Source organism: Pseudomonas simiae (assembly GCF_900111895.1).
GTDB lineage: Bacteria > Pseudomonadota > Gammaproteobacteria > Pseudomonadales > Pseudomonadaceae > Aquipseudomonas > Aquipseudomonas simiae.
In genome coordinates this window covers 1-56989 of sequence record NZ_FOKB01000003.1, presented here as the reverse complement: position 1 = coordinate 56989, position 56989 = coordinate 1, and the positions used below count along the sequence as shown (strand labels likewise).

General features: G+C 60.1%; 51 protein-coding genes and 1 tRNA gene (1 of these 52 cut by a window edge). 24 read left to right on the top strand and 28 right to left on the bottom strand.

Annotated elements, in window-relative coordinates; translation table 11 throughout:
- The 6 genes from BMZ57_RS10260 to rpsU all read right to left on the bottom strand — a co-directional run.
- Window positions 1-845, bottom strand: the 5' portion of a protein-coding gene (locus BMZ57_RS10260) for a site-specific integrase (protein ID WP_069672899.1). 220 nt of this gene lie to the left of the window's left edge; 845 of the gene's 1065 nt are visible here — the first part of the coding sequence; the start codon lies at window positions 843-845; its stop codon lies off the left edge, out of view.
- Between the two features lie 105 nt (window positions 846-950).
- Window positions 951-1027: transfer RNA gene (locus BMZ57_RS10255), tRNA-Ile, on the bottom strand.
- 16 nt (window positions 1028-1043) lie between these two features.
- Complete coding sequence (locus BMZ57_RS10250) at window positions 1044-4787, bottom strand: EAL domain-containing protein (protein WP_021491366.1); 3744 nt, start codon at window positions 4785-4787, stop codon at window positions 1044-1046.
- Window positions 4788-4908: 121 nt separating this feature from the next.
- Window positions 4909-6759 (bottom strand): RNA polymerase sigma factor RpoD, encoded by a 1851-nt coding sequence (rpoD, locus tag BMZ57_RS10245; RefSeq protein ID WP_010206992.1) that lies wholly within the window; start codon window positions 6757-6759, stop codon window positions 4909-4911.
- A 67-nt stretch (window positions 6760-6826) separates the two neighbouring features.
- Window positions 6827-8800: a DNA primase gene (dnaG, locus tag BMZ57_RS10240; RefSeq protein ID WP_010206991.1), complete on the bottom strand. Its 1974-nt coding sequence runs from the start codon at window positions 8798-8800 to the stop codon at window positions 6827-6829.
- A 445-nt stretch (window positions 8801-9245) separates the two neighbouring features.
- Window positions 9246-9461 (bottom strand): 30S ribosomal protein S21, encoded by a 216-nt coding sequence (gene rpsU / locus BMZ57_RS10235; protein WP_002551877.1) that lies wholly within the window; start codon window positions 9459-9461, stop codon window positions 9246-9248.
- Between the two features lie 202 nt (window positions 9462-9663).
- Between rpsU and tsaD the strand changes: the two genes are divergently transcribed.
- Window positions 9664-10689: a tRNA (adenosine(37)-N6)-threonylcarbamoyltransferase complex transferase subunit TsaD gene (gene tsaD, locus BMZ57_RS10230; RefSeq protein ID WP_010206989.1), complete on the top strand. Its 1026-nt coding sequence runs from the start codon at window positions 9664-9666 to the stop codon at window positions 10687-10689.
- A gap of 32 nt (window positions 10690-10721) precedes the next feature.
- Here tsaD and plsY read toward each other — a convergent pair whose 3' ends face one another.
- The gene (gene plsY / locus BMZ57_RS10225) at window positions 10722-11291 is read right to left on the bottom strand and encodes a glycerol-3-phosphate 1-O-acyltransferase PlsY (protein WP_010206988.1); all 570 of its coding nucleotides are present in this window, start codon (window positions 11289-11291) and stop codon (window positions 10722-10724) included.
- A gap of 74 nt (window positions 11292-11365) precedes the next feature.
- Between plsY and folB the strand changes: the two genes are divergently transcribed.
- Window positions 11366-11719, top strand: a complete 354-nt coding sequence (gene folB / locus BMZ57_RS10220) for a dihydroneopterin aldolase (RefSeq protein ID WP_010206987.1) — start codon at window positions 11366-11368, stop codon at window positions 11717-11719.
- Window positions 11710-12228 carry a 2-amino-4-hydroxy-6-hydroxymethyldihydropteridine diphosphokinase gene (folK, locus tag BMZ57_RS10215; RefSeq protein WP_010206986.1) on the top strand — a complete coding sequence of 173 codons (519 nt, stop codon included), beginning with the start codon at window positions 11710-11712 and terminating at the stop codon, window positions 12226-12228. Before folB ends, folK begins: the two co-directional genes overlap by 10 nt.
- 24 nt (window positions 12229-12252) lie before the next feature.
- Here folK and BMZ57_RS10210 read toward each other — a convergent pair whose 3' ends face one another.
- The 11 genes from BMZ57_RS10210 to BMZ57_RS10160 form a co-directional block, all read right to left on the bottom strand.
- Window positions 12253-13482, bottom strand: a complete 1230-nt coding sequence (locus BMZ57_RS10210; protein ID WP_069672898.1) for a multifunctional CCA addition/repair protein — start codon at window positions 13480-13482, stop codon at window positions 12253-12255.
- A gap of 63 nt (window positions 13483-13545) precedes the next feature.
- Window positions 13546-15111 carry a SpoVR family protein gene (locus BMZ57_RS10205; protein WP_010206982.1) on the bottom strand — a complete coding sequence of 522 codons (1566 nt, stop codon included), beginning with the start codon at window positions 15109-15111 and terminating at the stop codon, window positions 13546-13548.
- Window positions 15108-16379 (bottom strand): YeaH/YhbH family protein, encoded by a 1272-nt coding sequence (locus tag BMZ57_RS10200; RefSeq protein ID WP_021491368.1) that lies wholly within the window; start codon window positions 16377-16379, stop codon window positions 15108-15110. The genes BMZ57_RS10205 and BMZ57_RS10200 overlap by 4 nt, the downstream gene beginning before the upstream one ends.
- Window positions 16380-16492: 113 nt before the next feature.
- The gene (locus BMZ57_RS10195) at window positions 16493-18415 is read right to left on the bottom strand and encodes a PrkA family serine protein kinase (RefSeq protein WP_010206976.1); all 1923 of its coding nucleotides are present in this window, start codon (window positions 18413-18415) and stop codon (window positions 16493-16495) included.
- A 284-nt stretch (window positions 18416-18699) separates the two neighbouring features.
- Complete coding sequence (glpE, locus tag BMZ57_RS10190; protein WP_010206975.1) at window positions 18700-19029, bottom strand: thiosulfate sulfurtransferase GlpE; 330 nt, start codon at window positions 19027-19029, stop codon at window positions 18700-18702.
- A gap of 9 nt (window positions 19030-19038) precedes the next feature.
- Complete coding sequence (locus BMZ57_RS10185; RefSeq protein ID WP_021491369.1) at window positions 19039-19890, bottom strand: symmetrical bis(5'-nucleosyl)-tetraphosphatase; 852 nt, start codon at window positions 19888-19890, stop codon at window positions 19039-19041.
- Window positions 19890-20270: a Co2+/Mg2+ efflux facilitator ApaG/CorD gene (gene apaG, locus BMZ57_RS10180; RefSeq protein WP_010206973.1), complete on the bottom strand. Its 381-nt coding sequence runs from the start codon at window positions 20268-20270 to the stop codon at window positions 19890-19892. Before apaG ends, BMZ57_RS10185 begins: the two co-directional genes overlap by 1 nt.
- A gap of 97 nt (window positions 20271-20367) precedes the next feature.
- Complete coding sequence (rsmA, locus tag BMZ57_RS10175) at window positions 20368-21180, bottom strand: 16S rRNA (adenine(1518)-N(6)/adenine(1519)-N(6))-dimethyltransferase RsmA (RefSeq protein WP_069672897.1); 813 nt, start codon at window positions 21178-21180, stop codon at window positions 20368-20370.
- Window positions 21177-22166, bottom strand: a complete 990-nt coding sequence (gene pdxA, locus BMZ57_RS10170; RefSeq protein WP_010206969.1) for a 4-hydroxythreonine-4-phosphate dehydrogenase PdxA — start codon at window positions 22164-22166, stop codon at window positions 21177-21179. Before pdxA ends, rsmA begins: the two co-directional genes overlap by 4 nt.
- Entirely contained in the window at window positions 22163-23500 is a 1338-nt protein-coding gene (locus tag BMZ57_RS10165) for a peptidylprolyl isomerase (protein ID WP_069672896.1), read from the bottom strand. Before BMZ57_RS10165 ends, pdxA begins: the two co-directional genes overlap by 4 nt.
- On the bottom strand, window positions 23475-26285 hold the full coding sequence (locus BMZ57_RS10160; RefSeq protein ID WP_069672895.1) for an LPS-assembly protein LptD: 2811 nt from the start codon (window positions 26283-26285) through the stop codon (window positions 23475-23477). Before BMZ57_RS10160 ends, BMZ57_RS10165 begins: the two co-directional genes overlap by 26 nt.
- A 130-nt stretch (window positions 26286-26415) precedes the next feature.
- Between BMZ57_RS10160 and BMZ57_RS10155 the strand changes: the two genes are divergently transcribed.
- Genes BMZ57_RS10155 through BMZ57_RS10145 form a run of 3 tightly spaced genes read left to right on the top strand, consistent with a single transcriptional unit; the run spans window position 26416 to window position 28881 of the window.
- Window positions 26416-27441, top strand: coding sequence for an aminoglycoside phosphotransferase family protein (locus BMZ57_RS10155; RefSeq protein ID WP_010206966.1), 1026 nt, complete (start codon window positions 26416-26418; stop codon window positions 27439-27441).
- Entirely contained in the window at window positions 27438-28112 is a 675-nt protein-coding gene (murU, locus tag BMZ57_RS10150; protein WP_069672894.1) for an N-acetylmuramate alpha-1-phosphate uridylyltransferase MurU, read from the top strand. Before BMZ57_RS10155 ends, murU begins: the two co-directional genes overlap by 4 nt.
- 1 nt (window position 28113) lies before the next feature.
- Window positions 28114-28881 carry a TerB family tellurite resistance protein gene (locus BMZ57_RS10145; protein ID WP_010206963.1) on the top strand — a complete coding sequence of 256 codons (768 nt, stop codon included), beginning with the start codon at window positions 28114-28116 and terminating at the stop codon, window positions 28879-28881.
- 71 nt (window positions 28882-28952) lie between these two features.
- Here BMZ57_RS10145 and BMZ57_RS10140 read toward each other — a convergent pair whose 3' ends face one another.
- Window positions 28953-29927 (bottom strand): alpha/beta hydrolase family protein, encoded by a 975-nt coding sequence (locus tag BMZ57_RS10140; protein ID WP_069672893.1) that lies wholly within the window; start codon window positions 29925-29927, stop codon window positions 28953-28955.
- A gap of 77 nt (window positions 29928-30004) precedes the next feature.
- Here BMZ57_RS10140 and BMZ57_RS10135 point away from each other — a divergent pair, with 77 nt between their 5' ends.
- The 14 genes from BMZ57_RS10135 to BMZ57_RS10070 all read left to right on the top strand — a co-directional run bounded on the left by BMZ57_RS10135 (window position 30005) and on the right by BMZ57_RS10070 (window position 45145).
- Window positions 30005-31999: a PAS domain-containing sensor histidine kinase gene (locus BMZ57_RS10135; protein ID WP_045791576.1), complete on the top strand. Its 1995-nt coding sequence runs from the start codon at window positions 30005-30007 to the stop codon at window positions 31997-31999.
- Window positions 32000-32017: 18 nt separating this feature from the next.
- Complete coding sequence (locus BMZ57_RS10130; RefSeq protein ID WP_010206959.1) at window positions 32018-32647, top strand: response regulator; 630 nt, start codon at window positions 32018-32020, stop codon at window positions 32645-32647.
- Between the two features lie 214 nt (window positions 32648-32861).
- Window positions 32862-33974 (top strand): ABC transporter ATP-binding protein, encoded by a 1113-nt coding sequence (locus BMZ57_RS10125; protein WP_069672892.1) that lies wholly within the window; start codon window positions 32862-32864, stop codon window positions 33972-33974.
- 43 nt (window positions 33975-34017) lie between these two features.
- A complete protein-coding gene (locus tag BMZ57_RS10120; protein WP_010206957.1) occupies window positions 34018-35058 on the top strand; it encodes an ABC transporter substrate-binding protein in 1041 nt (346 codons plus the stop codon).
- A 157-nt stretch (window positions 35059-35215) separates the two neighbouring features.
- Window positions 35216-36463: an ABC transporter permease gene (locus BMZ57_RS10115; RefSeq protein WP_010206956.1), complete on the top strand. Its 1248-nt coding sequence runs from the start codon at window positions 35216-35218 to the stop codon at window positions 36461-36463.
- 12 nt (window positions 36464-36475) lie between these two features.
- Window positions 36476-37300: an ABC transporter permease gene (locus BMZ57_RS10110; RefSeq protein ID WP_010206955.1), complete on the top strand. Its 825-nt coding sequence runs from the start codon at window positions 36476-36478 to the stop codon at window positions 37298-37300.
- 217 nt (window positions 37301-37517) lie between these two features.
- On the top strand, window positions 37518-38666 hold the full coding sequence (locus BMZ57_RS10105) for an iron-containing alcohol dehydrogenase (protein WP_021491377.1): 1149 nt from the start codon (window positions 37518-37520) through the stop codon (window positions 38664-38666).
- A gap of 84 nt (window positions 38667-38750) precedes the next feature.
- Window positions 38751-39425: a ribulose-phosphate 3-epimerase gene (gene rpe / locus BMZ57_RS10100; protein WP_010206952.1), complete on the top strand. Its 675-nt coding sequence runs from the start codon at window positions 38751-38753 to the stop codon at window positions 39423-39425.
- The gene (locus BMZ57_RS10095; protein WP_042571474.1) at window positions 39422-40240 is read left to right on the top strand and encodes a phosphoglycolate phosphatase; all 819 of its coding nucleotides are present in this window, start codon (window positions 39422-39424) and stop codon (window positions 40238-40240) included. The genes rpe and BMZ57_RS10095 overlap by 4 nt, the downstream gene beginning before the upstream one ends.
- 70 nt (window positions 40241-40310) lie before the next feature.
- Window positions 40311-41792 carry an anthranilate synthase component I gene (trpE, locus tag BMZ57_RS10090; protein WP_069672891.1) on the top strand — a complete coding sequence of 494 codons (1482 nt, stop codon included), beginning with the start codon at window positions 40311-40313 and terminating at the stop codon, window positions 41790-41792.
- 10 nt (window positions 41793-41802) lie between these two features.
- Window positions 41803-42396, top strand: a complete 594-nt coding sequence (locus BMZ57_RS10085) for an aminodeoxychorismate/anthranilate synthase component II (protein ID WP_010206949.1) — start codon at window positions 41803-41805, stop codon at window positions 42394-42396.
- A gap of 9 nt (window positions 42397-42405) precedes the next feature.
- Window positions 42406-43455, top strand: a complete 1050-nt coding sequence (gene trpD / locus BMZ57_RS10080) for an anthranilate phosphoribosyltransferase (protein ID WP_010206948.1) — start codon at window positions 42406-42408, stop codon at window positions 43453-43455.
- Complete coding sequence (gene trpC, locus BMZ57_RS10075) at window positions 43452-44288, top strand: indole-3-glycerol phosphate synthase TrpC (protein WP_010206947.1); 837 nt, start codon at window positions 43452-43454, stop codon at window positions 44286-44288. Before trpD ends, trpC begins: the two co-directional genes overlap by 4 nt.
- Window positions 44289-44449: 161 nt before the next feature.
- Window positions 44450-45145 (top strand): lipoate--protein ligase family protein, encoded by a 696-nt coding sequence (locus tag BMZ57_RS10070; protein ID WP_010206946.1) that lies wholly within the window; start codon window positions 44450-44452, stop codon window positions 45143-45145.
- Here the strand turns inward: BMZ57_RS10070 and crp are convergent.
- Window positions 45142-45786, bottom strand: a complete 645-nt coding sequence (crp, locus tag BMZ57_RS10065; protein WP_010206944.1) for a cAMP-activated global transcriptional regulator CRP — start codon at window positions 45784-45786, stop codon at window positions 45142-45144. The genes BMZ57_RS10070 and crp overlap by 4 nt on opposite strands.
- 247 nt (window positions 45787-46033) lie before the next feature.
- Between crp and BMZ57_RS10060 the strand changes: the two genes are divergently transcribed.
- A complete protein-coding gene (locus BMZ57_RS10060) occupies window positions 46034-46456 on the top strand; it encodes an OsmC family protein (protein ID WP_005792019.1) in 423 nt (140 codons plus the stop codon).
- A 60-nt stretch (window positions 46457-46516) separates the two neighbouring features.
- Here BMZ57_RS10060 and coq7 read toward each other — a convergent pair whose 3' ends face one another.
- From coq7 to hemJ, 6 genes are all read right to left on the bottom strand, one after another.
- Complete coding sequence (coq7, locus tag BMZ57_RS10055; RefSeq protein ID WP_021491380.1) at window positions 46517-47164, bottom strand: 2-polyprenyl-3-methyl-6-methoxy-1,4-benzoquinone monooxygenase; 648 nt, start codon at window positions 47162-47164, stop codon at window positions 46517-46519.
- A gap of 116 nt (window positions 47165-47280) precedes the next feature.
- Entirely contained in the window at window positions 47281-47619 is a 339-nt protein-coding gene (locus BMZ57_RS10050) for a histidine triad nucleotide-binding protein (RefSeq protein ID WP_010206940.1), read from the bottom strand.
- A 46-nt stretch (window positions 47620-47665) separates the two neighbouring features.
- Window positions 47666-48454, bottom strand: a complete 789-nt coding sequence (locus BMZ57_RS10045) for an SDR family NAD(P)-dependent oxidoreductase (RefSeq protein WP_010206939.1) — start codon at window positions 48452-48454, stop codon at window positions 47666-47668.
- Between the two features lie 63 nt (window positions 48455-48517).
- On the bottom strand, window positions 48518-49474 hold the full coding sequence (locus BMZ57_RS10040) for a DUF805 domain-containing protein (protein WP_021491381.1): 957 nt from the start codon (window positions 49472-49474) through the stop codon (window positions 48518-48520).
- Between the two features lie 70 nt (window positions 49475-49544).
- Window positions 49545-50507 (bottom strand): NAD(P)H-dependent flavin oxidoreductase, encoded by a 963-nt coding sequence (locus BMZ57_RS10035; protein WP_021491382.1) that lies wholly within the window; start codon window positions 50505-50507, stop codon window positions 49545-49547.
- Window positions 50508-50531: 24 nt separating this feature from the next.
- Window positions 50532-50960: a protoporphyrinogen oxidase HemJ gene (gene hemJ, locus BMZ57_RS10030; RefSeq protein WP_010206936.1), complete on the bottom strand. Its 429-nt coding sequence runs from the start codon at window positions 50958-50960 to the stop codon at window positions 50532-50534.
- Window positions 50961-51096: 136 nt separating this feature from the next.
- Here hemJ and argC point away from each other — a divergent pair, with 136 nt between their 5' ends.
- Together argC and erpA are read left to right on the top strand one after the other, a co-directional pair.
- Complete coding sequence (gene argC, locus BMZ57_RS10025) at window positions 51097-52131, top strand: N-acetyl-gamma-glutamyl-phosphate reductase (RefSeq protein ID WP_021491383.1); 1035 nt, start codon at window positions 51097-51099, stop codon at window positions 52129-52131.
- A 165-nt stretch (window positions 52132-52296) separates the two neighbouring features.
- The gene (erpA, locus tag BMZ57_RS10020; RefSeq protein WP_003176443.1) at window positions 52297-52647 is read left to right on the top strand and encodes an iron-sulfur cluster insertion protein ErpA; all 351 of its coding nucleotides are present in this window, start codon (window positions 52297-52299) and stop codon (window positions 52645-52647) included.
- A 77-nt stretch (window positions 52648-52724) separates the two neighbouring features.
- Here the strand turns inward: erpA and BMZ57_RS10015 are convergent, their stop codons facing one another.
- Together BMZ57_RS10015 and BMZ57_RS10010 are read right to left on the bottom strand one after the other, a co-directional pair.
- A complete protein-coding gene (locus BMZ57_RS10015) occupies window positions 52725-53816 on the bottom strand; it encodes an anhydro-N-acetylmuramic acid kinase (protein ID WP_069672890.1) in 1092 nt (363 codons plus the stop codon).
- Window positions 53817-53819: 3 nt separating this feature from the next.
- On the bottom strand, window positions 53820-55238 hold the full coding sequence (locus BMZ57_RS10010) for a peptidoglycan DD-metalloendopeptidase family protein (protein WP_010206933.1): 1419 nt from the start codon (window positions 55236-55238) through the stop codon (window positions 53820-53822).
- 209 nt (window positions 55239-55447) lie between these two features.
- Here BMZ57_RS10010 and tyrS point away from each other — a divergent pair, with 209 nt between their 5' ends.
- Complete coding sequence (tyrS, locus tag BMZ57_RS10005) at window positions 55448-56647, top strand: tyrosine--tRNA ligase (protein ID WP_010206932.1); 1200 nt, start codon at window positions 55448-55450, stop codon at window positions 56645-56647.
- Window positions 56648-56989: the final 342 nt, after the last annotated feature.

Genomic DNA, 56989 nt, shown 5'->3' with positions numbered 1-56989 from the left:
AAGGCGTAGGGCCTACGCTTACCATCTCTGCCAGGTTCACCGAAGAAGATAAGCTGGCAGTCCTTCGGTCTGAGTGGGTTGCCTACCGCCGCTTGTATTGCATCAGTCGCGCGCTTATTGAGCGGAACGGTCCGATAAGTACTATTTTTGGTATCCGGAAGGTGTACGACCCGTTTTTTTAGATCCACTTGGGAGAGCGTAAGCGTTGCTATCTCAGATGAGCGCATGGTCGTTTCTACGGCGATTCGCGCCATCCATCCGAGCATCGGATTGCTATGAGCATTAGCTGCACCCAGCAGCCGTTCTTCTTCGTCGCCTACAAAACGTCGTTCTCGACCCTTTCCAGGTTTGGGCTTTCGAATGCTAGCGACAGGGTTGAACGTGAGGCCGAGGCCCCATTCTTTGATTGCTGTTGAGTAAAGATGGCCGAGAAGCGCCAATTCAAGCCGAACGGTATTGTTGCTGGTCAGTGTGCGCTTGCGGGCTGCGGGCTGAGACAGCCGCTTGTCACGGTAGGCTGCGATGATTTCGCTGGAGAGGGCTGCAAGGGAGTATTTACCCAGCTCGGTAGTGAGCTTTTTTGCCTTGCTTGCTTCGCCATTTTGAGTAGAAGACTTTTTGGTAGGAGTGACCTCAGACAGATAACGCTTCAGCGCCGCTTCTAGGGTCATCCGCTCTGATCCGCTGCGCTGGATGTAGACACCTCTGACCATCTCGTCTTCGGTTCGACGTGACCAATCCTCTGCATTGCGTTTGGTGCGAAACGTTTTGGAAGCTGTCGGCCATCCGACTTTTCGGATGACCGCTTTCCACGTTCCTGATGGGGTTTTTACGAGAGTTGCCATGCTGTTCTCCGAAGACATCGGCACGGACTGTACCGAAACTGTACCTCGGAGGCATTCCAAAACACCCTCTCGAAACTGCAGCATTGCTGCAGCCCTTGGTTTATATGGTGGGCCCACACGGACTTGAACCGTGGACCAAAGGATTATGAGTCCTCTGCTCTGACCAACTGAGCTATAGGCCCTATAACAGGTCGCGGATTATAACGATGGTTTCTCCGCTGTGCCATCCGAAAAGTCCTCAATCCTCATACGAAGAAACGTCGCGGCAAAAAGCGCCGGCGGTAGCGGCAGGCTGACGATGTAGCCTTGCATTTGTTCGCAGCCTTCGGCAGCCAGGAAGGCTTGCTGTGCGGGGTTCTCCACGCCTTCGGCGATGATGGTGAATTGCATGCTGTGGCCCAAGGCGATGATGGCGCGCACGATGGCGGCGTCGTGGGGGTCGTCGGGCAGGCCGCGGACGAAGGATTGGTCGATCTTGAGGAAGTCCAGCGGCAGGCGTTTGAGGTAGCTGAGGGATGAATAGCCGGTGCCAAAGTCGTCAATGGCGAGCTGTACGCCGAGGTCTTTGAGCTGGTGCAGGACATCCAGCGCTTCTTCGGCCTGGCTCATGATGAAGTTTTCGGTGATTTCCAGTTGCAGGCGGCCGGGATCGAGCTGGTAGTCATGCAGCAGCTGTTTGATACGGCCCAATAAGCCAGGGTGGCGCAATTGTGCGCCGGCCAGGTTGACCGACAGTGGGCCGAAATCGTCGAAGTGGCCTTGCCAGGCGTGCATTTGCCGGCAGGCCTGTTCCAGCACCCAGTCGCCAATCTGCAGGATCATGCCATTCTCTTCGGCGAGGGCAATAAAGTGTTCGGGCGGTACGTCGCCAAACGTGGGGTGATGCCAGCGGATCAGCGCTTCGGCACCGATCAGTTCATGGGTCGCGAGGCTCAGTTTGGGCTGGTAGTAGAGGCTCAGCTCATCGCGCTCGATGGCGCGGCGCAGTTCGTGTTCGAGTGCCACGCGTTCGTTGGCCTGGGCGGTGAGGTCGCGAGTATAGCTTTCAACCCGGTTGCGCCCCTTGGCCTTGGAGCGGTACATCGCGGCGTCGGCGTTCTTGACCAGCGTGGCGACGTCGGTGCCGTCCTCCGGGTATAGGCTGGTGCCGATGCTCGCGCTGATAAAGAACTCATGCTCACCCGCCTGGAACGGTGGTGTGAAGCAGGCCAGCAGTTTGTTGGCCAGGTACTGGGCGTCGCTGGCGTGCTGCAAGCCGGGGAGCAGGATGATGAACTCGTCGCCGCCCAGGCGGGCGACGGTGTCGATGTCTCGCAACTGCTCCTTGAGGCGCACGGCGATGTCTTTGAGCAGCAGGTCGCCGATCGGGTGGCCGAGGCTGTCGTTGATGTGTTTGAAGCGGTCCAGGTCGAGAAACAGTACGGCGCCTTGTTGACCGGTTTCCTGATGGCCGTTGAGGGCCGCTTGCAGCCGGCTTTCGAAGAGTGTGCGGTTGGGCAGGCCGGTCAAGGGGTCGTGATGCGCCTGGTAGTCGAGGCGCGCCTGGGCAAGTTTGAGGCTGGAGATGTCGGCAAACACCGCGACGAAGTGTGTGATCAACTGCTCGCGGTTGCGCACGGCGCTGATGGTCAGCCAACTGGGGTAAAGCTCACCGTTCTTGCGACGGTTGGAGATCTCGCCCTGCCAGTGCCCTTGGGCGGTCAATTGGTGCCACATCGCCGCATAAAATGCGCTGTCATGCAGCCCGGAAGCGAGTAAGCGGGGGGTGTTGCCGAGGGCTTCGGCCTCGCTGTAGCCGGTGATTTCACTGAAGGCACGGTTGACGGCACTGATGTTCTGCCGGGTGTCGGTGATCAATACTCCTTCGGCCGTGCTCTCGAACACGGTGGCAGCTTGTTGCAGTTTTTCCTGCATCAGTTGGCGTTCGGTGATGTCTCGCGCGATGGTCAGCATGCAATCGTCGTCGCCGATAGGCAGTGGGCGGCTGGATAACTCGCACAGGCGGATCTGGCCATCGCTGCGGCGTATATGGCAGATGAAGTCGCGCACAAAGCCATCGCGCTGCATCAGCTCCAGCATGTGTTTGCGTTCGTTGAGGTCGACCCAGATGCCCAGGTCCAAGGTCGATTGGTCGAGGGACGTGGCGCTGGTGAAACCAGTGATTCGGCTGAAACCGTCGTTCACTTCAATCAGCAGACCATCGCGCTGTCGGCTCAGCAGCAAACCGTCAGGGGAGGCGTGAAAGGCCTTGGCGAATTTCTCTTCGGAGGTCTGCAGTTGTTGCTGGGTTTCCTTGAGCTGGGTGATGTCGCGCACCACCACCACAATGGCTTCAATGGTGTCGAGTTGAAACGGTTCGGCGGAGATCAACCCGGTGAAGGCTTGGCCATTGCTGCGCAGAAAGGGCATTTCCAGGTTGCGAATGCTGGTGGTCTGCACCCGTTGCAGCAGGTCCGGCCCCACGCCCTGAATGCCCCAGATATTCAGTTCGGTGGCGGTTTTACCCACCACGTGTTCGGCCTTCAGGCCTATTTGGTCTTCGAATGCCTTGTTGACCTCCAGCAGGCAGCCATCGGAGAGACGAGCAATCACCAACATGTCCGGGCATTGCTGGAACACCGAGGCGAATTTCTGCTCGGACAGCTGCAAGGCTTCCTCGGTGCGCTTGGCCTCGCTGATATCGATCATCAGGCCGCGCAGTACCGGCTCATGCCCGTGTTCTATCAGGCTGACGATGTCACGCACCCACAGGCAACGGCCGTCGGCGGTGATCACGCGGTAATCGATGCTGTGATCGCGGTTAGCGCGGGTTTCACGGTAGCAATAGGCTTCGGCGCGCGTCAGGTCGGCGGGGTGAATGATGTTGCGCCAGAAGCCCGGAATCAGCCAGTGCGCGCGGGGATAACCGAGTAATTCCTCGGCATGCGGTGACACGTAGCTGTAGGTGAAGTCGGTGACACTGGCTTCCCAGGCGATGGCGGACAGGCTCTCCACCAGGCCGCGATAGTGGTATTCGCTGCTGCGCAGTTCCTGTTCGAGGGCGACGCGGCGGGCAATTTCCGAACTGAGCCGGCGATTGATCCGGATCACCACGGCCAATACGGTGCTCAATAACAGCACGGCGGGCAGGCCATAGATCAGCAGGTCCTTCCAGAACGTGCGATGGTCGGTAACGCTGCCGACCCAATGTTGCTGGATCGCGTCGGTTTCTTCCGGGCTGAGGTCAGCCAGCACCTTGTCGAGGATGCCCACGAGCATTTTGTTGTCGCGCGGTACGCCCATCGCCAATTGGTAACGGTAGGGGGTTTCGCCGCTGACGTACAAGCCGTCGAGCTTGAGTTGGCGAAGGCTCCAGACGCTTGAGGCGAGGTCGCCAACCACCGCATCCACTTCATCGGTGGCCAGGGCCTGCAGCGTCGAGCTGACGTTCGGCAGTGCCACTAGGTTGAGGTCGGGATGATGGGTGCGCAGCAGTTCATGAGGGGCGTAGTTTTCTACCACGGCAATCTTCAAGCCGTAGAGGTCCTTCAGGGTGCGCGGTTTGGCGCCGCCTTCATGGGCCAGGATGACGATGGGGAAGTCCAGGTACGGGCGGGTGAATGCCATGTAGCCCTGGCGCTCGGGTGTGGACATGATGCCGGGCAGCAGGTCGAGCTGGTTGTTGCGGGCCTGCTCCAGCACGGCGCTCCAGTTCTCCGGCTCGATCAGCTTGACGCGCACGCCCAGGCGGTCCTGGATCAGGCGCACGTAGTCGGCCGCCAAACCTTGGTAGCGGCCCTCGTCGTCACGGTATTCAAAGGGTGGCCACGACGCATCCACCCCCAAGCGCAACTCCTGATGGTCCGCCAGCCAGCCACGCTCATCATCGCTAAGAGTCAACGCGCCAGCCGTTGCGGTCCAGGTCAGCAGCGACAGCAGTAACACGGCCGGCAGTCTGGGCATAACGGTCTCGTTATGGCACGGGGAATATTTCGAGTGTAGACGGGCATTGCGAGGGAGGGGTGTTGCTTGGGATTTTATCTGTAGAAAGCAAAACCCCCGGCCTGGGCCGGGGGTTCTGGTATCACTCGTCGAGGAAGGAGCGCAGATGCTCGCTTCGCGTCGGGTGGCGCAACTTGCGCAACGCCTTGGCTTCGATCTGACGGATCCGCTCACGCGTCACGTCAAACTGCTTACCGACTTCCTCAAGGGTGTGGTCGGTATTCATGTCGATGCCGAAACGCATGCGCAGTACCTTGGCTTCACGGGCAGTGAGGCCGGACAGTACGTCGCGAGTCGCTTCTTTCAAGCTCTCAACGGTGGCGACATCGATTGGCGACTGCATGGTCGAGTCTTCGATGAAGTCACCCAGATGGGAGTCTTCGTCATCACCAATCGGGGTTTCCATGGAGATCGGCTCTTTAGCGATCTTCAACACCTTGCGGATTTTATCCTCAGGCATTTCCATGCGTTCGCCCAGCTCTTCCGGGGTCGGTTCGCGACCCATTTCCTGCAACATCTGCCGGGAAATACGGTTGAGCTTGTTGATCGTCTCGATCATGTGCACCGGAATACGGATGGTGCGGGCCTGGTCGGCGATCGAGCGAGTGATCGCCTGACGGATCCACCAGGTGGCATAAGTCGAGAACTTGTAGCCGCGACGGTATTCGAACTTGTCCACAGCCTTCATCAAGCCGATGTTGCCTTCCTGGATCAGGTCGAGGAATTGCAGGCCACGGTTGGTGTACTTCTTGGCGATGGAGATCACCAGACGCAAGTTCGCTTCAACCATCTCTTTCTTCGCGCGGCGGGCCTTGGCCTCACCGATCGACATGCGACGGTTGATGTCCTTGATCTCGGCAATCGTCAGACCGGTTTCGGTCTCAAGCGCGGTCAGCTTCTGCTGGCAACGGATGATGTCCGGTTGCAGGCGACCAATGGCTTCGGCGTATTTCGCCTTGCCCTTGGCCAGTGCGTCGGTCCAGCTTTCATCTACTTCGTTGCCCGGGAACTGGCGCAGGAAGTCGGCACGCGGCATACGGGCATCACGCACACACAGCTGCATGATTGCGCGTTCTTGGGCACGCAGACGCTCCAGGGCGCTGCGGACACGCTCAACCAGGCCTTCGAATTGCTTCGGCACCAGCTTGATCGGCATGAACAGCTCAGCCAGGGCCACCAGCTCGGCAATCGCCTGCTTGTTGGCACGACCGTGCTTTTTCAGGGCCTTGCGGGTGATTTCCATTTGATCGGAAACCGCACCGAAACGCTGGGCAGCGATGATCGGGTCTGGACCGCTTTCAACTTCATCTTCATCGTCGCCGCTGGCTTCAGCGTCGTCGTCTTCGGTGTCGTCGTCCGCTTTCGCAGCCTTGGCATCAACAGGCGGCGGCACTTCGGCGGCAGGCGGCGCGATGCCGTCGTCCGGATCGATGTAGCCACTCAGGACGTCAGACAGGCGGCCACCTTCGGTGGTGACGCGGGTGTACTCGGAGAGAATGTGGTCAACCGTGCCAGGGAAGTGCGCAATTGCGCCCATCACTTCACGGATACCCTCTTCGATACGCTTGGCGATTTCGATTTCGCCTTCGCGTGTCAGCAGCTCGACGGTACCCATTTCACGCATATACATGCGCACAGGGTCGGTGGTACGACCGATATCGGTCTCCACAGCGGCCAGCGCGGCAGCAGCTTCTTCAGCGGCAGCCTCGTCGGTATCGGCGTCCGCCAGCATAAGGGAATCCTTATCTGGCGCAGCTTCGAATACGTTGATCCCCATGTCGTTAATCATGCGGATGATGTCTTCCACCTGCTCTGGATCTGAAATATCCTCAGGCAGGTGGTCGTTGACCTCCGCGTAAGTCAGGTAACCCTGCTCACGACCGAGAACGATCAACTCTTTGATACGAGACTGCTGTTGCGCTTTTCCGGACATAACACCCTATCCACTGAAGGTCTTGGCGGGCAAAAAACAAGCCGAGGATTATACCCGAGCTATGACCTCACACGCCAGCTGAGGTCGGGTTTGATGCGGAAACATTCTGTTTTAAGAGGTCGCGCATCTGTTTTGCTATCTGAATTTGCTCTTCAGCCGATAATCCCGGCTGCCTTGCTTTCTTGATCAGTTCATCGAGGGTCTGCGTATGCTGGCCCGCGGATAACCTAGTAATGGTGTCTAAAAACTGTTGTTCAAGGTTATCGCCGTCAATTAGCCACTCCTTTTCCGCAAGGGCTTTCAACAGTCGGCCCTGTTCGGTGCCGTGCCAGCGCGCCATCAACTGAATTGAGTTTAGCTTAGGATTTTTCTGTACCGCCTCGATCAAGGCGATCAGTACCTGGGCGTAAGTGTTGCTCGCGTTGGCAAAGTGATCGGCGCTCTCGACCTTTTCCGCCAGTTGCGGATGGTGGATGAGCGTGCGCAGGGCAATGAGCGTTGGCGCTTCTACGGCGACAGGCGTCCGCGGGGCATACGCCTCATCGCGATCACCGCGCTTGCCGTTCTTGCTCCAGGGTTTCTTTTCCCATTTCTTGCCGTCGTTGCCGGACTTTTTCGGTGTCCACTCCTGCTGGGGGGCGTAGGCCTCCTGAGGTTGATGGAAGTCGGAATAGTCCGGCATGGCGTCGTAATCCATGCCTGGGTCATAGGCCGGTGGCGGCGCATCATGCGGCGTGTTGTGCACCAGCTGGCTGACGGCTTCGCCGCTTAACCCGGTGATTTCCTGCAGGCGCATGCGCATCAATGACTTCAGGTTGGCGCCGGGGACTTTGTCGATCAGCGGCGCCGCAAGGGTGGCCATGTGGGCCTTGCCTTCGAGGGAGCGTGGGTCGGCTTCTTCGGTCAGTTGCTGGAAGAAGTAGTCCGCCAGCGGCTGTGCATGCTGGTTGATGCGCGCGCGGAACGCGTCGGTGCCTTCGGAGCGCACCAGGGTGTCCGGGTCTTCGCCTTCGGGCAGGAACAGGAAGCGTGCGCGACGCCCGTCCTGCAGGCTCGACAGCGTGGCTTCGAGTGCGCGCCAGGCTGCATTGCGGCCGGCCTGGTCGCCGTCGAAGCAGAACAACACGCTGGGCACCACGCGAAACAGGCGTTTCATGTGTTCTTCGCTGGTGGCGGTGCCCAGGGTGGCGACCGCGTTGCGCAAGCCTTGTTGGGCGAGCGCGATGACGTCCATATAACCTTCAACCACGATAATCTCATCGAGGTTGCGGTTGTGCTTGCGCGCTTCGAACAGGCCATAGAGTTCCTGGCCCTTATGAAAAACCGGGGTTTCCGGGGAGTTCAGGTACTTGGGCTTGTCGTCCCCCAGCACGCGGCCACCAAAGGCGATGATCCGACCCCGGCTGTCGCGGATCGGGAACATGACGCGATCGCGGAAGCGGTCATAGCGTTTGCCGGTCTCGGCGTTCTCCACCAGCAGGCCGGCGTCGATCATGGCCTTTTGTTGGAGAGTGTCGCTGCTCAAGTGCTTGTACAGGTTGTCCCAGCCGGGCGGCGCGAACCCCAGGCCGAAGTCGCGGGCGATCTCACCCGTGAGGCCGCGACCTTTCAGGTAGTCGACGGCGGCCTTGCGCTGCGGATGGCTTTTAAGCGCCTGACGGTAAAAGTCGGCAGCGGCCGTCAGCAGCGGGTACAGCGGCGAATCGGTGGGTTGGCGCGGCTTGTGCGGACGGCCGCTTTCCTCGCGTGGGACTTCCATGCCAGCGGCTTTGGCCAGGTCCTCGATAGCCTGGGGGAAGTCCAGGTTGTCGTGGTCCATGAGAAAACCCAAGGCGTTGCCGCCTGCGCCGCAGCCGAAGCAGTAATAGAACTGCTTGTCGGGGCTGACACTGAACGACGGGGTCTTCTCTTTATGGAACGGGCAGCAGGCGGTGTAGTTCTTGCCAGCTTTTTTCAGTTGCACGCGCGAGCTGACAACATCGACGATGTCGGTGCGGTTCAGAAGGTCGTCAATAAAGCTCTGGGGAATCAGCCCGGCCATGGCGTTCTCGTCATCACTGCGTGTCAATGAGGGCCCATTGATTGTTCAAGCGCACGCATTGCGCGGCTCGATCATCAGGTGTCTGCTTGGGCATTCAGGAAGTGTATCTGCCGTTCATTCACTGACGTTAGTTTCAATCAGGTTTTTGGCATGGAAATGTTGCCCCGGCATCCGGTCTTGGCCAATGGCGGCCTCGGAAGCTCATTGTCGGGCACAGTCGATACAGTTGATCGTCTGCTTGAAAAATAAGTGTGCTCGTCAGTAGCCTTGATAGGCTCGTCAGAAGAGACGTGCACCGCTGGCAAAAGAGCCAGTCCTGACGTGTGAAGCAGTTGTATCGGTCGCGTGTGCGACGTCAACAGTGAAGCATCAAGCGATATCCGCAAATGCCATTAGCCCGGCTGAGGGCCGGGCTTGGCAGAAGCTTGCTACGAACGTCTGTGTATTAGTACAGACGAACGGCGCGGCGCTGTTCGCGCTGAACTTTCTTGGCGTGACGCTTAACAGCGGCTGCTGCTTTACGCTTACGCTCAGAAGTTGGCTTCTCGTAAAATTCGCGGCTACGAACTTCAGCCAGTACACCGGCTTTTTCGCAGGAGCGCTTGAAACGACGCAGAGCTACGTCGAAGGGTTCGTTCTCTTTAACTTTGACGGCTGGCATCCAGAGCTACCTTCTTTCATTACCGGGATCAACGTTCTCGTCGCAAAAAATTCGCGGCTGAGGTCGTCGGTTTTTAAGGGTTGCGGATGTTAACCCCTCATTGCCCGGAATGCAAAGCCTCTGATCGAAAACCGCTAGTCGGGAGGGGGAGTGGCGACTATTATGCGCGCCTTCGAATTCAGCCTCTACAAGGCGCAAACCCATGCTAGTACTGGGACTTGAAACCTCCTGCGACGAAACCGGTGTCGCACTTTACGACAGTGAACGCGGGCTCTTGGCCGATGCGCTGTTCAGTCAGATCGACCTGCACCGCGCCTACGGTGGCGTGGTGCCGGAGCTGGCCAGCCGTGATCACGTCAAACGCATGCTACCCCTGATCCGTCAGGTGTTGGATGAGGCAGGCTGCGTGCCGACCGAGATCGACGCCATCGCCTACACCGCTGGCCCCGGATTGGTTGGAGCCCTGCTGGTTGGGGCCTCTTGCGCCCAGGCGCTGGCGTTTGCCTGGGGCATTCCAGCCCTCGGCGTGCACCATATGGAAGGCCATTTATTGGCGCCGATGCTGGAAAAAACACCGCCAGAGTTCCCGTTCGTCGCATTGTTGGTTTCCGGCGGCCATACGCAGTTGGTTCAGGTGGACGGAATCGGCCAATACACCCTTTTGGGTGAATCCCTGGACGACGCTGCCGGTGAAGCCTTCGACAAGACCGCGAAGATGATGGGCCTCAATTATCCCGGCGGCCCGGAAATCGCCCGTCTCGCCGAAAAAGGCGTTGCCGGTCGCTACACCTTCCCGCGGCCGATGTGCGATCGCCCGGGCCTGATGTTCAGCTTCAGCGGCTTGAAAACCTCTGCGCTGAACACCTGGCAGCAAAGCGTCAGCGCCGGAGACGACAGTGAGCAAGCCCGTTGCGACATCGCTCTGGCGTTCCAGCAGGCCGTGGTGGAGACTTTGACCATCAAGTGCAAGCGCGCTCTGAAACAGGCGGGCATGAAGCGCCTGGTGATCGCAGGCGGCGTCAGCGCCAACAAGGCCTTGCGCAGTTCGCTGGAAAAAATGCTCGGCGACATGAAGGGCGACGTGTTCTACGCGCGCCCCGAGTTCTGCACCGACAACGGCGCGATGATCGCCTATGCCGGTTGCCAGCGCTTGCAGGCGGGGCAGCACGAAAGCCTGGCTATCAGCGTGCAGGCGCGCTGGCCGATGGAGCAGTTGTCGCCGCTGTAACGACGCAGGTGGGCCGGGCTCATCGACGGTATTTAAAAATGCCGTTCGCGCCCGGCAAACAGGTCGCGTAAATTGCCCCGGTGGCGCCAGACGATCAGCAGTGTCAGCACGCTCATCGGCAGCAGTGCCGCCGGTTCTTGCCAGGCCAGTAGCGGCAGGGTGAGTGGGGTGGCGATCAGCGCGGCGAGTGAGCTGGTGCGAGTCAGGTAGAACGTCAGCAGCCAGGCGAGCACGGCCAGCAAAGCCGCCGGCGGGTAGATCCCCAGCAACATTCCGGCTGCCGTGGCGACGCCTTTGCCGCCGCGAAAGCGGAAGTACAGGGGAAACAGATGGCCGAGAACGGCACATACGCCGATCCAGGCCTGCTGTTGCAGGGTCAGGCCGGCGAGGCTGGCGATCAGCACGGGCAATAAACCCTTGCACAGGTCGCCCAGCAGCGTCAGTACGGCGAGTTTCTTGCCGGCCAGGCGCAACATATTGGTGGCGCCGGCATTGCCTGAGCCACTCATTCGCGGGTCGGGATTTCCCGTCAGGCGGCTGAGCAAAATGGCGAAGGACAGTGAGCCGAGCAGGTAGGCGAAAATCGCCAGTGACCAAAACATGCTAACTATTCCGGGCGAGGACGCCCTGATTCTAACGGGGCATCGCGCCCTTGTCGTGCTGCGGAGAAAAGTGCTTGGACAGAGTGTTTATCGAAGGCCTGGAAGTCGACACCGTTATCGGGGCCTACGACTGGGAGCGCGGAATCCGTCAGTGCCTGCGCTTGGACCTGAGCTTTGCCTGGGATAACCGCCCGGCTGCGGCCGGTGACGACCTGACATTGGCGCTGGATTACGCCAGTGTGTCCGCGCGTATCCAGGCCTTTGCCGAAAAATCCCAGTACCAGTTGGTGGAAACCTTTGCCGAACGCCTGGCCGAAGTGCTGATGAGTGAATTCCAGATTCCCTGGTTGCACCTCAAATTGACCAAGCCAGGCGCCGTTCCGGCTGCCAAGGGTGTGGGTGTGGAGATCGAGCGCGGATGCCGCTAACTCAGGTTTACCTAGGCCTAGGCAGCAATATCGAGCGCGAGCGGCATCTACGCGCCGGTCTGGACGCGTTGGCGAGTTTCCTGACGGATGTGCGTTGCTCGGCGGTGTTTGAAAGCCAGCCGGTGGGTATCAAGAGCGGGCCGTTCTTCAACCTGGTGGTGTCGGCTTACACCGATCTGCCGTTGATGGAGCTGGATCGCCGATTGAAGCTCATCGAGGCCGACAATGGCCGCTACGCGCCGGATCGCAAGGGGCTGCCGTTGGACATCGACGTGCTGCTGTATGGCGACCTGGTGGGCAATTTCGATGGATTGGTTCTGCCGCGAGCGGAAATCCTGAAGAACGCGTTTGTGCTGTGGCCACTGTCGTTGATGGCGCCGGCGCGGGTCCACCCTGAAGTGGGCAAGACCCTGGCCGAGCTGTGGCGCGACGCGCAGATTGACCAGCTTCTGGCGCCTGTCGCGTTCGAGTGGCAGGGCCAGCAACTCACGCCGAACCATCTCCTGTAGGCGACGGCTCGACAAGCCGGACGCCTAGAGGACGTGATGTTCCTTGTAGATTTTTAATGCCTTGAGCCGTTCGCGCTTAAGTGCCTCGCCCAGCTCCGGGCCTTTGAAGCCTTTCTCCAGCAGTGGCGCAACGGCGACTTCGCGCGCGGCCTTCGCTGCGCCGCGCAAGTAGGCCGCCTGTGGGTAACTTCTCTGCTCCAGGCCCTTGCGGCCCCGTGCATCCATCTCGCAGGCAACCACGAACTCTTCAAAGCGCTGCGGTCGACGGTAAACGTCGAAATTGTGCAGTAACTCCAGCAATGTCGAGGCTTTCAGCTCCAGCGCACGATGACCGTGGGTGTGATATTCGCCCACCAGCAACGCCAGCTCCTGGCAATCCCTGGGTACTTTGAAGCGTTCATTGACGGCCTTGATCAGTTTCAAGCCCCGGTGTTCATGGGCGATGTGCTGCGGCAACTTATCCACAGGCGTCGTGCCCTTGCCCAGGTCATGAAGCAGGCAGGCCCAGCGCACAGTCAGCGGCTGCTGGTGCAGAGCGGCCTGCTCCAACACGCTCAAGGTGTGCACGCCGGTGTCGATTTCCGGGTGATGGGCTGCGGGTTGCGGCACGCCGAAGAGTGCATCGACCTCAGGCATCAAGGTTTTCAGCGCATCGCATTCGCGCAGTAACTGAATAAACACTTGGGGTTGGTCTTCCATCAGCGCGCGGGAGATTTCTTTCCAGCTGCGCTCAGGTGTCAGGGCCTCCAGTTCGCCGGATTCGCTGAGTTGGCGCATCAGTTCAAGTGTTTCTGGCGCAACGGTAAAACCCAGGTGCGCATAACGTGCAGCAAAGCGCGCAACGCGCAGCACTCGCAGAGGATCTTCGGCGAACGCCGGAGAAACATGGCGTAGAATGCGACCTTCAAGATCACGCTGGCCGTGGTAAGGGTCGGTCAAGTTGCCGTCATCGTCTTCCGCCATGGCGTTGATCGTCAGGTCACGGCGGATCAGGTCTTCTTCCAGCGTCACCTCGGGGCTGGCGTGAAACACAAAGCCGCCATAACCCCGACCGCTTTTGCGTTCCGTACGGGCCAGGGCGTACTCGTCGCCGTTCCTGGGGTCGAGGAACACTGGGAAGTCAGCACCCACCGGCTTGTAGCCCTTGGCGAGCATCTCTTCGGCAGACGCGCCCACGACAACGCGGTCGATATCGGTGACCGGGATACCCAAGAGGCGATCCCGCACCGCACCGCCGACTTTGTAGATTTTCATGAAAAAGCCTCCATTAGCGGCACAGGATACCGCCTGTGCCTGGCCAATGGAGGCTTTGCTGTTTCAGAGATGCACGACGGCCAGGTCCAGGCGGCCGTAGTCGTTGTCGTTGTGATCAGTGCGCGGTGGCACGTGGTGGGTTTTCATCACCTGGTCGCCCTGCAGGGTTTCGAGGTGAATATCGAAGCCCCACAGCCGATGCAGGTGCTTGAGCACTTCCTCGGTGGATTCACCCAGGGGTTTGCGGTCGTGTTGCTGGTGACGCAAGGTCAGGGAGCGGTCGCCGCGCACATCGATACTGTAGATCTGCACGTTGGGCTCGCGGTTGCCCAGGTTGTATTGCGCTGCCAGTGTTTCGCGGATGGTGCGGTAGCCGGGCTCATCGTGGATGGCCGGCACCACCAGGTCATCCTTGAGATCGTCATCGAGAATGCTGAACAGTTTCAGGTCCCGAATGACCTGCGGCGACAGGTACTGCAGGATAAAACTCTCATCCTTGAAGCTGCTCATGGCGAACTTGATGGTGGACAGCCAATCGCTGCCGGCGATTTCCGGGAACCAGCGGCGGTCCTCCTCGGTGGGGTGTTCACACATGCGCCGGATGTCGCGGTACATGGCAAAGCCCAGCGCGTAGGGGTTGATGCCGTTGTAGTACGGGCTGTCGAAGCCTGGCTGGAACACCACGCTGGTGTGGGAGGTGAGGAATTCCATCATGAAACCGTCGGTGACCAGGCCCTCGTCGTACAGGTCGTTCATCAGGGTGTAGTGCCAGAACGTGGCCCAGCCTTCGTTCATGACCTGGGTCTGGCGCTGTGGATAAAAGTACTGGGCGATCTTGCGCACGATACGCACGATTTCCCGTTGCCAGGGTTCCAGCAGCGGCGCGTGTTTTTCCAGGAAATAGAGGATGTTTTCCTGCGGTTCGGCGGGGAAGCGTGCATTGTCCTTGTCGCTGTTCTTGCCGGCGCGTTTGGGGATGGTGCGCCACAGGTCGTTGATCTGTTTCTGCAGGTGCTCCTCACGTTCCTTCTGGCGCAGGCGTTCTTCCTCGGCGGAAATCGGATACGGGCGTTTGTAGCGGTCGACGCCATAGTTCATCAGCGCATGGCAGGAGTCGAGCAGGTCTTCCACCGCATCGATGCCGTGGCGCTCCTCGCATTGCATGATGTACTGCTTGGCGAACACCAGGTAATCGATGATCGAACTGGCGTCGGTCCACGTGCGGAACAGGTAGTTGCCCTTGAAGAAACTGTTATGCCCATAGCAGGCATGCGCCACCACCAACGCCTGCATGCAGATGGTGTTCTCTTCCATCAGGTAGGCGATGCACGGGTCGGAGTTGATCACGATTTCGTAGGCCAGGCCCATCTGACCTCGGGTGTAGGACTTTTCGGTGCTAAGGAAGTGTTTGCCGTAGGACCAATGGTGATAACCCAGCGGCATGCCCACCGAGGCGTAGGCGTCCATCATTTGTTCGGCGGTGATCACTTCGATCTGGTTAGGATAGGTGTCCAGGGCATAACCCGCCGCAATGCGGCTGATTTCCCGGTCATAGGCCTGGATCAGTTCAAAGGTCCACTCGGAACCCGTGGAAATCGGTTGGCGTTTTTGCTCTTTTTTGGCGGTCATGTCACTAACCTGCGCTGGAAGAGTTCACGGAAGACCGGGTAAATATCGCCGGCCGAGACCAGTTGCTGCTGTGCGAACGTGTCGGCAAAGGCTTCGCCGATGCGCTCGTATTCGAACCACAGGGCCTGGTGCTCACGGGGGGTGATTTCAACGTAAGTGTAGTACTGCACGAAAGGCATGATCTGGTTGATGAGGATGTCGCGGCAGATCGGCGAGTCATCGTTCCAGTTGTCGCCGTCCGAGGCCTGGGCGGCGTAGATGTTCCATTCGTTGGCCGGGTAACGCTCGGCCATGATCTCCTGCATCAGCTTCAAGGCGCTGGAAACGATGGTGCCGCCGGTTTCCCGCGAGTAGAAGAATTCCTCTTCGTCGACTTCGCGAGCGCTGGTGTGATGGCGGATGAAGACGACGTCAATCTTGTCGTAGTTTCGCTTCAGGAACAGGTACAAGAGGATGAAGAAGCGCTTGGCAATGTCCTTGGTCGCTTGGGTCATGGAGCCCGACACGTCCATCAGGCAGAACATCACCGCCTTTGAGCTGGGGTTGGGTTGTTTGACCAGCAGGTTGTATTTCAAGTCAAAGGTATCGAGGAAAGGCACGCGGTGAATTCGCGCGCTGAGTTTCTCGATTTCCGCCTCCATTTCCTGGATATCGCCGAAGTTGTCCGGCTCTTCACGCTTCAGGCGCGCCAACTCTTCCTTGGCTTCCCTCAACTTGGCGCGACTGCTGCCCGACAGGGCAATACGTCGGGCATGGGCCGAGCGCAGGGTGCGGATGATGTTGATACGGGACGGGTTGCCCTCGTTGCTGATCCCGGCGCGCACCGTCTTGAAGGTGTCGGTGCCGGTCAGGTTACGCTTGACCAGGTTGGGCAGCTCCAGGTCTTCGAACATGAATTCGAGGAATTCTTCCTGGGTGATCTGGAATACGAACTCATCCATGCCTTCGCCGGAATTGCCCGCCTTGCCCGGCCCTCTACCGCCGCCACCCCCTTGGGGGCGTTGGATATGTTCGCCGGTCGTGAATTCCTTGTTGCCGGGGTGCACAACAGTCTGTTTGCCGCCGCGGCCGTGGTGCAGCACCGGCTCGTCGATGTCCCGTCCGGGAATGCTGATTTGCTCGCCATGTTCCATGTCCGTGATGGAACGGCGGCTGACGGCCTCTTCGACGGCCTTTTTGATGTGGTCACGGTAACGCCGCAGGAAACGCTGACGGTTTACCGTGCTCTTGTTCTTGCCATTGAGGCGTCGGTCGATCACATAGCTCATGGGGAGCCCTCCGGGCAGCTTCACGTTACAAGCTTCAAGCCGCGAGCTGGAAGCTTAGAGACAAGCGGTCAGCTGCCAGGCCAGTGGCCCGGCAGTTCACGCCTGTCGCTGCCTTACTGCGATTTACGAACCCGCAGATACCACTCGGAGAGCAGCCGTACCTGTTTGTCGGTGTAGCCGCGCTCGACCATTCGTGTGACGAAGTCGTTGTGTTTTTGCTGATCCTCCTTGCTGGCCTTGGCGTTGAAGCTGATGACGGGCAGCAGGTCCTCGGTGTTGGAGAACATTTTCTTCTCGATGACCACCCGCAGCTTCTCGTAGCTGAGCCAGGTAGGGTTCTTGCCGTTGTTGTTGGCGCGGGCGCGCAGCACGAAGTTGACGATTTCGTTGCGGAAATCCTTCGGATTGCTGATGCCGGCCGGTTTCTCGATTTTTTCCAGCTCCTCGTTGAGGGCCACGCGGTTGAGGATCTCGCCGGTTTCCGGGTCGCGGTACTCCTGGTCCTGGATCCAGAAGTCGGCGTACAGCACGTAGCGGTCGAAGATGTTCTGGCCGTACTCGCTGTAGGACTCGAGGTACGCGGTCTGGATTTCCTTGCCGATGAATTCGATGTAGCGCGGCGCCAGGTATTCCTTGAGGAAACGCAGGTAGCGTTCGCGGGTTTCCGCCTGGAACTGCTCCTGTTCGATCTGTTGCTCCAGCACGTAGAGCAGGTGCACCGGGTTGGCCGCAATTTCGTGCGGGTCGAAGTTGAAGACCTTGGACAAGATCTTGAACGCGAAGCGCGTCGAGAGGCCGTTCATGCCTTCGTCCACACCAGCGGTGTCGCGGTACTCCTGGATTGACTTGGCCTTGGGGTCGGTGTCCTTGAGGTTTTCGCCGTCGTACACGCGCATCTTCGAATAGATGTTCGAGTTTTCCGGCTCTTTGAGGCGCGACAGCACGGTGAACTGGGCGAGCATCTTCAGGGTGTCGGGTGCGCAATGAGCCTTGGACAGCGAGCTGTTGAACAGCAGCTTGTCGTAGATCTTGATCTCATCACTGACCCGCAGGCAGTACGGCACCTTGACGATGTAGATCCGGTCGATGAAGGCTTCGTTGTTCTTGTTGTTGCGGAAGGTGTGCCACTCCGATTCGTTGGAGTGGGCCAGCAGGATCCCGGTGAACGGAATCGCGCCCAGGCCTTCGGTACTGTTGTAGTTGCCTTCCTGGGTCGCGGTGAGCAGTGGGTGCAGCACCTTGATCGGTGCCTTGAACATTTCCACGAACTCCATCAGGCCCTGGTTGGCCCGGCACAGCGCGCCCGAGTAGCTGTAGGCGTCGGCGTCGTTCTGTGGGAATTCTTCAAGCTTGCGAATATCGACCTTGCCCACCAGCGCCGAGATGTCCTGGTTGTTCTCGTCGCCTGGTTCGGTCTTGGCCACGCCGATCTGGTTGAGGATGGACGGGTAGAGCTTCACCACGCGGAACTGGCTGATGTCACCGCCGAACTCGGCCAGGCGCTTGGTGGCCCAGGGCGACATGATGGTGTTGAGGTAGCGGCGCGGGATGCCGAAGTCTTCTTCGAGGATCGCGCCATCTTCCGTGGCGTTGAACAGGCCCAGGGGCGACTCGAAGACCGGTGAGCCCTTGATGGCGTAGAAGGGCACTTTTTCGATCAGTTGTTTGAGCTTTTCGGCCAGCGACGATTTACCGCCACCGACGGGGCCGAGCAGGTAGAGGATCTGTTTCTTCTCTTCCAGACCTTGGGCGGCATGGCGGAAGTAGGAGACGATCTGGTCAATGCATTCTTCCATGCCGTGGAAGTCTTCAAAGGCCGGATAACGACGGATCACCTTGTTGGAGAATATTCGCGACAGCCGCGAATTGTTCGAGGTGTCTATCAGCTCCGGCTCGCCAATCGCCAGCAGCAGACGTTCGGCGGCAGACGCGTAGGTGCTGCGATCCTGTTTGCACAGCTCGAGATACTCTTGCAGCGTGAGTTCTTCCTGCTGTGTGGATGCGAAGCGTTGTTGGAAGTGGCTAAAGATACTCATGACGTCGTCACCTCGCTCGATACGTGGAGCCGACGCCGGATCAATCAGTCGATGCTGGCAGACATTGGCAGACGCCAATGGCTGTTTTCCCCCCAAACACCCTGAAACGCTACCGATGACCCGCACGCCGGTGTACCGGCTCTCCCCTGATTCGGATGGCCTGCGCTTAAGGATAGTTCGGAATCGGAGAGGTCAAGGCGCGATGCGCAATTAGTTTGGCTGCGCCGTTCGTCAGAAACGGCGCGAGCCCAAGCGTCACGCGGGGTAGCGGGGTGTGAAAAAAATTATTGCGAATTGCCGGAAGAAATTTCCGCAGGATAAGTCGTACGCCACAGTTCAAAGCCGCCATCCAGGCTATAGACGTCGGAGAAACCCTGGCTGATCAGATAAGCCGCTGCACTCTGGCTGGAATTGCCGTGATAGCAGGCCACGATCACAGGTGCATCGAGGTCGGCGGCGCGGATGAAATCGGCGATGTTGACGTTGTCCAGGTGCTGGGCGCCAGTGATGTGGCCAGCCGCATACGTTGGCTGGTCACGGATGTCGACCACCACAGCACCTTGCTCGCGCAGCGCCTGGGCTTGTTCGGGGGGGATACGTTTGAATTCGCTCATGGCGGGCTCCTATGGCTTGGCAGTAGCCGGCAGTGTAACGGGAAGAGGGGATTCGCACTGGCAGCTATGACGCTCGCCGGTGTCGATGTTCATCAGGGTCATGGCGCCGCCCCACACGCAGCCGGTGTCGAGTGCGAATACGCCGGGCTCATTGCACTTGCCCTCAAGGGCCGCCCAGTGGCCGAAAATGATCGGGGTGTCGCGGGTCTTGCGCTCCTTGTGAGCAAACCAGGGCTTGTAGCCCGGCAGCGCGGTGTCCGCGCCTTCCTTGCTCTTGAGGTCGAGCTTGCCCTCGGCAGTACAGAAGCGCATGCGCGTGAAGTAGTTGGTGATGACCCGCAGGCGCGTGACGCCGGTGAGGTCGTTGTCCCACTTCACTGGCTCGTTGCCGTACATGCCGTCAAGGTAGGCGGTATAGAGGGTGTCATCGGCCAGGGCGCTTTCGACTTCGGCGGCGCACTTGAGGGCTTTCTTCAGCGTCCACTGGGGCGGGATGCCAGCATGGACCAGGGCCATGTTGCGGCCTTCGTCGTAATGCATGATTTTTTGCCGGCGCAGCCAGTCGAGCAGTTCGGCGCGATCCGGTGCTTCGAGGATTTCCCGCAGGGTGTCGCCCTTTTTCAGGCGCTCAATGTTATTGCCGGCTGCCAGCAGATGCAGGTCGTGATTACCCAATACGCACACCAGGGAGTCGCGCAGGCGATATAAATAGCGCAGCGTCTCCAGGGATTGCGGGCCGCGGTTGACCAGATCACCGACCAGCCACAGGCGATCGTTGGCTGGGTCGAAGGCCACGCGCTCAAGCAGGCACTTGAGGGGTTCCAGGCAGCCTTGCAGATCACCGACCGCGTACGTCGCCATCAGTGCAGGGCTCCCGGCACGGCGAGGCGGAAGGGCGCGATGATGGCGTCGAACAATTGGCCGTCGGTGGCTTTCATCTGATACGAGCCCTGCATGGTGCCGACTTTGGAGGTCATCACCGTGCCGCTGCTATAGGTATGGCTGGCGCCGCTGTCGATCAACGGTTGCTGGCCAACCACGCCGGCGCCGCGAACTTCTTCGACCTGACCGTCACCGTCGGTGATCACCCAGTGGCGCGACAGCAGCTTGGCCGGCACCAGCCCGTTGTTTTTCACCGTGATGGTGTAGGCAAAGGCAAAGCGGTTCTGTTCAGGTTGGGATTGGTCCGCCAGGAAGCGGGTGACGACGCTGACGTCGATCTGGTAGCGAGGATCGGACATGCAAGAGGCCTTAAAAGCGGAAGACAGCAGATGCGGTTCAGTCTAGGCCAAGAGGAGGGCACTAGGCCAGACATGTGTCTAGCCTAGCTCGGTGCTGTCAGTCCGCGGCTGGCGCAGGCTGAATGGCCAGTTGGTCGGCCAGGCGCACGAATGCGGCCAGGTCCAGTTGCTCCGGACGCAGGCCGCCATCGACGCCGGCAGCTTCGATCTCGGCATTGCTCAACAGTGCCTTGAGCGTGTTGCGCAGGGTCTTGCGACGCTGGTTGAACGCTTCGCGTACGACACGCTCCAGCAGTTTGTGGTCCTTGGCCGGGTGTGGCAACACGGCGTGGGGCACCAGGCGTACGATGGCCGAGTCGACCTTTGGCGGCGGATTGAACGCGCCAGGGCCCACGTTGAACAGGTGTTCGACGCGGCAGTGGTACTGAACCATGATCGACAGGCGGCCCCAATCACCACCCCCAGGACCTGCGGCCAGACGTTCTACCACTTCTTTTTGCAGCATGAAGTGCATGTCGCGGATGATCCCGGCGTTGTTCAGCAGGTGGAAAATCAGCGGCGTGGAGATGTTGTACGGCAGGTTGCCCACCACGCGCAGGCTGTTGGGCGCGGCGTTGAGGGTGTTGAAGTCGAACCTCAGTGCATCGCCCTGATGCAGGTTGAAGTTGGGCTTGCCGGCGAACTGCTGGTTGAGGATCGGGATCAGGTCCTTGTCCAACTCAACCACGTCCAGTTGGCCGCCACTGGCCAGCAGGCCTTGGGTCAATGCGCCCTGGCCCGGGCCGATTTCCAGCAGGCGGTCTTCAGGCTTGGCATGGATGGAGCGCAGGATGCGGTCGATCACGCCAGCGTCATGCAGGAAGTTTTGCCCGAAGCGCTTGCGCGCCCGGTGTTGGTAATGCTCGGTCATATACGGGTCTCGGCCATCTGATAGGCGGTTTCCAGGGCCACGTGCAGGCTGCCGGTATCGATCTTGCCGCTGCCCGCCAGGTCCAGGGCGGTGCCATGGTCGACGGAGGTGCGGATGATCGGCAGGCCCAGTGTCACGTTGACGGCGGCGCCGAAGCCTTTGTATTTAAGCACCGGCAGCCCCTGGTCGTGGTACATCGCCAGCACTGCGTCGCAGTGCTCCAGATATTTGGGGGTAAACAGAGTGTCCGCAGGCAGTGGGCCGCGCAGGTCCATGCCTTCTTGGCGCAGACGCTCCAGGGTGGGTTCGATGATGTCGATTTCTTCATGGCCCAAGTGGCCGCCTTCGCCGGCGTGGGGGTTGAGCCCACAGACCAGGATGCGCGGTCGGGCGATGCCGAACTTCTGTTGCAGGTCGGCATGCAGGATGCGCGTCACGCGCTCCAGTCGCTCGACGGTGATGGCGTCGGCAATCTCACGCAGCGGTAGGTGCGTGGTCACCAGCGCGACCCGCAGACCGCGCGTCGCCAGCATCATCACCACTTGTTCGGTGTGGGTCAGCTCGGCGAGAAATTCGGTGTGGCCGGAAAAGGCGATGCCGGATTCGTTGATCACGCCTTTGTGTACTGGCGCGGTGATCATGCCGGCGAAGTCACCGTCGATGCAGCCTTGCCCGGCGCGCGTCAGGGTTTCCAGCACGAACGCGGCGTTGGCCTTGTCCAGTTGGCCGGCAACCACCTTGGCCTGCAGCGGGGTGTCCCACACGTACAGGCTGCCGGCGGGGGCGGGCAGGTCGGGCCAGTTGCCTGGCTCCACCTCCAGCAAGTTGACAGCCACACCCAGCTGCGCGGCCCGCTCAAGGAGCAGGTCGCGGCTGGTAATGGCAATCAGGGGGTGTGGCTGGGGTTGCGAGGCGAGCAGCAGGCACAGGTCAGGACCAATGCCGGCCGGCTCGCCGGGTGTCACCGCGAAACGCTGGGGTTTCACTGAACTGCCTGGTCGGTGCCTGTCTGGGCGCCTGGCAGCTTGTTCTCAACGTAGGCTTCGTCGCGGATCTGACGCAGCCAGGTTTGCAGCTCTTCGTCGTATTTGCGGTTACGCAGTACGTTCAGTGCTTGTTGCTCGCGGGCTTGATTGGTGTTGTCGGTGGCGCGACGGCCAAGGACTTCCAGCACATGCCAGCCATATTGGGTCTTGAATGGCTTGGACAGTACGCCTTGCGGGGTGTCGGCCATGACTTGCTGGAACTCCGGCACCAAGGCTTTCGGGTCGATCCAGTTCAGGTCGCCGCCGTTGAGGGCCGATCCCGGGTCTTCCGAGAAGCTCTTGGCCAAGGTGGCGAAGTCTTCACCGCTTTCGATGCGGTCATAGATCTTCTGGGCCAGTTCCTTGGTCTGGGCTTCGGTGCGGATTTCGCTTGGTTTGACCAGGATGTGGCGAACGTGCACCTCATCCTTGAGCGACGTTTCGCCGCCGCGTTTTTCCAGGAGCTTCAGGATGATGAAACCACCCGGTGTACGCGCAGGTTGGGTGATGCCACCCACTTCCATTGCGCTCAGCTCGCGGTCGAACGGCGGAGGCAATTGAGCCGCTTTACGCCAGCCCATGTCGCCGCCTTCCAGTGCGTTGTCGCTGCCGGACTGGGCGATCGCCATTTGCGCGAAGTCGGCACCTGCCTTCAGGCGCTCGTAGATAGCCTGGGTCTTGGCGGCGGCTGCATTGAGCTGCTCGGAGTTGGCGCTGTCCGGTGTCGGGATCAGGATGTTGGCCAGGTGCAGCTCTTCGGAAAGCTGCATCTTGCCCAGGTCCGACGCCAGGAAATTCTTCACTTCCTGCTCGGACACCTGAACCCGCTCGGCCACACGGCGCTGACGTACACGGCTGATGATCATTTCACGGCGGATCTGGTCACGGGCGTCCTCATAGGACAAACCGTCGTGGGCCAGGGCTGCGCGGAACTGGTCGATGCTCATGTTGTTGCGCTGGGCAATGGTGCCCACGGCCTGGTTCAGTTCCTCGTCAGAAATACGGATGCCGGAGCGATCGCCAATCTGCAGTTGCAGGTTCTCGACGATCAAGCGCTCCAGTACCTGCTGGTCCAGAACGCTGGTCGGTGGCACGCCACCGCCACGCTTGGCGATGGTTTGCTGGACTTCCTTGACGCGCTGGTCCAGTTGGCTCTGCATGATCACGTCGTTATCGACGATGGCCACGACCTTATCCAGTTCTTGAACCGCAGCGTGCGCCGATGCGGTACCCAGGAACAGCGCGCCCAGCACTAGCGGGCGCAGACAATCAGAAAGCTTGATCTTCACGTTCACGATAACCTTCAATGCCTTTGTCGAGGAAGCTCTCTACCTTGGCGCCAGTCAGGCCGCCGAGTCCTTTGAGGACGATCTGGAAGAAGAGCCCGTGGTCACCCTTTTCGTTAAGCGGGGCGATCTGGCTGTATTCGTCGTTGGAAACCCAGTAACGGTTGATGACGCGCAGTTTCCAGCAGCAGTTGTCGTACTCGAAACCACCGAAGGCTTCCAGGGTACGGTTGCGAGCGTAGTCATACTGCCAGCGGGTGATCAGGTTCCATTGTGGAATGATCGGCCACATCATCGAGAAGTCGTGTTGTTGGATTTTGTAGTAATCCTTCACGTAGTTCTCTTGACCAGGCGTACCGTAGTCGCCACCGAACTGCCATTTGCCGGTCAGCTGGTTGTAGACGACCTGGTCGTTACGATAGCGATAGCCGACGTTGATGATCTTGTTCGGGTTGTCTTCCGGCTGGTAGTGAAGCATCGCGCTGCCGGAACGAGGGCTGTGTTCCTCGGTGTCCCAGTTGTAGTCGGCAGTGGCGCGCCAGTCACGGTTGAAGCGGAACTCGTAGTCCAGAGCTACCGGCGAAACATCGGACTGTGCATCGGCACGGTCAGCCGCGAGGATGCCTGGCAGTTGCACTTCACGATCCTTGAAGTACACCGCCTGGCCCACGGATACGCGCTGACGCTCGAAGCCGTTTTCTTCGATCCAGCGGCTGGTCAAGCCCAGGGACAGTTTGTTCTCGTCGCCGATCCGGTCAGAGCCGCTGAAGCGGTTGTCGCGGAACAGCGAGGCGTAGCTGAACGAGTATTCGCTGGTATCAAAGACCGGGATGTCGCTCTGGTCCTTGTTTGGCACATACAGGTAGAACGCACGCGGCTCGAGAGTCTGGCGATAGTCTTTGCCGAACCAGTTGGTGTTGCGGTCGAAATAGAGGCCGCTGTCGACGCTGGCGACTGGCACAGCGCGGTCTTGCGAGCTCTTGAAATCGCCACCGGCGTACGGGTTGGCCGCAGTGGCCGCCGCTTGCTGGGCGATGATCTGGTTCTTGCCGATGCTGTCGAGGTCAAGATCGTACTTGGTGTAAACGTACTTGAGCTTCGGCGTGATAAACCCGTAGGTCCAGTTCATCGGGTAGTCGACGGCTGGTGCAACGTTCAAACGTGTGCCGTTGGCGCGGGTGAGGCCGGTGACGTAGGTGTCCAGGCGAGGCGATACAAGTCCGTCCTGATCGGTGAACGTGCCTTTTTCAAGGCTGCGTTCAAAGCGAACAGCTTCGGTCTCATAGGTAAAGTTCAGCCCGCCCGGATGGTACGGCAGCGCACCATTGAAGGTGATTTGCGGCAACCGGTCATACGGCGTGATCTGGGAGATCGTCGCCAGCTGGTAAGCCTGGACGTTCAGGCGCGCCTGGTAAGAGTCGCCCCGGTAGGTCACGGAACCCTGTTGATTGAGGGCATCCCGGCTTTCAACGCCTTCCTGGAACGACTTCAGATCCTGGAAGTAGTAAGGATCGCTGATCCGGGTGTAATCCACCTGGGTCGCCAGACGCGAATCCAACCCGCCGCGATGCTGCCAATTGAGCATGTAACGGGTTTTTTCGTAATCGGTCTGCTTGCTGCGCTCGTCGTTGTCGTCGTTCAGGTACGCGCCGCCGAACTGGCCTTCGCTGGATTTGGTGAGGTAGCGGAATTCGCCTTCCATCAACAAACCGCGCTTGGTCATGTATTGCGGGTACAACGTGGCGTCGTAGTTGGGCGCCAGGTTGAAATAGTACGGCGTAACCAGGGTGAAGCCGGTTTCGCTGCCGGTGCTGAAGCTCGGCGGCAGGAAGCCGGATTGACGACGGTTGTCGATCGGGAAATAGATGTAAGGGGTATAGAGGATCGGGATGTTCTTGATCCGCAACGTCGCGTTGGTCGCCGTACCGAAACCGGTAGCCGGGTTCAACGTGATGTTGTTGCCCCTGAGCTGCCAGGCGTTGCTGTCTGGCTCGCAGGTGGTGTACGTACCGTCCTTGAGACGGATGATCGCGTTTTCAGCACGCTTGGCGTACAGCGCGTTACCGCGGATGCGCGACTTGTGCAGCACGTATTCGGCGTTGTCGATCTGGGCCGCGCCGGTATCGAGTTGCACTTCGGCATGGTCGCCCACGATCAGTGCACCGTTGTCGCGCAGACGGACTTTGCCGTTCAGCTCGCCACGGTTCTCGGCCTGGTACAGGCTGGCTTCTTCAGATTCCAACTGCATGCTGCCCTGGCGCATGACGACGTCACCGGCCAGGGTAGCGACTTGTTGTTCCTGCTCGTAACGCGAAGCCTTGGCGCCGATGAAGGTGGGCGCATCGCTCTTGTTCGTCTTGTCGTTCATGCCAGGACGAGTCGGCTCGATGTACGCACCCCCGCAGTACGGGCCGGTTTCGGCCAACTGCGCGGCGGTCAGCTTCTCGCGTGGTACCCAGTCCAGGTGGCTGTAGTCGGCGCTGCGCGAGCGCAGGCCACGGCCTTTGGATTCGGTGACCAGTGCGGTCTTGGGCTCGGCCTCGGCTTTGCCGCCAGCATCGGTCTGCGCCGTGCTGTTGGCGGAGCTGATGGCTGCGCCATCATGCACCGGGCGCGGTGGTAGAGGGGCTGCGGCGGTTTTCGGCGCGCAATCCCAGGCACCCGAAGCAGAGACTGAGCAGTCATACTGTTCCGCGGCGACCACGAATGAGGTGGCGAAGGGTTGCAAGGCCAGCAGACTGCCGGTTACCAGCAACGGAAATTTTCTACGAAACGCGGGGGATTTCAATGCCATCTTATTAGTCCGGGCTTCCTGCGTGCCATCTGCCCGCGGTTTGGGCCGCACGCCTCTCGATGGTCTGAAAAAGATGCGTGATAATAAAGCATGCCCCGCTTGACGGCTAGCGCCGTCGGAGACCCTTGTAATGCCCGAGCAAGATCTACGTTTACAACAGCTGGAAGTCTGGCTGGATGAGCAGTTGCCGATCCTTTTCAACGCTCAAGGCTGGGGTGTCGTACCCCCGGCCACATTGACCGCGGCCAGCAGCGACGCGAGTTTCAGGCGCTATTTCCGTTGGGAAGGCGGTGGCCGTACCTTCGTGGTCATGGACGCTCCACCCCCCCAGGAAAACTGCAAACCATTCGTCGATATCGCGCATTTGCTGGCGAAGTCAGGGATAAATGTTCCAAAAATTTACGCAGAAGATTTGCCGCGCGGCTTTCTTTTGCTCAATGACCTGGGCAGAAAAACCTATCTGGACGTGATTGACGACAAAAATGCCGACCCATTGTTTGCCGATGCCATCGACACCTTGCTGGCTTTCCAGCAATTGCCGATGGACGCGCCGCTGCCCAGCTATGACCTCGCCTTGCTGCGCCGCGAGCTGGAATTGTTTCCGGAGTGGTACGTGCGCCGTCACCTGGGTATCGAACTGGATGCGCAGCAGCAAGCGCTATGGCAGCGCGTCAGTGATCACCTGATCGACAGTGCCCTGGCGCAGCCGAAAGTGCTGGTGCATCGCGACTATATGCCGCGCAACCTGATGATCAGCGAACCCAACCCTGGCGTGCTGGATTTCCAGGATGCGGTCTACGGGCCGGTTACCTATGACATCACCTGCCTGTTCAAGGACGCCTTCCTCAGCTGGCCCAAGGCCCGCGTGCAGGAATGGCTGCGTGGGTATTGGGAGCGTGCGCGGCAACTGAACATTCCGGTGCAGGCGGATTTCGACGATTTCCTGCGCGCCAGCGACCTGATGGGCGTGCAGCGCCACCTCAAGGTCATCGGTATCTTCGCGCGCATTTGCCATCGTGACGGCAAGCCACGCTATCTGGCCGACGTGCCGCGCTTCTTTGCTTATATAGAAGCTGTGCTGGCCGACCGTCCGGAGTTGAGCGCGTTGGGTGAATTGCTCGCCAGCCTGCGCCAACCCGCCGAGGCCAATGTATGAAGGCGATGATCCTGGCCGCCGGCAAGGGCGAGCGGATGCGCCCACTCACCTTGCACACGCCCAAGCCACTGGTGCAGGCCGGCGGCAAGCGTCTGATCGAGTATCACCTGGAAGCGCTGACCAAGGTCGGCTTCACCGATATCGTGATCAACCATGCCTGGCTCGGCCAGCAGATCGAAAACTACCTGGGGGATGGCGCGCAATTTGGCTTGCGCATCCGTTACTCCCCCGAGGGCGAGCCGCTGGAAACCGGCGGCGGGATCTTCCAGGCATTGCCCTTGCTGGGGGACGAACCTTTCCTGGTGGTCAATGGCGATATCTGGACCGACTACGACTTCACCCAACTCAAACGGCCGCTCAAGGGCCTGGCTCATCTGGTGATGGTCGATAACCCGGCCCATCACCCTTCGGGCGGTGATTTCTACCTTGATCAAGGTTTGCTTCATGATGCCGCGCCCGGTGCCGATAACCTGACCTTCAGTGGCATTTCCGTGCTCGACCCCAAGTTGTTCGAGGGTTGCAGCGCGGGTGCCTTCAAGCTGGCACCGCTGCTGCGGGCGGCGATGGCCAAGGGACTGGTGACGGGGGAGCACATGATAGGACGCTGGATTGATGTCGGCACGCTGGAGCGCCTGGCGCAGGTCGAAACCCTGCTGACAGCGGGGCAGTAACATGCTGTGGCCAGGGACGCTGATCGGCGCCGGGGCTGGCTTTGCCATTGCCAGTATTCCGGGGGCCATGCTGGGCGCACTGTTGGGGCAGGCACTCGACCGCCGCCTGCAACTGCACAGTTGGGCGCAGTTGCGCGAGCGCCTGGGCGGGCGCCCGGCGTTGCGCAATGACGAGCTGTTATTCGTGTTGCTGGGGCGTTTGGCCAAGAGCAACGGTCGGGTCGCCGATGGTCATATCCAACAAGCGCGCCAGGAAATGCGCTCGCTGGAGATGACCGACTCGGCCCAACGTCGCGCGATTGCGGCCTTCAATCGCGGCAAGTCCGGCTCCGACCGGGTGCGCAGTTATCTACGTGTGCTCAAGGCCCAACCCCATGCCGCGGAAGGCTTATTGCGCGCATGCTGGCGCATGGTCTGGGCGGACGGACGGGCGGATGACGCCGAACGTGACTTGATTGACCTGTGGGGCAAATGGCTGGGGTGGACGCCGCAGCAGCTGCAGGCGCTGGCAGCCGACTACAAGCCGGAGCGCAAGCCGCTGGTCAGTCGCGGTGTTACCTATCAGGACGCGTTGCGCTTGCTGGGTGTGACGGCCACCACCGAGCCATCTGTGATCAAGCGGGCTTATCGCCGACTGCTCAGCCGCCACCACCCGGACAAGATCGCCGGTACCGGCGCCAGCCCCGCGCAAGTGCGTGAGGCAACCGAGCGTACTCGCGAGTTGCATAACGCCTATGCGTTGATTCGCGAGCGTCGGGATTTCCGTTAGTGTGCCCAGCTCCCCCCCTGTAGGAGCTGGCAAGCCAGCGCCTACAGTTTGATCGGGTTCACAGTCAGCGATCAGTCAGCCGTCGCCTGCGGGCTCAACCAGCCGCGGATCCTGCGATACAACTGCTCCTGCTCGGCAGCGCTGTTGCCGGGCAGGGCTGTCAAGGACACCTGTTTGTAACCTTCATTTTTCAAACGCTTGGCCGCCTGCGCGCGGGCCAGAGCGTTTTTGCGTGATTGGGCGTTGTCTTGATAGAAGACATCGGCGGTCGGCAACTTCAGGCCAGGGGCCAGTTGTTGTACATCCGGATGACGTCCGTGGGGCGTCTGTGCTGCCACCATCACAAACTTCTGCACTTGGGACGGTTGTTTCTCGCTCAAATAACGTGCGGCCCACCAGGCACCGGTGCCATGGCCGAGCAGTACCACGCTGCGCGCGCTTTGTGTTTGGGCGAACGCCACGGCGGCGTCGATGCGGTCGAAGATGCGCGAGGCGTCGGACTTGTCCTGCTCATCGGCACCGGGCACCACCGCCGGGTCGGTGCCTTCGGCTTCGGCGCTGGCGGCTTGCTCGATGGGTTTGTCGGCGGTGCTCGCTTCCTTGCTGCTGGTGTCGACAGTCGCCTTGGGCGCTTCCATTACACGTGGTGGCAGCGTATCCACGCTCACGTCCGGCAACGACAGGCTGAGGCTGCCCCAATTGGCGTCCGGGAATTTGTGCCGCAACGGGCTGATTGCTTGCGGCCAGTCAGCATTTTCGCCGGCACCCGGTACGATAATCACCACGCCTTCGGGCTCGGCGCTGTTGGCCGGTTTCCACAGGGCGAGGAAGGAATCGCTGCCGGCCTGCAATTGTTGCTGTTCCTGCTGCGGGATCTTGCGCTCCAGGGCGCTGGCTTCTGCCTGGCTGCGCTCGGGCAAGGGTTGGCGCTCGACCGGTTTTTCCGCGGCAGGTTCGGGCGCGTCTGCGGCTCGTACAGAAAAGGCGCTGGTAAAAAGCAGCGACAGGCACAATGCTGGCAGTGCTGAACGGTGAAAAAAGGGCATCGTAAATTCCCGGCCAGAAGTGATTCCAGCAGCCTAATGGGTTGGTCAGTATTTGTCAGTGATGTGAGACGTGGATCATGGGTTTTCGCTGTCTGCTGGTTATCGGCTGTTTGTGCCTTGCCTTGATGGCAAATGCCGCCCCTGCGCCCGTCGCGCCCCAGGCGCAGCTCAATGCGCAACAACGCGAATGGCTGGCCCAGCACCCGGAACTGCGGGTGGGCCTGGTGTTACAGGCGCCGTTCGCGCAATACGACCGGCGTTTGCAGCGGCTGTCCGGGGCCAACGTCGAGCTGATGCAGTGGTTGGCCAAAGCGTTGAACATCGAATTGACCTGGCGCAACTTCCCAAACCAGGAGCAGTTGGAAGCGGCCCTGAGCGACGGCGAGGTGGATATCGCTCCCGGCCTGCAACAAACGCCGGCCGGTTTGCGCCTGTGGTTGTTCAGCGACCCCTATATGCGCGTGCCGCAACACATCGTTGGCATCCGTGATGGCGGCGGGGCGGTGGAGTTGGAGAAACTCGATGAGCAATCCCGCGTCGCCGTGCGCATGCCCAGCGCCGTGGCCGATTACCTGCGCAGCACCTATCCCGGCCTGAACCTGCAAGGCGTGCCCATGGAGCGACAGGCCCTGCAATTACTGGTAAGCCAGCAAGCGCGTTATGCGGTGGTGGATGAAGCGCAATTGAGCCGTTTGTCCGGCGAGGCGGAGTTCGCCGGGCTGGCGGTGGTGGGCGATATCGGCCTGCCGCAATTGCTGCGGGTGGCCACGCGCCGGGAATGGCCGGAACTGGCCAGCATCATGGAAAGCGCCCTGCGCGCCATTCCCGCCCGCGATCTGGACCAACTGCACAGCCGCTGGCTGCAACCCAAATACCCACGCCTGACGGAATCCCCGGGCCTGTGGCAAAACCTCAGCCTGTTGCTCGGCCTGTTGCTGCTCGCCAGCCTGGCCACCGTATTCTGGCTGCGCCGCCAACAACGGGTGCTGGAGCACAACCTTTTGGCTGCGCGCGAAGAAAGCGCCGCCCGCGCCGCTGGTGCCGAAGCCTTGCGGCTGACTCAGTTTTCCATCGACCAAAGCACCGTCGGCATCCTTTGGGTCAACTGGGACAGCCACGTGCGCTACGCCAACCGTGCGGCCGAAAGCATGCTTGGCTACGGCCCCGGCGCACTGATCGAGCGGCCACTGGTCGACCTTGATCCGAGCCTGGACATGGACCGCTGGCTCAACCTATGGAAACGCGCGCGGGCCAGCGAAGACGGGCCGCAGAACTTCGCCACCGATTGCCGGCGCGCAGACGGCAGCATCCTGCCGACCAATGTGTCCTTGAGCTTTCTGCGGTTTGCCGAGGCCGAATACCTGGTGGTTTACCTCAATGACGTCACCGAGTTGCGCCGCACCCTGGCGGCATTGCTGCAAAGTGAAGCACAGCTGCGCGAACTGTCCGCTCACCTGGAAACCGTTCGCGAAGAAGAGAAGGCACGCATCGCCCGTGAGGTGCACGACGAACTCGGGCAAATGCTCACGGTGCTCAAGCTCGAGACCTCAATGTGTGAGTTGGCCTACGCGCAACTTGACCCCGGTTTGCACGAGCGCTTGAACAGCATGAAGCGCTTGATCGCCCAACTATTCCAGTTGGTGCGGGACGTAGCGACGGCGCTGCGCCCGCCGATTCTGGATGCGGGTATCGCGTCAGCCATCGAGTGGCAGGCGCGGCGCTTTGAAGCGCGTACGCAAATTCCCTGTTTGGTGCAGGTGCCGGATAACCTGCCGACACTCAGTGATGCCAAGGCCATTGGCTTGTTTCGGATCCTGCAGGAGGCGCTGACCAATGTGATGCGCCATGCCCAGGCGCATACTGTTGAACTGACCCTGGCCCTGGAGGGCACGGATTTGCGCTTGACCATCAGCGACGATGGCGTCGGTTTCGTCCAGGCCCAGGGCCGCCCGGTGTCGTTTGGCCTGGTGGGCATGCGCGAGCGCGTGCTGATCATGGGTGGGCAATTGAGCCTGGACAGCGAGTTGGGGGAGGGCACCACCCTGAGCGTCACGGTGCCGTTGGATGCATAACACCAAGAGGAAGCCCTTGTGATCCGCGTATTGGTAGCCGAAGACCACACCATCGTTCGTGAAGGCATCAAGCAATTGATCGGCCTGGCCAAAGACCTGTTGGTGGTTGGAGAAGCCAGCAATGGCGAGCAATTGCTGGAGGCGCTGCGCCACGTGCCTTGCGAGGTGGTGTTGCTGGACATCTCGATGCCCGGCGTCAATGGCCTGGAAGCGATTGCGCGCATCCGTGCGCTGAACAATCCGCCGGCAATCCTGGTGCTGTCGATGCACGACGAAGCGCAAATGGCCGCCCGCGCCTTGAAGGTGGGCGCGGCCGGTTACGCCACCAAGGACAGCGACCCGGCGCTGTTGCTCACGGCGATTCGCAAGGTGGCGGCGGGTGGGCGTTATATCGACCCGGACCTGGCCGACCGTATGGTCTTCGAAGTCGGCCTCACCGATGCCCGCCCGTTGCATTCACTCCTGTCGGAGCGTGAGTTCTCGGTGTTCGAGCGCCTGGCCCAGGGCGCGAACGTCAACGACATCGCCCAACAACTGGCGTTGAGCAGCAAGACCATCAGCACCCACAAGGCGCGGCTGATGCAAAAGCTCAATATCACCTCCCTGGCGGAACTGGTGAAGTACGCCATGGAACACAAGTTGCTGTAACAACATGCCTGTTTACGACCACCTGTAAGCCGCGCTGATCCCATTCCCGGTGCACGGCAGCGTGGCACTGTCCCATCCCCGCCATCCGTGTAGGGCGATCCCTACCCCAAACCTTCCATCCGGCTGATGTGATTCTCTCCTGGCCCCCGATTTTCGGGGGCTCGCGCCTGGACTACGCTTGTCTCACAGCAGTCCAAAACAAAAAGGTGTTGGTATGAGCGAGGTGGATTCAAATGATGTGCTGGTCAGCTTTCGTGGCGTGCAGAAGAGCTACGACGGCGAGAACCTGATCGTCAAAGACCTCAACCTGGAGATTCGCAAGGGCGAGTTCCTCACCCTGCTCGGGCCTTCCGGTTCGGGCAAGACCACCAGCCTGATGATGCTCGCCGGTTTTGAAACGCCGACCGCCGGCGAAATCCAGCTGGCCGGGCGCTCCATCAACAATGTGCCGCCGCATAAGCGCGACATCGGCATGGTGTTTCAGAACTACGCGCTGTTTCCGCACATGACGGTCGCCGAGAACCTGGCGTTCCCGCTGTCGGTGCGAGCTTTAAGCAAGACCGATATCAGCGAGCGGGTCAAACGCGTGCTGAACATGGTCCAACTCGACGCGTTCGCCCAGCGCTATCCCGCGCAACTCTCCGGTGGCCAGCAACAGCGCGTGGCCTTGGCCCGAGCGCTGGTGTTCGAACCGCAATTGGTGCTGATGGACGAACCCCTCGGCGCCCTCGACAAGCAACTGCGCGAACACATGCAGATGGAGATCAAGCACCTGCACCAGCGCCTCGGCGTGACGGTGGTGTACGTGACCCACGACCAGGGCGAAGCCTTGACCATGTCTGATCGGGTGGCCGTGTTCCACCAGGGCGAGATCCAGCAGATCGCTGCACCGCGCACCTTGTATGAAGAACCGAAGAACACCTTTGTCGCCAACTTTATCGGCGAGAACAACCGCCTCAATGGCCGCCTGCACAGCCATAGCGGCGAGCGCTGCGTGGTGGAGCTGGCGCGTGGCGAGAAGGTCGAGGCGCTGGCGGTCAACGTCGGCCAGGTGGGTGGCCCGGTGACGCTGTCGGTACGCCCTGAACGCGTCAGCCTCAATGGCTCCAGCGAATCTTGCGTCAACCGCTTTTCCGGGCGGGTGGCGGAATTCATCTACCTGGGCGACCACGTACGCGTGCGCCTGGAGGTCTGCGGCAAGGCCGATTTTTTTGTGAAACAACCGATTGCCGAGCTGGATCCGGCCCTGGCGGTCGGCGACGTGGTACCGATTGGCTGGCAAGTCGAGCACGTTCGCGCACTCGACCCACTTTTAGAGGCGAATTGATCGCCCCCTGGCTTCACCAACCCTGCACGTGGAGAGAACAACAATGTTGAGTTCCTTGAAGTATTCCGTTTTGGCATTGAGCTTGATGGGTGCGACACAGGCCATGGCAGGCCCGGATCTGACGGTCGTGTCCTTTGGCGGCGCGAACAAGGCGGCCCAGGTCAAGGCCTTCTATGCACCGTGGGAAAGCGCGGGCAACGGCAAGATCGTCGCCGGCGAGTACAACGGTGAAATGGCCAAGGTCAAAGCCATGGTCGACACCAAGAGCGTGTCCTGGGACTTGGTGGAAGTGGAGTCGCCGGAACTGTCCCGTGGCTGCGATGAAGACATGTTCGAGCCCCTGGACCCGAAACTGTTCGGCAACACGGCTGACTACGTGAAGGGTGCGATCCAGCCGTGTGGCGTGGGCTTCTTCGTGTGGTCGACGGTGCTCGCCTACAACGCCGACAAGCTGGCATCCGCGCCAACCAGCTGGGCGGATTTCTGGGACACCAAGAAATTCCCTGGCAAGCGTGGCCTGCGCAAAGGCGCCAAGTACACCCTGGAATTCGCCTTGATGGCTGACGGCGTTGCACCGAAAGACGTGTACAAAGTGCTGGCCGGCAAAGACGGCCAGGACCGCGCGTTCAAGAAACTCGACGAGCTCAAGCCGTCGATCCAGTGGTGGGAAGCCGGCGCACAACCGCCGCAGTACCTGGCCTCGGGGGACGTGGTGATGAGCTCGGCGTACAACGGCCGCATTGCCGCCGTGCAGAAAGAAAGCAACCTGAAAGTGGTGTGGAACGGCGGCATCTACGACTTCGACGCCTGGGCCATCCCTAAAGGCCTGGCCAAGGATCGTGCCGAAGCGGCGAAAAAATTCATCGCCTTCTCGGTGCAGCCACAGCAACAGAAGACCTACTCGGAAAACATCGCCTACGGCCCGGCCAATACCCAAGCCGTACCGTTGCTGGCCAAGGACGTGCTGAAGGACATGCCGACCACTCCGGAAAACATCGCCAACCAGGTGCAGATCGATGTGAGCTTCTGGGCGGATAACGGCGAGCAGCTGGAGCAGCGCTTCAATTCCTGGGCTGCCAAGTAACACTGCATAACCCTGTGGGAGGGGGCTTGCCCCCGATGACGGCGGTCCAGTCGATATATGTGTTGACTGAAAGTCTGCCATCGGGGGCAAGCCCCCTCCCACAAGGGATTTCTTGTGTGTGAAAGGTTGCATTCATTTTCAAGATTCGGAGTCAGCCATGGCCATCGCCGTTCCCTCGAACGAGGTCAGCAGCCCCACCCTCAAGCAGCGCCTGGCGCGTGCCGAGCGGCTCAACCGCTGGAAGGCCCAGGCCTTGATTGCGCCGCTGGTGCTGTTCTTGCTGCTGGTGTTCCTGGTGCCGATTGTGGCGCTGTTGTTCAAAAGCGTCGGCAACCCGGAAGTGGTAGGCGGTTTGCCGCGTACCGTGGTGGCGGTGACGGCCTGGGATGGCCGGGGCCTGCCGGGCGAGCCGGTGTACCAGGCCCTCAGTGAGGACTTGAGCGAAGCCCGCCAAAACCAGACGTTGGGCGATCTGTCCAAGCGCTTGAACATGGAACTGGCCGGCTACCGCAGCCTGCTGACCAAAACCGCGCGGGCGCTGCCGTTCAGTGAAGCGCCGGCCTCCTATAAAGAAGCGCTGGAAAGCCTCGATGAACGCTGGGGTGACCCGGCGTACTGGCAAGCGATCCGGCGCAATACCAGCAGCCTGACGCCGTTCTATCTGCTGGCGGCTGTCGATCACCGCATCGACGACCTCGGTGAAGTGGCACCGGCCACGCCGGACCAGGCGATTTACCTGGACATCTTCGCCCGTACTTTCTGGATGGGCCTGGTGATCACGGCGGTCTGCCTGCTGTTGGCTTATCCCCTGGCGTACCTGCTGGCCAATCTGCCTGCACGCCAAAGCAACTTGTTGATGATCCTGGTGTTGCTGCCATTCTGGACCTCGATCCTGGTGCGCGTGGCGGCCTGGATCGTACTGCTGCAGTCCGGCGGCCTGATCAACAGCGCACTGATGGGCATGGGGCTGATCGATAAGCCGTTGGAGCTGGTGTTCAACCGTACCGGCGTCTACATCTCCATGGTGCACATCTTGCTGCCGTTCATGATCCTGCCGATCTACAGCGTGATGAAGGGCATTTCGCCCACCTATATGCGTGCGGCCATTTCCCTGGGCTGCCATCCGTTCACCAGCTTCTGGCGGGTGTACTTCCCGCAGACCTACGCCGGTGTCGGCGCCGGTTGCCTGTTGGTGTTCATTCTGGCGATTGGTTACTACATCACCCCGGCATTGCTGGGCAGCCCGAACGACCAGATGGTCAGTTACTTCGTGGCGTTCTACACCAACACCAGCATCAACTGGGGCATGGCAACGGCGTTGGGTGGCTTGCTGCTGCTGGCCACCGTGGTGCTGTATTTGATCTATAACCGGCTGGTAGGCGCCAGCCGCCTGCGCCTGAGCTGAGGAGACCTTTCGATGCTGAGCCCTTATATGTCGCCCGTCGAGCGGGTGTGGTTCTACAGCTTGCGGATCCTCTGCGGCTTGATCCTGTTGTTTTTGATTCTGCCGGTGCTGGTGATCATCCCGCTGTCATTCAACAGTGGCAGTTTTCTGGTGTACCCGTTGCAGGGTTTCTCGCTGCACTGGTACCAGGATTTCTTCGCCTCCGCCGAATGGATGCGTGCTCTCAAGAACAGCGTCATTGTCGCCCCGGCGGCCACGGTGCTGGCCATGGTGTTCGGTACCTTGGCGGCGATTGGTCTGACTCGCGGCAACTTCCCTGGCAAGGCGCTGGTCATGGCGCTGGTGATTTCGCCGATGGTGGTGCCGGTGGTGATCATTGGCGTGGCCAGTTATCTGTTCTTCGCGCCACTGGGCCTGGGCAACAGTTTTTTCTCGCTGATCGTGGTGCATGCGGTGCTGGGCGTGCCGTTTGTGATCATCACCGTGTCGGCGACGTTGCAGGGTTTCAACCACAACCTGGTGCGGGCGGCGGCCAGCCTGGGTGCTTCGCCACTCACTGCGTTTCGCCGGGTGACCTTGCCGTTGATTGCACCAGGCGTGATTTCCGGGGCGCTGTTTGCCTTCTCCACGTCGTTTGATGAGGTGGTGGTAACGCTGTTTCTCGCCGGCCCCGAGCAAGCGACCCTGCCGCGTCAGATGTTCAGCGGCATCCGCGAAAACCTCAGCCCGACGATTGCCGCCGCCGCGACCTTGCTGATTGCCTTCTCGGTGTTGTTGTTGCTGACCCTGGAGTGGTTGCGCGGGCGTAGCGAGAAACTGCGCACCGCACAGGTTTAACTATCAGATGAAGATCACAATGTGGGAGCGGGCTTGCTCGCGAATGCGGTCTATCAGTAACACGTGCACTGGCTGACCCACCGCCTTCGCGAGCAAGCCCGCTCCCACATGGGGCCTGTGTTGAACCAGAAATTGCCATTCAGCCGCTGAATGCTAGGCAACCCAGATTCCCCAGCTATTCTTGTGCCAGCCCATCTCCGAATAAGAGGCCGCGCACATGAGTACTTCCTCATTCAAGATCGCCCATAAACTGCTGACCGGCGCGGGCGCCATCGAACAACTGGCCGCCGAGCTGACGCGCCTGGATGTGGATAACCCGCTGATCGTCACCGACGCCGCGCTGGTCAAGTCCGGTACCGTGGCGCTGGCCCTCGAACACCTGGGCGAACGCAGCTACGAAATTTTCGACCGCGTACTGCCTGACCCCGAAATCGCCATTGTCGAAGACTGCATGCGCGTCTACCGCGAGGGTGGGCATGACGGTTTGATCGGCCTGGGCGGCGGCAGCGCCATCGACATTGCCAAAAGCGTTGCCGCCTATGCCGGTTACCACGGCGCCCTGGCGGACTTGTTCGGCGTCGACCAGGTGCCGCGCAAGGGCCCGCCGCTGATCGCCATTCCCACCACGGCGGGTACTGGTTCGGAGGTGACCAATGTGGCGATCCTCTCCGACAAGGCCGCGCAGCTGAAAAAAGGCATCGTCAGCGACTACCTGCTGCCGGACGTCGCACTGATCAGCCCGCAAATGACCCTGACCTGCCCGCGCAGCGTCACCGCCGCCAGTGGCGTGGATGCGTTGGTGCATGCTATCGAATCCTACCTGTCGCTGAACGCCTCGCCGATCACCGACGCCCTGGCGATTGGCGCGATCAAGCTGATCGCCCATGCATTGCCCAAGGCCTACGCCAACCCAGCCAACCTGCAGGCCCGTGACGACATGGCCACCGCCAGCCTGATGGCCGGCATGGCGTTCGGGAATGCGGGAGTCGGCGCGGTGCACGCGTTGGCGTATCCACTGGGGGGGCGTTTCAATATCGCCCATGGCGTGAGCAATGCGCTGTTGCTGCCCTATGTGATGCACTGGAACAAATTGGCCTGCGTTGAGCGCATGCAGGACATTGCGCAGGCCATGGGGGTGAATGTCACCGGCCTGAGCGTCAACGATGCCGCCGACCAGGCGGTGGAAGCGATGACGCGACTGTGCGCTGCGGTGGAGATCCCGGCAGGGCTGCACAGTTTCGGGGTGCCCGAGGACGCGATCCCCGCGATGGCGGTGGAGGCGGCGGGCATTGAGCGGCTGATGCGCAACAACCCGCGCAAGCTCAGCGCGGCCGATATCGAGAAAATCTACCGGGCCGCTTACTAACCGTTGAGTTAGGTCACGGTGCGCGCGGCAAAGCATGAGGTATACAATGCGCGCCATCGTGATTTAGCTCAAAAAAGGTGCGTCATGCAGCCCTTCGTCATTGCTCCATCGATTCTCTCTGCCGACTTCGCCCGCCTGGGTGAGGAAGTGGACAAAGTGTTGGCCGCCGGTGCCGACTTCGTGCACTTCGATGTCATGGACAACCACTACGTACCCAATCTGACCATCGGCCCGATGGTCTGCGCCGCGTTGCGTAAGTACGGCATCACTGCGCCGATCGATGCACACCTGATGGTCAGCCCCGTGGATCGCATCATTGGCGACTTCGTGGAAGCTGGCGCAACCTACATCACCTTCCACCCGGAAGCCTCGCTGCACGTCGACCGCACGCTGCAGCTGATCCACGAAGGTGGCTGCAAGGCGGGCCTGGTGTTCAACCCGGCCACTCCGTTGAGCGTGCTTGAGTACGTGATGGACAAGGTCGACATGATCCTGTTGATGAGCGTCAACCCCGGTTTCGGCGGCCAGAAGTTCATCCCTGGCACGCTGAACAAGCTGCGCGAAGCCCGTGCGTTGATCGATGCGTCCGGCCGCGATATCCGCCTGGAAATCGACGGTGGGGTCAACGTCAACAACATCCGCGAAATCGCCGCCGCTGGCGCCGACACCTTTGTGGCCGGCTCGGCGATCTTCAACGCGCCGGACTACCAGGAAGTCATCGATAAGATGCGTGCCGAGCTGGCGCTGGCGCGTCCATGAGCGGCTTTGAGCAGCTGTTCCCCGGCAAATTGCCACGGCTGGTGATGTTCGATCTGGACGGCACCTTGATCGACTCGGTGCCCGACCTGGCGGCGGCGGTGGACGAAATGCTGCTCAAGCTAGGGCGTAAGCCGGCCGGGATCGAGTCGGTGCGCGAATGGGTCGGCAACGGCGTGCAGATGCTGGTGCGCCGGGCCTTGGCCAACAACATCGATGCTGAAGGTGTCGATGAAGTCGAAGCCGAGCACGCCCTGGAATTGTTCAACGCCGCCTATGAAGACGGCCACGAGTTGACCGTGGTTTACCCCGGCGTGCGCGACACCCTCAAGTGGCTGAGCAAGCAGGGCGTGGAAATGGCCCTGATCACCAACAAGCCGGAGCGCTTCGTCGCGCCGCTGTTGGACCAGATGAAAATCGGCCGGTATTTCCGCTGGATCATCGGTGGCGATACCCTGCCGCAGAAAAAACCCGACCCGGCGGCGCTGTTTTTCGTGATGAAAATGGCCAATATCCCGGCCTCGCAGTCGTTGTTTGTCGGCGATTCGCGCAGTGATGTGCAGGCGGCAAAGGCGGCGGGTGTGCAGTGCGTAGCTCTCAGTTACGGCTATAACCATGGTCGGCCGATCGCCGAAGAGTCGCCTTCACTGGTGATTGATGACCTGCGCCTGTTAATCCCCGGTTGCTTGGGAGCTGGCGCTGAGATAACGTTGCCCGATACCGATCCGTCCCCTTCTGGAAATTCCATCGTGGTGGTCACTCGCAAACTCTGGATGAAAGTCATTAAGGCCCTGGCCCGCTGGCGTTGGCGCGCCTGACTGTTCCTGGCCGCGCTCTGCGGCACGTTTGCATACCTGACTGTTAGACCCTCAAGCCACGAGGCATATCATGACCCGCGAAGAATTCCTGCGTTTGGCTGCTGCCGGCTATAACCGCATCCCCCTGGCCTGCGAAACCCTGGCCGACTTCGACACGCCGCTGTCGATCTACCTGAAACTGGCCGACGAGCCTAACTCCTACCTGCTTGAGTCCGTACAGGGCGGCGAGAAGTGGGGGCGTTACTCGATCATCGGCTTGCCGTGCCGCACGGTACTGCGTGTACACGACCATCACGTGAGCATTACCCATGATGGCGTCGAGATCGAAAGCCACGATGTCGACGACCCGCTGGCGTTCGTCGAAGTGTTCAAGGCGCGCTACAACGTGCCGACCATTGCCGGCCTGCCGCGTTTCAACGGCGGTCTGGTGGGTTACTTCGGTTATGACTGCGTGCGTTATGTGGAAAAACGCTTGGGCAAATGCCCGAACCCGGATCCGCTGGGTGTGCCGGACATTCTGCTGATGGTTTCCGATGCGGTCGTCGTATTCGACAACCTGGCCGGCAAGATGCACGCGATCGTGCTCGCCGACCCGTCCCAGGCCGACGCCTTCGAACAAGGCCAGGCCAGCCTCGAAGCCCTGCTGGAAAAACTACGTCAGCCGATCACCCCGCGTCGCGGCCTGGACCTCAGCCGTCCACCGGCCGCCGACCCGGTGTTCCGCTCCAGCTTTACCCAGGATGACTACGAGCGTGCCGTCGACACCATCAAGGAATATATCCTCGCCGGTGACTGCATGCAGGTGGTGCCATCGCAACGCATGTCCATCGACTTCAAGGCCGCGCCGATCGATCTGTATCGCGCATTGCGCTGCTTCAATCCGACGCCGTACATGTACTTCTTCAACTTTGGTGACTTCCACGTGGTGGGCAGTTCGCCGGAAGTGCTTGTGCGTGTCGAAGACAACTTGATCACCGTGCGCCCGATCGCCGGTACGCGCCCGCGTGGTGCGACCGAAGAGGCCGACCTGGCGCTGGAAGAAGACCTGCTGAGCGACGACAAGGAAATCGCCGAACACCTGATGCTGATTGACTTGGGGCGCAATGACACCGGGCGTGTCTCGGAAATTGGTTCGGTGAAACTCACCGAGAAGATGGTGATCGAGCGTTATTCGAATGTGATGCACATCGTGTCCAACGTCACCGGCGAGCTGAAAGCCGGCTTGACTGCGATGGACGCACTGCGCGCGATTCTGCCGGCGGGCACCTTGTCGGGTGCGCCGAAGATCCGCGCGATGGAAATCATCGACGAGCTGGAACCGGTGAAACGTGGTGTCTACGGCGGCGCCGTGGGTTATTTCGCCTGGAACGGCAACATGGACACGGCCATTGCGATTCGTACGGCCGTGATCAAGGACGGGGAGCTGCACGTGCAGGCCGGTGGCGGGATTGTCGCCGACTCGGTGCCGGCCCTCGAGTGGGAAGAAACCCTGAACAAGCGCCGCGCGATGTTCCGCGCCGTTGCGCTGGCTGAACAGACCCCTAATTCTTGAGGTTTCCCCCATGTTGCTGATGATTGATAACTACGATTCCTTTACCTACAACGTTGTGCAGTACCTGGGCGAGTTGGGTGCCGAGGTCAAGGTGGTGCGCAACGACGAACTGACCGTGGCCGAGATCGCAGCCCTGAACCCGGAGCGCATCGTGGTTTCGCCAGGCCCGTGCACGCCGACCGAGGCGGGTATTTCCCTGGAAGCGATCCAGTATTTCGCCGGCAAGCTGCCGATCCTGGGCGTGTGCCTGGGCCACCAATCCATTGGCCAGGCTTTTGGCGGCGACGTAGTGCGCGCGCGCCAGGTGATGCACGGCAAGACCAGCCCGGTGTTCCATAAAGATGTAGGCGTGTTTCATGGCCTCAACCTTCCGGTGACGGTGACCCGCTACCACTCGCTGGTGGTCAAGCGCGAAACCCTGCCGGAATGCCTGGAGCTGACCGCCTGGACCCAACTGGAAGACGGCTCGGTCGACGAGATCATGGGCCTGCGCCACAAGACACTGAATATCGAAGGGGTGCAATTTCACCCCGAGTCGATCCTGACCGAGCAGGGCTACGAGCTGTTCGCCAACTTTCTCAAGCAGAGCGGCGGCACGCGCTAAGGACTTTCCATGGATATCAAGACTGCCCTGAGCCGTATCGTCGGCCACCTGGACCTGAGCACCGCTGAAATGAGCGATGTGATGCGCGAAATCATGACCGGCCAATGCACGGACGCGCAGATCGGCGCGTTCATGATGGCCATGCGCATGAAGAGCGAAAGCATTGACGAGATCGTCGGCGCCGTATCGGTGATGCGCGAGCTGGCGGACAAGGTCGAGCTCAAGACCCTCGATGGCGTGGTGGATGTGGTCGGCACCGGCGGTGACGGTGCGAACATCTTCAACGTGTCGACGGCTTCTTCGTTTGTGGTCGCGGCTGCAGGTTGCACCGTGGCCAAGCACGGTAACCGTGCGGTGTCCGGCAAGAGCGGCAGCGCCGATTTGCTGGAAGCGGCCGGGATCTACCTGAACCTGACCCCGGTACAAGTGGCGCGCTGCATCGACAGCGTCGGCATCGGCTTCATGTTTGCCCAATCCCACCATGGCGCGATGAAGCACGCCGCGGGTCCGCGCAAGGACCTCGGCCTGCGCACCCTGTTCAACATGCTCGGCCCGCTTACGAATCCGGCCGGTGTGAAACACCAGGTGGTGGGCGTATTCAGCCAGGCACTGTGCCGGCCATTAGCCGAAGTGCTGCAGCGTCTGGGCAGCAAGCATGTGCTGGTGGTGCATTCCAAGGACGGCTTGGACGAATTCAGCCTGGCGGCTCCGACTTTCGTGGCGGAACTGAAGAACGACCAGGTCACCGAATATTGGGTCGAGCCGGAAGATTTGGGCATGAAGAGCCAGAGCCTGCACGGCCTGGCGGTGGAAAGCCCGGCGGCGTCCCTGGAACTGATTCGCGATGCCTTGGGGCGTCGCAAGACCGAGAATGGTCAAAAAGCGGCAGAAATGATTGTTCTGAATGCCGGTGCGGCGCTGTACGCCGCCGATCACGCCTACAGTCTTAAAGAGGGCGTAGCCCTTGCTCATGATGCGTTGCACACCGGGCTCGCGCGCGAGAAGCTTGAAGAACTGGGTGCCTTTACTGCGGTGTTCAAGATGGAGAATGAAGGATGAGTGTGCCGACCGTTCTGGAAAAGATCCTGGCTCGCAAGGCTGAAGAAGTGGCTGAGCGCCGTGCCCGCGTCAGTCTCGCTGAGCTGGAAGCCCAGGCGAAAACCGCCGATGCACCGCGTGGCTTTGCCAATGCGCTGATCAAGCAGGCCAAGGAAAAGCAGCCTGCCGTCATTGCGGAAATCAAGAAGGCCTCGCCTAGCAAGGGTGTGATCCGCGAGAACTTCGTGCCGTCGGAAATCGCCGTCAGTTATGAGAAGGGCGGGGCCACGTGCCTGTCCGTGCTGACCGATATCGACTATTTCCAGGGTTCCGACCTGTTCCTGCAGCAAGCCCGCGCCGCGTGCAAGTTGCCGGTGATCCGCAAGGATTTCATGGTCGATCCGTATCAGATCGTCGAAGCCCGTGCCCTGGGCGCCGACTGTGTGCTGTTGATCGTTTCCGCGCTGGATGACGTGAAGATGGCCGAGCTGGCAGCCGTGGCCAAAAGCGTCGGTCTGGACGTGCTGGTGGAAGTGCACGACGGCGATGAGCTGGAACGCGCACTGAAAACCCTCGACACACCGCTGGTGGGGGTCAACAACCGTAACCTGCACACCTTCGAGGTCAGCCTGGAAAACACCCTCGACCTGCTGCCGCGCATTCCGCGTGACCGTCTGGTGATCACCGAGAGCGGCATCGTCAACCGTGCCGATGTGGAGCTGATGGAGATCAGTGGGGTGTATTCGTTCCTGGTGGGCGAGACCTTCATGCGGGCCGAGAACCCAGGGGCTGAACTGCAGCGCCTGTTCTTCCCGGAGCGGGGCGTGGCGGTCAGCGGTTCGACACTAGACTGACGTAAAACCCGGTCAACATTTAAAATACAGTCTAAATGTAAGAGCGGGCTTGCTCGCGAATGCGGTGTATCAGTCATTGCGCTTTTTACTGACAGACCGCATTCGCGAGCAAGCCCGCTCCCACATCTGGGTTTGTGTCTATTCAGATAGGTAGGTGTTTGATGGCTAAGCCGGTGTCGATGACGGTTGAAGCTGGGCTGGCCGCCGAGCAAGCCTTGCTGGCAGCCGTCTGCGCGGGTGATCAGGCGTTTGGCCTGCTGTTCTGGCAACCCAACGATCAAGCCTTGGTGATGCCCCGCCGTTTGAGTCGGCTGCCGGCGTTCGAAACCGCCAGCCAAGTCTCGGCTGACGCCGGTTGGCCGGTATTGCTGCGTGAAACCGGCGGAGAACCGGTGCCGCAGTCAAATGCCACGGTCAACATCGCCCTGGTCTACGCCCCACCGCGCAGTGAAGGTGACCAGAATCGTATCGAAACCGGTTACCTGCGCTTATGCCAACCGATCTGCGATTTGCTGATCGAGTTGGGCGGTGATGCCTCGGTTGGTGAAATCGATGGGGCGTTTTGCGATGGCCGTTACAACGTCAACCTCAACGGTCGAAAAATGGTCGGCACTGCCCAGCGCTGGCGCCAAAGTGGTGGCCGCCCGGTAGGGTTGGTGCACGGTGCCTTGTTGCTGGAGAACGATCGCGAGGCGTTGATCGCGGCGGTCAATCGGTTCAATGAAGCGTGTGGTCTCGACCAGCGGGTTCGTGCAGACAGCCATATCGCCTTGCACGAAGCTTTCCCCGCGCCGGATGCGATCAGCCGGCTGGATACCTTGTACCGTCAAATGTTGGCCAGCTTCCTGCCGGTTTAACGGGTACCGAACACCACCATCGTCTTGCCTTTGACATGCACCAGGTTGCGCTCTTCCAGATCCTTGAGCACGCGACCGACCATCTCCCGTGAACAGCCGACAATGCGCCCGATTTCCTGGCGCGTGACCTTGATCTGCATGCCGTCGGGGTGCGTCATGGCGTCGGGCTGCTTGCACAGGTCCAGCAGGCAACGCGCGACTCGGCCGGTTACGTCAAAGAACGCGAGGTCGCCGACCTTGCGGGTGGTGTCCCGCAGGCGCTGGGCAATCTGGCCGCTCAGGGCGTAGAGAATGTCGGGATCGTGCTGGGACAGTTCGCGGAACTTGGCGTAGCTGATCTCGGCCACTTCGCATTCGACCTTGGTGCGCACCCAGGCGCTGCGTTCCTGTTCCTTGCCGGCTTGTTCGAACAGCCCCAACTCCCCAAAGAAATCCCCGGTGTTCAGGTAAGCAATGATCATTTCGCGACCGTCGTCATCCTCGATCAGGATGGTGACCGAGCCTTTGATGATGAAGAACAGTGTTTCGGAGCGTTCGCCGGCGCAGATGATGTTGTGCTTGGCCGGGTGACGACGACGCTGGCAATGCATCAACAGTTTGTCGAGATTCTTGATTTTGGGTATGGGAGTAAGGGCAACCATGGTTGTATCCCGAAAAGACTGCGCTAAATAGTTTGAGTTGTTGTATTCATCGGGTATCGGCACTGATACGCACTGCATAAAGGGTGGCATTACGCCATCGATTTGGCGTCAGCTTAACAGACACATTCTGACTCGATTAGCCAATTTTCTGCGCAAACCCTGCTATTGATCGCTTTTGTTGGAAACACTGACGCAGGCGGGCCCTGTGCTAAGCTGGCGACCCTTTTTTAGCAGTGGAGTCTGGGCGATGAAGGCACGCATCCAATGGGCGGGCGAAGCCATGTTCCTCGGTGAGTCGGGCAGTGGCCATGTGGTGGTCATGGACGGTCCGCCGGAAGCGGGTGGCCGTAACCTGGGCGTACGCCCGATGGAAATGCTCCTGCTGGGCGTGGGCGGTTGCAGCAATTTCGACGTGGTCAGCATCCTCAAGAAATCCCGCCAGGCAGTGGAAAGCTGTGAAGCTTTTCTGGAGGCTGAGCGAGCCACTGAAGACCCCAAGGTATTCACCAAGATCCACATGCATTTCGTGGTGAAGGGGCGGGCGCTTAAAGAAGCCCAGGTCAAGCGTGCGATTGAGTTGTCGGCTGAGAAGTACTGCTCGGCGTCGATCATGCTCGGCGCGGCCGGTGTGGCCATCACCCACGATTACGAAATCATCGAGTTGGGTTGATCGACCGCAGCCCCCATGAGTGAGCTCGCCACCGCGAGCTCGCTCCTGCGGGGTGACGCTTCAGATACGGTAGGTGCTTTTGGTCATGACCTTGGCCAACAGGCTCATGCCAAACCTTACCGGCGCAGGGAAGCGGAAGCCGCCAGCATCCAGTGCGCTTTCCGCGTGATGCTCTTCATCAACACGCATCTGCTCCAGAATGGCCCGGGATTTTTCGTCTTCGGCCGGCAGTTGCTCCAAATGTTCATCCAGGTGTTTGCACACCTGATGTTCGGTCGCCGCGACAAACCCCAGGCTGACTTTATCGCTGATCAGGCCGGCAGCGGCGCCAATCCCGAACGACAAACCATAAAACAGCGGGTTCAGCACGCTTGGGTGACTGCCCAATTGGCGAATGCGTTGCTCGCACCAGGCCAGGTGATCGATTTCTTCTTCGGCGGCATGTTCCATGGCCGCGCGTACCTGGGGCAGCTTGGCGGTCAAGGCCTGGCCCTGGTACAGCGCCTGGGCACAAACTTCGCCGGTATGGTTGATGCGCATCAGGCCGGCGACGTGACGGGTCTCGGTCTCGCTCATCTGGGCGTCGGGCTGCACGATGGCGGGCGAGGGGCGATACGGCTGGCCGCTGAACGGCAGCAGCGTGCGCATGGCCATGTCGGCTTGCAGCAACAGACGGTCAATCGGCGAGTAGTGACGTTGGGTAGTCATGCTGACCTCCGGGAAGAATCTCGGCGGCCAGTTTACCGCAAGAGAGGGGGAAGCGTTTGCGCTGCGTCAAGGGCATGGGGTCGCAGCCTGGGCCGCGCCCTGTGCCTAAGGGCTGATCAGCCCGGTGGCCAGTTCATCTGGCGCTGACCCAGCACATGCATATGGATGTGATAAACGGTCTGCCCACCTTTCGGGTTGCAGTTCATGACCACCCGGAAACCCTCTTCACACCCCTGTTCCACGGCCAAACGCTGGGCGGTGAACAGAATATGACCGGCCAGGGCTTTATCTTCTTCGGTCAGGTCGTTGAGGGTGGGGATGTGTTTCTTGGGAATGACCAGGAAGTGCACTGGCGCCGCTGGGTGGATGTCCTTGAACGCCAGGACTTGATCATCTTCGTAGATGATATCCGCAGGTATTTCTCTGTTGATGATCTTGGTGAACAGAGTATCCACAGCTGTTTCTCCATTATGAATGTGCAGGGTGAGTGTACTCAGCCAGTCAGCGCGGGCAATAGGCCTTGTTGATGGCGCCGGCGATCTTGCGGGTCAGCCAGCGTGGGCTGAAACGCGGGCTGAAGGCGAGCCAGCGGTTACGTCGGCCGGGAATGATGATGGCCTTGTTCTTTTCCAGGGCGCGCACGGTATAGAGCGCCACCTCTTCGGGGCTCATCAGTTGTTGGCTGCGGTCGAGTTTGGCGGTGTCCATTTGTGCCGTGCCGAAGAATGCGGTACGTGTCGGGCCGGGGCAGAGCACCGAGACCTTGATGCCGCAGGTTTTCAGTTCTTCGCGCAGGCCTTCGGAGAAGTGCAGCACATAGGCCTTGCTGGCGTAATAGGTGCTCATCCACGGGCCAGGCTGGAATGCCGCGACGGAGGCCACATTGAGAATCTGGCCGCCGCCGTGCAGCGCCATGGTGTTGCCAAGGGCGTGGCACATGCGGGTCAGGGCGAGGATGTTGACCTCCATGAGGTCTTGTTCGGTCATCCAGTCCTGGGCCAGGAATGGCCCGCTGGTGCCGATGCCGGCGCAGTTCACCAGCAGGTCGATCTGCCGTTCGCCTTCTTCAAGCTCCAGCAGGAACCCGGACAAGCGCAGCGGCTCGCCCAGATCGCAGGCCCGGAACAGCACCTCGACGCCAAAGCGTTGGGTCAATTCGATTGCAATGTTTTCCAACTGGTCACGCTGGCGGGCCACCAGAATCAAGCTGCGGCCGCGACGGGCCAGCGCTTCGGCCAAGGCCAGGCCGATGCCGCTGGAGGCGCCGGTGATCAGAGCGTAACGGGTCATGCCTTTCTCCATCGCAACGCCACCGCGCCTGTGACAAAGGCATCACAGGCCGGGGGCGTTTCTTCACTGTTCTGGAGAGTCTACAGGTTCGTCCGCTTCGTCAGCACTCTGCGCTTCGTCTTCTTCGACGGTCGCGGCTTGGTCGGCATCTTCATCGGAGGTGATGGAGCTGCTTTCGTAGCCGCTGTCCATGTTGGCTTCGAGCTGGTTCAGGTAACCGTTCATACCCAAGGTCACCACGATGGCAAGCATGACCGGGATAAACGCCAGCCACAGGGTGGCCAGGACTTTTACCGCCGTGGAGTTGCGTGGTGGTGGCGCACCGTACTGGTTGGCGCCTGCATTACCCGGCAATACCAGCAGCAGGATCGGGAAGACGCTGTTCACCAGCGGCACCAGGTTGAGAAAGTACAACCAGCCCGACCAACCCAGGTCGTGCAGGCGCTGCACACCGATTTGTACACTGACCCAGACCAGCGCGACAAACAACGCGAGGCCCAGCAATACGCCGAGGATAGTGCCCGCGGTTGGCGAAGCGGTCGCTACGGCAAAGCTAACGGTGCTGATGATGCCACCCGCCACCAACAGCGCCAGAGTCAACACCAGGGTCCAGGCGAGGTACCGCAAGCGCCCGATGCGCCCGTGGATGGTGAACACCTTGAGGGTGGCGTATTCCGGCAGGTCATCACCCACAGCGGAGCGCGGTGGTGCGTAAGGTGAGGCCGCAGTGCGCGAGAAGCTGCCGGAATCCGTTTCGTGCGTCTCGGCGAGGCTGAAGGCGACAGGCTGTTCAGCTTCGATGCGTGCATCGACCCCGGCGTTTTTCAGTGCGGTGAGGTAGGTTTCTGCATCCGGGCGCGACAGGTCACGCTTGAGCGCGACCGGGCGACCGGTGAAGAGCTTCTCGATGGCTTCGACGTCGCTCTTGAACAGCTCGGCCAGGTTCAGCTTGGCCGTGGTGCTTTCGACACCCGGGAGCAAGGCTCCATCAAACACAATCTTGAAACGGTTGTCGCTCATGCGGGCTTCCTTGTCACTTGATTCAGGGAGGTAGTGCAGGCCGGCTCAAGTGGCAGGCCTTGCGGTGGGGTCAGTGCGGCCAGCGCAACTGAGCTGCCTGTTCGCGGGCTTTGCGATATTCGGCATCCAGACGGGCAACCAGTTCATCGACGCTGGGCAAATCATCAATTTCACCGACACCTTGGCCGGCCGACCATACAGTTTTCCACGCCTTGGCCTCGTCGCTCAACGGCTTGAGCTTGGAACCGAAGTTCACTTCGCCTTTGCCTTGCAGGGCGGCCAGGTCGAAACCGGCGTTTTCCAGGCTCTGGCGCATAAAACTGGCGGGCACGCCGGAGACAGCGGGAGTGTGCACGATGTCGGCGGCGCGCGATGTGAGCAGCATCTCTTTATACGCATCCGGGGCATGGCTTTCGGTGGTGGCAATAAAGCGTGTGCCGAAATAGGCCAGGTCGGCCCCCAGCAACTGGGCGGCGAGAATCTCGTGCCCGTGGTTGAGGCAGCCGGCCAGCAGCAGGGTTTTGTCGAAGAACTGGCGGATTTCGGCAATCAGCGAGAACGGGCTCCAGGTGCCGGCGTGGCCGCCAGCGCCGGCCGCCACGGCGATCAAGCCATCCACGCCGGCTTCGGCAGCCTTCTCGGCATGACGTCGGGTGGTGACGTCATGGAACACCAGGCCGCCGTAGCTGTGTACGGCGTCTACCAATTCCTTCACAGCGCCCAGGCTGGTAATGACGATCGGCACTTTGTGTTCGACGCAAATCGCCAGGTCCGCCTCCAGCCGCGGGTTGCTGTTGTGCACGATCAGATTGACGGCGTAAGGCGCGGGGTTGTCCAACTGCGCCAGGCCCGCTTCGATTTCCTCCAGCCAAGCCTTGAACCCGCTGCTTTCGCGTTGGTTGAGCGCCGGGAAGCTTCCGACGACCCCATTGCGGCAGCACGCCAGGACCAGTTGCGGGTTGGAAATCAGGAACATCGGTGCAGCCACGACGGGCAGGCGCAGACGTTGTTCAAGCAGAGCGGGCAGTGACATTGGAGGTACCCCGAGTAATTGAAGTTAGAACGGTTTGACCACGACCAAAATTACGATAGCCAGCAATATCAGAACGGGTACTTCGTTGAACCAGCGATAAAAGACATGGCTGCGGGTGTTTTCGCCACGGGCGAAGCGTTTTACCTGCGCGCCGCACATATGGTGGTAACCGATGAGCAGTACGACGAGGGTCAGTTTGGCGTGAATCCAGGCGCCCGCATGAAAGATGCTTGGGTTCAGGTAGATCAGCCAGCCGCCGAAAATCAGCGTGGCAACCATCGCCGGCCCCATGATGCCGCGGTACAACTTGCGCTCCATGACGCTGAAACGCTCCTTGCTGACGGTATCCTCGCTTTGGGCGTGGTAGACGAACAGGCGTGGCAGGTAGAACAGCCCGGCAAACCAGCAGACGATGCTGACGATGTGGAAGGCTTTGATCCATAGATAGAGCATTTCTAGTTATTCCCAGGTTCACGGTAACTGAAGATAGTAGTGGCTCATGCGCCCGTACGTCACGTTGACGGTTGTCGCAGGACGATACGGCCCCTATTATCGACGGCTTTCCAGTGGGTTCGTTGAGGGCAGGTTTATGGTCAAGGTCGGTATCGTCGGCGGCACGGGTTACACCGGTGTCGAATTGCTGCGTCTGTTGGCACAGCATCCGCAAGCTGAGGTGGTGGTCATCACTTCCCGATCCGAGGCCAGGCTGGCCGTGGCCGATATGTACCCGAACCTGCGAGGCCACTATGACGGCCTGGCGTTCAGCGTTCCGGACATCAAGACCCTGGGCGCGTGCGATGTGGTGTTCTTCGCCACGCCTCACGGTGTTGCCCACGCATTGGCTGGTGAGCTGCTGGCCGCTGGCACCAAGGTGATCGACTTGTCCGCGGACTTCCGTCTGCAAGACGCCGATGAGTGGGCCAAGTGGTACGGCCAGCCGCACGGTGCGCCAGAGTTGCTGGAGGAGGCGGTGTACGGCCTGCCGGAAGTCAATCGTGAGCAGATCAAGCAAGCGCGCCTGATCGCGGTGCCAGGTTGCTATCCAACGGCAACACAACTGGGTTTCCTGCCATTGCTGGAAGCCGGGTTGGCTGATGCGTCGCGCCTGATCGCAGACTGCAAGTCGGGTGTGAGTGGCGCCGGTCGTGGTGCGGCGGTGGGTTCGCTGTACTCCGAGACATCGGAAAGCATGAAGGCCTACGCGGTAAAAGGGCATCGTCACTTGCCGGAAATCCGCCAGGGCCTGCGTCGTGCAGCCGGTAAAGACGTGGGCCTGACCTTCGTACCACACCTGACCCCGATGATCCGCGGCATTCATTCCACGCTCTACGCCACTGTGGCTGACCGTTCGGTTGACCTGCAGGCGCTGTTCGAAAAGCGTTATGCCAACGAACCGTTCGTCGACGTGATGCCAGCCGGCAGCCATCCAGAAACCCGCAGCGTGCGCGGCGCCAATGTGTGCCGGATTGCCGTGCACCGCCCTCAGGATGGCGACCTCGTCGTGGTGTTGTCGGTGATCGATAACCTGGTCAAGGGCGCGTCGGGCCAGGCGGTACAGAACATGAACATCCTGTTTGGCCTGGATGAGAAGCTGGGCTTGTCCCACGCGGGCATGCTGCCTTAAGACGCTCAGGTGGTTGCGCAAAAGGCCCGTTGAACGGGCCTTTTGTGTTTTTAATGGCTGCTATGGAGATTGATATACCGTAACAATAGTTGACCGCTTTTCTAGGAGAAGCGGATAATACCGGCCATTACGCATATGGCGGCGTTACGCCGGGAGATTATCAGCATGAGCGTTGAATCCTTCACCCCCACGGCTTTGCAATTCACCCACGGTGCTGCGCACAAGGTGAAGAGCCTGGTCGATGAAGAGGGTAATGATCGCTTGAAGCTGCGCGTATTCGTTACGGGCGGCGGTTGTTCAGGGTTTCAGTACGGTTTTACCTTCGATGAAGATGTGGCCGATGATGACACCATCGTTGAGCGCGAAGGCGTGAGCCTGGTCGTGGACCCGATGAGCTTCCAATACCTGGCAGGTGCCGAGGTGGATTACCAGGAAGGTTTGGAAGGGTCGCGTTTCGTGATCAAGAACCCTAATGCCACCACTACCTGTGGTTGCGGGTCTTCGTTCTCGATCTGATCTGCAGAGCATACAAAAACGCCGCTTGGCTGTGATAGGCCAAGCGGCGTTTTGCTGTCTGCTGATTGCGGGGCGAATCAGGCGGGGTAGATGGCGCCCAGTACCCGAAGCCCACGTGCGCCGGTGACGCTCGGCCGGTTGGCGGCAATGCCCTCAAGGCAGCAGTGGGCCAGCCAGGCGAAGGCCATGGCTTCGACCCAGTCGGGGTGCACGCCGTAGGTGGCGGTGCTGCTGACGTGGGTTGACGGTAGCAGAGCGGCCAGACGACTCATGAGCGTGGAATTGTGAGCGCCGCCGCCGCAGACCAGCAATGTTTCTGTATGGGGTTGGGCTGACTGTAAGGACTCAACGATCGTCAGGGCGGTCAGCTCAAGCAGCGTTGCCTGCACATTCTGGGGCTCAAATGCAGGCAAGAGGCCAAGGTGTTGGTGCAGCCATTCCAGGTTGAACACTTCGCGCCCAGTGCTCTTGGGGCCTTTGGTCACGAAGAAGGGGTCGCTGAGCAGGGCGTTGAGCAACTGGGGCTCGACCTTTCCGCTGGCGGCCCACTGACCATCGCGATCAAAACGTTCGCCGTGTAGTTGATGAATCCATGCATCCAATAGGACGTTGCCCGGGCCGCAATCGAAGCCGGCTACAGGCTTGCCGGTTTCAATCAGGCTGAGGTTACTGAAACCTCCTACATTCAATACCGCACGGTTACCGGTGTGCTCGCCAAACAGCGCTTCGTGGAAGGCGGGCACCAGCGGCGCGCCCTGGCCACCGGCGGCCACATCACGGCTGCGGAAATCGCTGACCACGGTGATATTTGTCAGCTCGGTGAGCAAGGCCGGGTTACCGATTTGCACGGTAAAGCCTCGGGCGGGCTCATGGCGGATGGTCTGGCCATGGCTGCCGATCGCACGAATGTCCTGGGGCTTGAGGTTTTGCTGATCGAGCAGCGCGTGAATACCGTGTGCGGCCAGCTTCACCCAGTTCTGCTGGGCCATGGCGGAGCGGGCGATTTCATCCGGCCCGCTGGCGCACAAGGCAAGCAGTTCGGCACGTAAGGTATCTGGCATGGGGATGTAGTGCGAGGCGATCAACTTGATCGCCGGGCCTTGCTCGATCACGGCGATGTCCAGGCCATCGAGGCTGGTCCCGGACATCACACCTACATAAAGAGGCATGCCTTAACGCTTCGCCGAAGCCAGCAAGGTGGAGCGTTCCTGATCCATGCGTGCCATCAATGGCTGGCTCTGTTGCATGAAGCGGGCGCGTTCAGCCTTGGCGATCGGGTCGGCCATTGGCAGCTTTTGACCCAGCGGGTCAACGTGCACGCCATTGACCTGGAACTCATAGTGCAAATGCGGGCCAGTGGACAGGCCGGTAGTGCCGATATAGCCGATCACCTGGCCTTGCTTCACAGTGCCGCCGGTTTTCACGCCCTTGGCGAAGCCTTGCATGTGGCCGTATAGCGTACGGTAGGTGTTGCCGTGCTGGATGATCACGGTGTTGCCGTAGCCACCACGACGCCCGGCCAGTAAGACTTTGCCGTCACCTGCCGCTTTGATCGGTGTGCCACGCGGAGCCGCATAGTCCACGCCTTTGTGGGCGCGGATTTTGTTCAGAATTGGATGCTTGCGACCCATGGAGAAACGCGAGCTAATACGAGCGAAGTCCACCGGGGTGCGGATGAAGGCCTTGCGCATGCTATTGCCATCGGCGGTGTAGTAGCTGCTGTTGCCTTGTTTGTTGGTGTAACGCACGGCGGTGTAGGTCTTGCCGCGGTTGGTAAAGCGCGCAGAGAGAATGTTGCCGGTGCCGACGACCTTGCCGTTGGCGACTTTCTGCTCGTAGATCACGTCGAATTCGTCGCCTTGGCGGATGTCCTGGGCGAAGTCGATGTCATAGCCAAACACGCTGGCCATGTCCATGGTCAAGCTGTGGGACAGGCCGGCGCGGGCAGCCGACTGCGACAGAGAGCTATTGATGACGCCGTGGACATAGGCGGAGCGCATCACGGGTTTGGTGGTGATGCGGTTGAAGGCAAAACCCTTGGCGCCTTTGGTCAGGGTGATGCTCTCGAGATCGCTGACATTGCTGTGCAGGTTGTGCAACTGGCCGTCGGGCGTCAGTTCGAACTCAAGTTTCTGGCCGTGTTTGAGCTGGGTGAATTGCTTGGCCTGCTTGTCGCTGGCCAGCACTTCATTGACGGTGGCTGCAGGGAGACCGACTTTCTCGAACAGGGTCGACAATGTGTCGCCCCTGGCCACGACCACTTCTCGGTGTTGTGGATTTTTGGCGGCTTCGGCGGCCGGCGCGGGCGGCTCTTGGGCGGCTTGCTGGGTATCTTCAGGGCCGCTTTCTATCTGCGCGAACGGTGATTCGGTGGGTGCATTTGTGGCTTGTTGCGCGTCGGAAGCGTCTTGATCTTGTGTCAGTTGTTCAACTGGACTTTCCAGGTCAAGGCTCAGGGATGTTCGTTTGGCTTCTACGTCACTGGAAGGGAATACCAGGAGTGCCAGGCTGAGAAGGGCGGCGATACCACTTGCGGCGAGCAGGTGGGTCTTCGGGTAAAGCGGCGGCGCTTTAGACGGTTCAGTGGTCATAGGTAATTTTGACTTTGAAGATGAAATGGAAAAGATGAATGACATGATGAAGATGAAATAACTGTATAAAATATAACCAAATCATCTGTGGCGCAAGCTCGCGAACGCTGGGCTTGCTGAACGGTGTCCGTTCGCAGGGCAAAACTTGTAATTAGTCCCTGATCTTGTATGGTTGGTTCCCTTTTGAATCTGAGCCTTGCGGGTCTGTTATGAAGTCGGTTGAAGAGCAGCTAGCGCTGATAAAACGTGGTGCGGAAGAACTGTTGGTCGAAGCTGAGCTGATCGAAAAGCTCAAGCGTGGTCAGCCCCTGCGTATTAAGGCTGGCTTTGATCCGACTGCGCCGGATCTGCACCTGGGTCATACCGTGCTTATTAATAAGCTGCGCCAGTTCCAGGAATTGGGGCATCAGGTCATCTTCCTTATAGGTGACTTCACCGGGATGATCGGTGATCCGAGCGGCAAGAGCGCCACGCGCCCGCCACTGACGCGTGAGCAGGTTCTCGATAATGCCGAGACCTACAAGACTCAGGTGTTCAAGATTCTCGATCCGGCCAAGACCGAAGTGGCATTCAACTCCACCTGGATGGATCAGATGGGGCCGGCGGATTTCATCCGCCTGACTTCCCAGTACACCGTTGCGCGCATGCTTGAGCGTGATGACTTCGACAAGCGCTACTCCACCAATCAGCCGATCGCCATTCATGAGTTCCTCTACCCGCTGGTTCAGGGGTACGACTCGGTAGCCTTGCGCGCGGATGTTGAGCTGGGCGGTACCGACCAGAAGTTCAACCTGTTGATGGGGCGTGAGTTGCAGCGCGCATACGGGCAAGAGGCCCAGTGCATTCTGACCATGCCTTTGCTGGAGGGCTTGGATGGCGTCAAGAAGATGTCCAAGTCTCTAGGCAACTATGTCGGTATCCAAGAAGCGCCGGGCGTGATGTACGGCAAGCTGGTTTCGATTCCTGATGCGCTGATGTGGCGTTACTTCGAGTTGCTGAGTTTCCGCTCGATGGATGAAATCAATGCGCTGCGTGCTGATGTTGAAGCAGGCGCGAATCCGCGAGATGTGAAGATCAAGCTGGCCGAAGAGATTGTTGCGCGCTTCCATGGTGAAGAGGCTGCGGCCAGTGCTCACCGTGCAGCGGGCAATCGCATGAAGGATGGCGAGCTGCCGGATGATCTGCCGGAGATTGAGCTGTCTGCAGCTGAGGCGATGCCGATTGCTGCTGTCCTTAATAAAGCGGGTCTGGTCAAGAATTCGGCGGTTGCGCGTGATCTTCTGGGTTCCGGTGGTGTGCGTATTGATGGTGAGGTCGTGGATCGCACCTTTATATACGAGCTGGGTGCCACCCATGTTTGCCAGGCTGGTAAGAAGGCATTTGCGCGTATTACGCTCAAATCCGAATAAAACTGGAATTAGGTGTTGACGGCGAATTGTATCTGTCTATAATTCGCCCCACTTCCGGCGCAGTCGAAACGGAAAACTCCTTGGTAAACAATGAGTTATGTAGGTTTCGGCAGCAGGTTGCTTCAGTTCATCGAAGCCAAAAGGGAGTTGAAAAAGAGGTGTTGACAGCAGCGTGTAACGCTGTAGAATTCGCCTCCCGCTAACGAGAGATCGAAGGCGCAAGTGGTTGAAGTTGTTGAAGAATTCTTCGAAAACTTCTGAAAATAATCACTTGACAGCAAATGAGGCTGCTGTAGAATGCGCGCCTCGGTTGAGACGAAAGATCTTAACCAACCGCTCTTT

Bases quoted from the DNA above. Each gene is read 5' to 3' on its own strand.
- apaG (WP_010206973.1), bottom strand. From the start codon at position 20,270: ATGTCCGATCCTCGCTACCAGATCGACGTCAGCGTCGTCACCCGCTTC.
- BMZ57_RS10110 (WP_010206955.1), top strand. From the start codon at position 36,476: ATGCTGAGCCCTTATATGTCGCCCGTCGAGCGGGTGTGGTTCTACAGC.
- BMZ57_RS10145 (WP_010206963.1), top strand. From the start codon at position 28,114: ATGCTGTGGCCAGGGACGCTGATCGGCGCCGGGGCTGGCTTTGCCATT.
- BMZ57_RS10035 (WP_021491382.1), bottom strand. From the start codon at position 50,507: ATGTCACTGCCCGCTCTGCTTGAACAACGTCTGCGCCTGCCCGTCGTG.
- argC (WP_021491383.1), top strand. From the start codon at position 51,097: ATGGTCAAGGTCGGTATCGTCGGCGGCACGGGTTACACCGGTGTCGAA.
- hemJ (WP_010206936.1), bottom strand. From the start codon at position 50,960: ATGCTCTATCTATGGATCAAAGCCTTCCACATCGTCAGCATCGTCTGC.
- BMZ57_RS10210 (WP_069672898.1), bottom strand. From the start codon at position 13,482: ATGAAAATCTACAAAGTCGGCGGTGCGGTGCGGGATCGCCTCTTGGGT.
- BMZ57_RS10160 (WP_069672895.1), bottom strand. From the start codon at position 26,285: ATGGCATTGAAATCCCCCGCGTTTCGTAGAAAATTTCCGTTGCTGGTA.
- BMZ57_RS10185 (WP_021491369.1), bottom strand. From the start codon at position 19,890: ATGGCGACGTACGCGGTCGGTGATCTGCAAGGCTGCCTGGAACCCCTC.
- rpsU (WP_002551877.1), bottom strand. From the start codon at position 9,461: ATGCCAGCCGTCAAAGTTAAAGAGAACGAACCCTTCGACGTAGCTCTG.
- rpoD (WP_010206992.1), bottom strand. From the start codon at position 6,759: ATGTCCGGAAAAGCGCAACAGCAGTCTCGTATCAAAGAGTTGATCGTT.
- BMZ57_RS10155 (WP_010206966.1), top strand. From the start codon at position 26,416: ATGCCCGAGCAAGATCTACGTTTACAACAGCTGGAAGTCTGGCTGGAT.
- murU (WP_069672894.1), top strand. From the start codon at position 27,438: ATGAAGGCGATGATCCTGGCCGCCGGCAAGGGCGAGCGGATGCGCCCA.
- trpD (WP_010206948.1), top strand. From the start codon at position 42,406: ATGGATATCAAGACTGCCCTGAGCCGTATCGTCGGCCACCTGGACCTG.
- BMZ57_RS10095 (WP_042571474.1), top strand. From the start codon at position 39,422: ATGAGCGGCTTTGAGCAGCTGTTCCCCGGCAAATTGCCACGGCTGGTG.
- BMZ57_RS10205 (WP_010206982.1), bottom strand. From the start codon at position 15,111: ATGACCGCCAAAAAAGAGCAAAAACGCCAACCGATTTCCACGGGTTCC.
- BMZ57_RS10140 (WP_069672893.1), bottom strand. From the start codon at position 29,927: ATGCCCTTTTTTCACCGTTCAGCACTGCCAGCATTGTGCCTGTCGCTG.
- coq7 (WP_021491380.1), bottom strand. From the start codon at position 47,164: ATGACTACCCAACGTCACTACTCGCCGATTGACCGTCTGTTGCTGCAA.
- BMZ57_RS10125 (WP_069672892.1), top strand. From the start codon at position 32,862: ATGAGCGAGGTGGATTCAAATGATGTGCTGGTCAGCTTTCGTGGCGTG.
- BMZ57_RS10115 (WP_010206956.1), top strand. From the start codon at position 35,216: ATGGCCATCGCCGTTCCCTCGAACGAGGTCAGCAGCCCCACCCTCAAG.
- BMZ57_RS10200 (WP_021491368.1), bottom strand. From the start codon at position 16,379: ATGAGCTATGTGATCGACCGACGCCTCAATGGCAAGAACAAGAGCACG.
- trpC (WP_010206947.1), top strand. From the start codon at position 43,452: ATGAGTGTGCCGACCGTTCTGGAAAAGATCCTGGCTCGCAAGGCTGAA.
- crp (WP_010206944.1), bottom strand. From the start codon at position 45,786: ATGGTTGCCCTTACTCCCATACCCAAAATCAAGAATCTCGACAAACTG.
- folK (WP_010206986.1), top strand. From the start codon at position 11,710: ATGCCGCTAACTCAGGTTTACCTAGGCCTAGGCAGCAATATCGAGCGC.
- BMZ57_RS10040 (WP_021491381.1), bottom strand. From the start codon at position 49,474: ATGAGCGACAACCGTTTCAAGATTGTGTTTGATGGAGCCTTGCTCCCG.
- BMZ57_RS10045 (WP_010206939.1), bottom strand. From the start codon at position 48,454: ATGACCCGTTACGCTCTGATCACCGGCGCCTCCAGCGGCATCGGCCTG.
- BMZ57_RS10195 (WP_010206976.1), bottom strand. From the start codon at position 18,415: ATGAGTATCTTTAGCCACTTCCAACAACGCTTCGCATCCACACAGCAG.
- dnaG (WP_010206991.1), bottom strand. From the start codon at position 8,800: ATGGCCGGGCTGATTCCCCAGAGCTTTATTGACGACCTTCTGAACCGC.
- rsmA (WP_069672897.1), bottom strand. From the start codon at position 21,180: ATGACCGAGCATTACCAACACCGGGCGCGCAAGCGCTTCGGGCAAAAC.
- erpA (WP_003176443.1), top strand. From the start codon at position 52,297: ATGAGCGTTGAATCCTTCACCCCCACGGCTTTGCAATTCACCCACGGT.
- BMZ57_RS10085 (WP_010206949.1), top strand. From the start codon at position 41,803: ATGTTGCTGATGATTGATAACTACGATTCCTTTACCTACAACGTTGTG.
- BMZ57_RS10070 (WP_010206946.1), top strand. From the start codon at position 44,450: ATGGCTAAGCCGGTGTCGATGACGGTTGAAGCTGGGCTGGCCGCCGAG.
- rpe (WP_010206952.1), top strand. From the start codon at position 38,751: ATGCAGCCCTTCGTCATTGCTCCATCGATTCTCTCTGCCGACTTCGCC.
- BMZ57_RS10135 (WP_045791576.1), top strand. From the start codon at position 30,005: ATGGGTTTTCGCTGTCTGCTGGTTATCGGCTGTTTGTGCCTTGCCTTG.
- glpE (WP_010206975.1), bottom strand. From the start codon at position 19,029: ATGAGCGAATTCAAACGTATCCCCCCCGAACAAGCCCAGGCGCTGCGC.
- BMZ57_RS10120 (WP_010206957.1), top strand. From the start codon at position 34,018: ATGTTGAGTTCCTTGAAGTATTCCGTTTTGGCATTGAGCTTGATGGGT.
- BMZ57_RS10060 (WP_005792019.1), top strand. From the start codon at position 46,034: ATGAAGGCACGCATCCAATGGGCGGGCGAAGCCATGTTCCTCGGTGAG.
- BMZ57_RS10105 (WP_021491377.1), top strand. From the start codon at position 37,518: ATGAGTACTTCCTCATTCAAGATCGCCCATAAACTGCTGACCGGCGCG.
- plsY (WP_010206988.1), bottom strand. From the start codon at position 11,291: ATGTTTTGGTCACTGGCGATTTTCGCCTACCTGCTCGGCTCACTGTCC.
- BMZ57_RS10015 (WP_069672890.1), bottom strand. From the start codon at position 53,816: ATGCCTCTTTATGTAGGTGTGATGTCCGGGACCAGCCTCGATGGCCTG.
- BMZ57_RS10010 (WP_010206933.1), bottom strand. From the start codon at position 55,238: ATGACCACTGAACCGTCTAAAGCGCCGCCGCTTTACCCGAAGACCCAC.
- tyrS (WP_010206932.1), top strand. From the start codon at position 55,448: ATGAAGTCGGTTGAAGAGCAGCTAGCGCTGATAAAACGTGGTGCGGAA.
- tsaD (WP_010206989.1), top strand. From the start codon at position 9,664: ATGCTAGTACTGGGACTTGAAACCTCCTGCGACGAAACCGGTGTCGCA.
- BMZ57_RS10250 (WP_021491366.1), bottom strand. From the start codon at position 4,787: ATGCCCAGACTGCCGGCCGTGTTACTGCTGTCGCTGCTGACCTGGACC.
- trpE (WP_069672891.1), top strand. From the start codon at position 40,311: ATGACCCGCGAAGAATTCCTGCGTTTGGCTGCTGCCGGCTATAACCGC.